57 protein-coding genes (1 of these 57 running past the window's edge) are annotated in these 57,671 nt (G+C 37.9%); 36 read left to right on the forward strand and 21 right to left on the reverse strand.

The window, feature by feature from the left end:
* Nucleotides 1–347 precede the first annotated feature (347 nt).
* Complete coding sequence (rpsT, locus tag ACWITO_RS02265; protein ID WP_448528385.1) at nt 348–602, forward strand: 30S ribosomal protein S20; 255 nt, start codon at nt 348–350, stop codon at nt 600–602.
* A gap of 75 nt (nt 603–677) precedes the next feature.
* Entirely contained in the window at nt 678–2,171 is a 1,494-nt protein-coding gene (locus ACWITO_RS02270; protein WP_448528386.1) for a lipopolysaccharide biosynthesis protein, read from the forward strand.
* A gap of 1 nt (nt 2,172) precedes the next feature.
* On the opposite strand, the gene ACWITO_RS02275 is transcribed toward ACWITO_RS02270, so the two are convergent.
* Genes ACWITO_RS02275 through ACWITO_RS02295 form a run of 5 tightly spaced genes read right to left on the reverse strand, consistent with a single transcriptional unit; the run spans nt 2,173 to nt 7,583 of the window.
* The gene (locus tag ACWITO_RS02275; RefSeq protein WP_448528387.1) at nt 2,173–2,538 is read right to left on the reverse strand and encodes a hypothetical protein; all 366 of its coding nucleotides are present in this window, start codon (nt 2,536–2,538) and stop codon (nt 2,173–2,175) included.
* 5 nt (nt 2,539–2,543) lie between these two features.
* Nucleotides 2,544–3,038 carry a hypothetical protein gene (locus ACWITO_RS02280; protein ID WP_448528388.1) on the reverse strand — a complete coding sequence of 165 codons (495 nt, stop codon included), beginning with the start codon at nt 3,036–3,038 and terminating at the stop codon, nt 2,544–2,546.
* Nucleotides 3,035–3,826 (reverse strand): DNA-methyltransferase, encoded by a 792-nt coding sequence (locus tag ACWITO_RS02285; protein WP_448528389.1) that lies wholly within the window; start codon nt 3,824–3,826, stop codon nt 3,035–3,037. Before ACWITO_RS02285 ends, ACWITO_RS02280 begins: the two co-directional genes overlap by 4 nt.
* Before the next feature lie 12 nt (nt 3,827–3,838).
* Entirely contained in the window at nt 3,839–4,240 is a 402-nt protein-coding gene (locus tag ACWITO_RS02290; RefSeq protein WP_448528447.1) for an ATP-binding protein, read from the reverse strand.
* 25 nt (nt 4,241–4,265) lie between these two features.
* Nucleotides 4,266–7,583 carry a DUF4175 family protein gene (locus ACWITO_RS02295; RefSeq protein ID WP_448528390.1) on the reverse strand — a complete coding sequence of 1,106 codons (3,318 nt, stop codon included), beginning with the start codon at nt 7,581–7,583 and terminating at the stop codon, nt 4,266–4,268.
* 129 nt (nt 7,584–7,712) lie between these two features.
* On the opposite strand from ACWITO_RS02295, the gene ACWITO_RS02300 reads away from it, so the two are divergent.
* From ACWITO_RS02300 to ACWITO_RS02320, 5 genes are read left to right on the forward strand one after another with little or no spacing between them, the layout of a single operon-like run.
* Nucleotides 7,713–8,147 carry a hypothetical protein gene (locus ACWITO_RS02300; protein WP_448528391.1) on the forward strand — a complete coding sequence of 145 codons (435 nt, stop codon included), beginning with the start codon at nt 7,713–7,715 and terminating at the stop codon, nt 8,145–8,147.
* A gap of 56 nt (nt 8,148–8,203) precedes the next feature.
* Complete coding sequence (locus tag ACWITO_RS02305; RefSeq protein ID WP_448528392.1) at nt 8,204–8,770, forward strand: DUF1599 domain-containing protein; 567 nt, start codon at nt 8,204–8,206, stop codon at nt 8,768–8,770.
* Nucleotides 8,754–9,926, forward strand: coding sequence for a MauE/DoxX family redox-associated membrane protein (locus tag ACWITO_RS02310; RefSeq protein WP_448528393.1), 1,173 nt, complete (start codon nt 8,754–8,756; stop codon nt 9,924–9,926). Before ACWITO_RS02305 ends, ACWITO_RS02310 begins: the two co-directional genes overlap by 17 nt.
* Nucleotides 9,927–9,981: 55 nt before the next feature.
* Nucleotides 9,982–10,809, forward strand: coding sequence for a phosphatidate cytidylyltransferase (locus tag ACWITO_RS02315; RefSeq protein WP_448528394.1), 828 nt, complete (start codon nt 9,982–9,984; stop codon nt 10,807–10,809).
* A 25-nt stretch (nt 10,810–10,834) separates the two neighbouring features.
* Nucleotides 10,835–11,656, forward strand: a complete 822-nt coding sequence (locus ACWITO_RS02320; protein WP_448528395.1) for a hypothetical protein — start codon at nt 10,835–10,837, stop codon at nt 11,654–11,656.
* A gap of 30 nt (nt 11,657–11,686) precedes the next feature.
* On the opposite strand, the gene porX is transcribed toward ACWITO_RS02320, so the two are convergent.
* Entirely contained in the window at nt 11,687–13,240 is a 1,554-nt protein-coding gene (porX, locus tag ACWITO_RS02325) for a T9SS response regulator signal transducer PorX (protein WP_448528448.1), read from the reverse strand.
* Between the two features lie 60 nt (nt 13,241–13,300).
* A complete protein-coding gene (locus tag ACWITO_RS02330) occupies nt 13,301–13,957 on the reverse strand; it encodes a hypothetical protein (protein ID WP_448528396.1) in 657 nt (218 codons plus the stop codon).
* A 256-nt stretch (nt 13,958–14,213) separates the two neighbouring features.
* Here ACWITO_RS02330 and ACWITO_RS02335 point away from each other — a divergent pair, with 256 nt between their 5' ends.
* The 4 genes from ACWITO_RS02335 (at nt 14,214) to ACWITO_RS02350 (ending at nt 19,192) form a co-directional block, all read left to right on the forward strand.
* The gene (locus ACWITO_RS02335) at nt 14,214–15,662 is read left to right on the forward strand and encodes an APC family permease (RefSeq protein ID WP_448528397.1); all 1,449 of its coding nucleotides are present in this window, start codon (nt 14,214–14,216) and stop codon (nt 15,660–15,662) included.
* 292 nt (nt 15,663–15,954) lie between these two features.
* Nucleotides 15,955–17,532, forward strand: coding sequence for a transcription termination factor Rho (rho, locus tag ACWITO_RS02340; RefSeq protein WP_448528398.1), 1,578 nt, complete (start codon nt 15,955–15,957; stop codon nt 17,530–17,532).
* A gap of 124 nt (nt 17,533–17,656) precedes the next feature.
* Nucleotides 17,657–18,505, forward strand: a complete 849-nt coding sequence (locus tag ACWITO_RS02345; RefSeq protein ID WP_448528399.1) for a universal stress protein — start codon at nt 17,657–17,659, stop codon at nt 18,503–18,505.
* Between the two features lie 105 nt (nt 18,506–18,610).
* Entirely contained in the window at nt 18,611–19,192 is a 582-nt protein-coding gene (locus tag ACWITO_RS02350) for a DUF2202 domain-containing protein (protein ID WP_448528400.1), read from the forward strand.
* 58 nt (nt 19,193–19,250) lie between these two features.
* On the opposite strand, the gene ACWITO_RS02355 is transcribed toward ACWITO_RS02350, so the two are convergent.
* The 3 genes from ACWITO_RS02355 to ACWITO_RS02365 all read right to left on the reverse strand — a co-directional run bounded on the left by ACWITO_RS02355 (nt 19,251) and on the right by ACWITO_RS02365 (nt 21,934).
* Entirely contained in the window at nt 19,251–20,387 is a 1,137-nt protein-coding gene (locus ACWITO_RS02355; protein ID WP_448528401.1) for an AAA family ATPase, read from the reverse strand.
* Between the two features lie 6 nt (nt 20,388–20,393).
* Nucleotides 20,394–20,984, reverse strand: coding sequence for a lysophospholipid acyltransferase family protein (locus ACWITO_RS02360; RefSeq protein ID WP_448528402.1), 591 nt, complete (start codon nt 20,982–20,984; stop codon nt 20,394–20,396).
* 80 nt (nt 20,985–21,064) lie between these two features.
* Nucleotides 21,065–21,934, reverse strand: a complete 870-nt coding sequence (locus ACWITO_RS02365) for an N-acetylmuramoyl-L-alanine amidase family protein (RefSeq protein WP_448528403.1) — start codon at nt 21,932–21,934, stop codon at nt 21,065–21,067.
* A 208-nt stretch (nt 21,935–22,142) separates the two neighbouring features.
* On the opposite strand from ACWITO_RS02365, the gene ACWITO_RS02370 reads away from it, so the two are divergent.
* Nucleotides 22,143–24,887: a putative LPS assembly protein LptD gene (locus ACWITO_RS02370; RefSeq protein WP_448528404.1), complete on the forward strand. Its 2,745-nt coding sequence runs from the start codon at nt 22,143–22,145 to the stop codon at nt 24,885–24,887.
* 57 nt (nt 24,888–24,944) lie between these two features.
* Here the strand turns inward: ACWITO_RS02370 and ACWITO_RS02375 are convergent, their stop codons facing one another.
* Nucleotides 24,945–26,126: a class I SAM-dependent rRNA methyltransferase gene (locus tag ACWITO_RS02375; protein WP_448528405.1), complete on the reverse strand. Its 1,182-nt coding sequence runs from the start codon at nt 26,124–26,126 to the stop codon at nt 24,945–24,947.
* A 392-nt stretch (nt 26,127–26,518) separates the two neighbouring features.
* On the opposite strand from ACWITO_RS02375, the gene ACWITO_RS02380 reads away from it, so the two are divergent.
* Nucleotides 26,519–26,845 carry a HesB/IscA family protein gene (locus ACWITO_RS02380; RefSeq protein WP_448528406.1) on the forward strand — a complete coding sequence of 109 codons (327 nt, stop codon included), beginning with the start codon at nt 26,519–26,521 and terminating at the stop codon, nt 26,843–26,845.
* Nucleotides 26,846–26,878: 33 nt separating this feature from the next.
* Here the strand turns inward: ACWITO_RS02380 and ACWITO_RS02385 are convergent, their stop codons facing one another.
* The 3 genes from ACWITO_RS02385 to ACWITO_RS02395 all read right to left on the reverse strand — a co-directional run bounded on the left by ACWITO_RS02385 (nt 26,879) and on the right by ACWITO_RS02395 (nt 28,161).
* On the reverse strand, nt 26,879–27,154 hold the full coding sequence (locus tag ACWITO_RS02385) for a hypothetical protein (RefSeq protein WP_448528407.1): 276 nt from the start codon (nt 27,152–27,154) through the stop codon (nt 26,879–26,881).
* Complete coding sequence (locus ACWITO_RS02390) at nt 27,147–27,464, reverse strand: hypothetical protein (protein ID WP_448528408.1); 318 nt, start codon at nt 27,462–27,464, stop codon at nt 27,147–27,149. The genes ACWITO_RS02385 and ACWITO_RS02390 overlap by 8 nt, the downstream gene beginning before the upstream one ends.
* A 76-nt stretch (nt 27,465–27,540) precedes the next feature.
* On the reverse strand, nt 27,541–28,161 hold the full coding sequence (locus ACWITO_RS02395) for a fumarylacetoacetate hydrolase family protein (protein WP_448528409.1): 621 nt from the start codon (nt 28,159–28,161) through the stop codon (nt 27,541–27,543).
* Nucleotides 28,162–28,284: 123 nt separating this feature from the next.
* Here ACWITO_RS02395 and nadC point away from each other — a divergent pair, with 123 nt between their 5' ends.
* A complete protein-coding gene (nadC, locus tag ACWITO_RS02400; protein ID WP_448528410.1) occupies nt 28,285–29,142 on the forward strand; it encodes a carboxylating nicotinate-nucleotide diphosphorylase in 858 nt (285 codons plus the stop codon).
* Nucleotides 29,143–29,149: 7 nt separating this feature from the next.
* On the opposite strand, the gene ACWITO_RS02405 is transcribed toward nadC, so the two are convergent.
* Nucleotides 29,150–30,763, reverse strand: a complete 1,614-nt coding sequence (locus ACWITO_RS02405; protein WP_448528411.1) for an ArnT family glycosyltransferase — start codon at nt 30,761–30,763, stop codon at nt 29,150–29,152.
* 51 nt (nt 30,764–30,814) lie between these two features.
* Here ACWITO_RS02405 and ACWITO_RS02410 point away from each other — a divergent pair, with 51 nt between their 5' ends.
* From ACWITO_RS02410 to ACWITO_RS02460, 11 genes are all read left to right on the forward strand, one after another.
* Entirely contained in the window at nt 30,815–31,732 is a 918-nt protein-coding gene (locus ACWITO_RS02410; RefSeq protein WP_448528449.1) for a bifunctional metallophosphatase/5'-nucleotidase, read from the forward strand.
* Between the two features lie 166 nt (nt 31,733–31,898).
* On the forward strand, nt 31,899–32,528 hold the full coding sequence (locus tag ACWITO_RS02415; protein WP_448528450.1) for a peroxiredoxin: 630 nt from the start codon (nt 31,899–31,901) through the stop codon (nt 32,526–32,528).
* 120 nt (nt 32,529–32,648) lie between these two features.
* Entirely contained in the window at nt 32,649–34,829 is a 2,181-nt protein-coding gene (locus ACWITO_RS02420) for a S9 family peptidase (protein WP_448528412.1), read from the forward strand.
* Nucleotides 34,830–34,988: 159 nt separating this feature from the next.
* On the forward strand, nt 34,989–36,074 hold the full coding sequence (locus ACWITO_RS02425; RefSeq protein WP_448528413.1) for a fatty acid desaturase family protein: 1,086 nt from the start codon (nt 34,989–34,991) through the stop codon (nt 36,072–36,074).
* A gap of 109 nt (nt 36,075–36,183) precedes the next feature.
* Nucleotides 36,184–36,582, forward strand: a complete 399-nt coding sequence (locus tag ACWITO_RS02430) for a hypothetical protein (RefSeq protein ID WP_448528414.1) — start codon at nt 36,184–36,186, stop codon at nt 36,580–36,582.
* A gap of 4 nt (nt 36,583–36,586) precedes the next feature.
* Complete coding sequence (locus ACWITO_RS02435) at nt 36,587–37,294, forward strand: hypothetical protein (RefSeq protein WP_448528415.1); 708 nt, start codon at nt 36,587–36,589, stop codon at nt 37,292–37,294.
* A gap of 196 nt (nt 37,295–37,490) precedes the next feature.
* Nucleotides 37,491–38,615: a zinc dependent phospholipase C family protein gene (locus ACWITO_RS02440; protein WP_448528416.1), complete on the forward strand. Its 1,125-nt coding sequence runs from the start codon at nt 37,491–37,493 to the stop codon at nt 38,613–38,615.
* Nucleotides 38,616–38,713: 98 nt separating this feature from the next.
* The gene (locus tag ACWITO_RS02445; RefSeq protein WP_448528417.1) at nt 38,714–40,114 is read left to right on the forward strand and encodes a sodium:solute symporter family protein; all 1,401 of its coding nucleotides are present in this window, start codon (nt 38,714–38,716) and stop codon (nt 40,112–40,114) included.
* Between the two features lie 53 nt (nt 40,115–40,167).
* The gene (locus tag ACWITO_RS02450) at nt 40,168–41,130 is read left to right on the forward strand and encodes a PstS family phosphate ABC transporter substrate-binding protein (RefSeq protein WP_448528418.1); all 963 of its coding nucleotides are present in this window, start codon (nt 40,168–40,170) and stop codon (nt 41,128–41,130) included.
* A 27-nt stretch (nt 41,131–41,157) separates the two neighbouring features.
* Nucleotides 41,158–42,894, forward strand: coding sequence for a tetratricopeptide repeat protein (locus tag ACWITO_RS02455; RefSeq protein WP_448528419.1), 1,737 nt, complete (start codon nt 41,158–41,160; stop codon nt 42,892–42,894).
* 79 nt (nt 42,895–42,973) lie between these two features.
* Nucleotides 42,974–43,456, forward strand: coding sequence for a tetratricopeptide repeat protein (locus ACWITO_RS02460; RefSeq protein ID WP_448528420.1), 483 nt, complete (start codon nt 42,974–42,976; stop codon nt 43,454–43,456).
* Here the strand turns inward: ACWITO_RS02460 and ACWITO_RS02465 are convergent.
* Entirely contained in the window at nt 43,449–46,262 is a 2,814-nt protein-coding gene (locus ACWITO_RS02465; RefSeq protein WP_448528421.1) for a PKD domain-containing protein, read from the reverse strand. The genes ACWITO_RS02460 and ACWITO_RS02465 overlap by 8 nt on opposite strands.
* A gap of 338 nt (nt 46,263–46,600) precedes the next feature.
* Between ACWITO_RS02465 and ACWITO_RS02470 the strand changes: the two genes are divergently transcribed.
* Nucleotides 46,601–47,221, forward strand: coding sequence for a LysE family translocator (locus tag ACWITO_RS02470; RefSeq protein WP_448528422.1), 621 nt, complete (start codon nt 46,601–46,603; stop codon nt 47,219–47,221).
* Complete coding sequence (locus ACWITO_RS02475) at nt 47,214–48,605, forward strand: CapA family protein (RefSeq protein WP_448528423.1); 1,392 nt, start codon at nt 47,214–47,216, stop codon at nt 48,603–48,605. The genes ACWITO_RS02470 and ACWITO_RS02475 overlap by 8 nt, the downstream gene beginning before the upstream one ends.
* Nucleotide 48,606: 1 nt before the next feature.
* Here the strand turns inward: ACWITO_RS02475 and accD are convergent, their stop codons facing one another.
* On the reverse strand, nt 48,607–49,470 hold the full coding sequence (gene accD, locus ACWITO_RS02480) for an acetyl-CoA carboxylase, carboxyltransferase subunit beta (RefSeq protein WP_448528424.1): 864 nt from the start codon (nt 49,468–49,470) through the stop codon (nt 48,607–48,609).
* 271 nt (nt 49,471–49,741) lie between these two features.
* On the opposite strand from accD, the gene ACWITO_RS02485 reads away from it, so the two are divergent.
* From ACWITO_RS02485 to ACWITO_RS02510, 6 genes are all read left to right on the forward strand, one after another.
* Complete coding sequence (locus ACWITO_RS02485; RefSeq protein ID WP_448528425.1) at nt 49,742–50,116, forward strand: hypothetical protein; 375 nt, start codon at nt 49,742–49,744, stop codon at nt 50,114–50,116.
* A gap of 83 nt (nt 50,117–50,199) precedes the next feature.
* Nucleotides 50,200–50,586 (forward strand): hypothetical protein, encoded by a 387-nt coding sequence (locus ACWITO_RS02490; RefSeq protein WP_448528426.1) that lies wholly within the window; start codon nt 50,200–50,202, stop codon nt 50,584–50,586.
* Nucleotides 50,583–50,978, forward strand: a complete 396-nt coding sequence (locus tag ACWITO_RS02495) for a hypothetical protein (protein ID WP_448528427.1) — start codon at nt 50,583–50,585, stop codon at nt 50,976–50,978. The genes ACWITO_RS02490 and ACWITO_RS02495 overlap by 4 nt, the downstream gene beginning before the upstream one ends.
* 32 nt (nt 50,979–51,010) lie before the next feature.
* Nucleotides 51,011–51,823: an MbnP family protein gene (locus ACWITO_RS02500; RefSeq protein WP_448528428.1), complete on the forward strand. Its 813-nt coding sequence runs from the start codon at nt 51,011–51,013 to the stop codon at nt 51,821–51,823.
* A 74-nt stretch (nt 51,824–51,897) separates the two neighbouring features.
* On the forward strand, nt 51,898–52,935 hold the full coding sequence (locus tag ACWITO_RS02505) for a cytochrome-c peroxidase (protein ID WP_448528429.1): 1,038 nt from the start codon (nt 51,898–51,900) through the stop codon (nt 52,933–52,935).
* A gap of 10 nt (nt 52,936–52,945) precedes the next feature.
* Complete coding sequence (locus ACWITO_RS02510; RefSeq protein ID WP_448528430.1) at nt 52,946–53,863, forward strand: hypothetical protein; 918 nt, start codon at nt 52,946–52,948, stop codon at nt 53,861–53,863.
* A gap of 67 nt (nt 53,864–53,930) precedes the next feature.
* Here ACWITO_RS02510 and hppD read toward each other — a convergent pair whose 3' ends face one another.
* Complete coding sequence (hppD, locus tag ACWITO_RS02515; RefSeq protein ID WP_448528451.1) at nt 53,931–55,022, reverse strand: 4-hydroxyphenylpyruvate dioxygenase; 1,092 nt, start codon at nt 55,020–55,022, stop codon at nt 53,931–53,933.
* 138 nt (nt 55,023–55,160) lie between these two features.
* On the opposite strand from hppD, the gene udk reads away from it, so the two are divergent.
* Nucleotides 55,161–55,784, forward strand: a complete 624-nt coding sequence (gene udk, locus ACWITO_RS02520; RefSeq protein ID WP_448528431.1) for a uridine kinase — start codon at nt 55,161–55,163, stop codon at nt 55,782–55,784.
* Nucleotides 55,781–56,335, forward strand: a complete 555-nt coding sequence (locus ACWITO_RS02525) for a hypothetical protein (protein WP_448528432.1) — start codon at nt 55,781–55,783, stop codon at nt 56,333–56,335. The genes udk and ACWITO_RS02525 overlap by 4 nt, the downstream gene beginning before the upstream one ends.
* A gap of 102 nt (nt 56,336–56,437) precedes the next feature.
* Here ACWITO_RS02525 and ACWITO_RS02530 read toward each other — a convergent pair whose 3' ends face one another.
* The 3 genes from ACWITO_RS02530 to ACWITO_RS02540 form a co-directional block, all read right to left on the reverse strand.
* Nucleotides 56,438–56,788: a transposase gene (locus ACWITO_RS02530; RefSeq protein WP_448528433.1), complete on the reverse strand. Its 351-nt coding sequence runs from the start codon at nt 56,786–56,788 to the stop codon at nt 56,438–56,440.
* Nucleotides 56,789–56,959 carry a hypothetical protein gene (locus tag ACWITO_RS02535; RefSeq protein ID WP_448528434.1) on the reverse strand — a complete coding sequence of 57 codons (171 nt, stop codon included), beginning with the start codon at nt 56,957–56,959 and terminating at the stop codon, nt 56,789–56,791.
* Nucleotides 56,960–57,058: 99 nt separating this feature from the next.
* The gene (locus ACWITO_RS02540) at nt 57,059–57,379 is read right to left on the reverse strand and encodes a helix-turn-helix domain-containing protein (RefSeq protein WP_448528435.1); all 321 of its coding nucleotides are present in this window, start codon (nt 57,377–57,379) and stop codon (nt 57,059–57,061) included.
* A gap of 202 nt (nt 57,380–57,581) precedes the next feature.
* Here ACWITO_RS02540 and ACWITO_RS02545 point away from each other — a divergent pair, with 202 nt between their 5' ends.
* Nucleotides 57,582–57,671 carry the 5' portion of a PfkB family carbohydrate kinase gene (locus ACWITO_RS02545; RefSeq protein WP_448528436.1) on the forward strand. It continues 834 nt past the right edge of the window, so 90 of the gene's 924 nt are visible here — the first part of the coding sequence; it begins with the start codon at nt 57,582–57,584; its stop codon lies beyond the right edge, outside the window.

The following is a 57,671-nucleotide window of genomic DNA, read 5'->3' on the forward strand; positions in this document are numbered from 1 at the left end:
TTTTTCACTATTTTTTGATTATATCTATTTGATTAACAATAACTTAGAGACTTTTTAAGGGACGACTAGTTAATCAGAAAAGTGTAATAAATTAAAAGTCCAGTAATTGTTTAGGTCTGATTTGTAGTTTAGAAAAAGGAAACAAGAAGCAGGAGACAGGATTTTAGGAAATAAGATATTTAGACGGATTAAAAATTTTTGCACATTTATCCAAGCCCTTGATATCTTGTTTTGGCTTCATTCGGGCAAGTTTGTGAAAAATATTTCTATGTTTTTTTGGAAAGCCGAAAAAACTTTTCTAATTTTGCACTCCCTTGTAGGAAACAGGAAAATTAAAGCATAAAATTATGGCAAATCATAAGTCGGCACTGAAAAGAATTAGAGCAAACGAAGCCAAAAGGTTGAGAAATCGCTTTTACTTGAAAACTACACGTACTTTTGAGAAAAAACTACGCAAAACTACCAACAAAACCGAAGCCGTAGAGCTTTTGAGCAAAGTAGCTTCAATGTTGGATAAACTTGCTAAAAAGAACATTATTCACAAAAATAAAGCCAGCAACCACAAATCCAAACTGGCTAAATACGTGAATAGTTTAGCGTAATTTTCTCTAAAAATTAAGTGTGAATAGGACATTTCTTGCTTACAGAAATGTCCTCTTTTTGTTTTAAGCTAACTTATGGGAATCGTTATTCGCCAAAGCCTGAAAGCCAGTTTCGCCTCTTATGTAGGGGTAGTTTTGGGGATTATCAATAATCTTTTTGTAGCCACCAAGTTCCTTTCTCCCGAACAGCTCGCTATCAGTAGGCTTTTGCTTGAAAATAGTCTTGTTTTTGCTTCCTTTGCCCATTTAGGCTTACCTTTTATTACAGATAAATTTTTTGTTTTTCATCGGAACGAAAAAGAACAGCATCACGGTTTTTTGGGCTTAATTTTTTTATGGTCTTTGTTGGGTATAGCGGTTTTTTGTGGGTTTTATTGGCTTTTTCGCGAAGATGTATCGGCATATTTTCGCCTCAAATCACCCGAAATATTGGATTATCATTTTCTTTCTATGCCGCTCACAGCTTTTTGGGTACTGATGATAGTTTTGGAGGCATACACACGTAACAATGCACGGATAGCTATTCCTACGGCTATCCGAGAGGTTTTTCTGAAAAGTGGAAATATCGGTCTTATTCTCATTTTTGCTTTGGGCTGGGTAAGTTTTGATGCTTTTTTATATCTGCTTACGGCTCTTTATGGAATGGCAGTGATACTGCTTTTAGTGTATATTCGTATTTTGGGTAAATGGTTTTGGAGGATTCAATGGAAGTTTTTTGATAAAAAAAGCCTCAAACAAATGGCTTTGTATGGTGTTCTGATAGCTTTGGGAGGTATTGGAGAAAATCTTTTCCGCTTTGCTGATAGAATTATGCTGGCAGGGCAAGAAGGTCTGCGTGAGAGTGCTATTTTTATGCTGGCAACCTTTATCGTAATGACGATGGATATTCCCAAAAAAGCTCTTTCACAAATCTCTATTCCACTGCTTTCGGAAGCAATAGCCCGAAAAGATAGAGAAAAAATGAAAGAACTCTATCAAAAAACGGCTTTGCATCAATTTTTGGCAGGAGCTTTTGTGTTTTTGGGGATATGGCTTTGTATTGATGAGATTTTTTTACTTTTACCCAAAGGTAAAATTTATGCCGAAGGCAAATGGATAGTATTTGTTTTAGGACTTACAACGCTTTTCAATCTTTCCACAGGGCTACGTGGCGAGCTAATTTTGTATTCAAAGAAGTTTTATTTTGCCTCTATATTCTCATTTTTTTCAGCCATTCTGAATATTCTGCTAAATTATTGGTTTATAGAATGGTACGGAGTACAAGGGGCGGCTTTGGCTACGGCAATGGCTACTTCACTGATGGTTTTGACACACCTGTTTTTTGTCTATAAAATTCACCGAATACAGCCTTTTCAGCCCAAACACTTGCACGTTCTGATAATCAGCCTGGTAGTGTTGGGATTTGTTTCTCTGCTACCTAAGGCTAAAAATCTTACCGAACTTTTATGGCTTTTGCCATTGAAAGTGCTACTGATTTGTGTGATGTACTGCTTGCCTGTAATTTACTTTGAGGTATCGGCAGAGGTTAATCAAATTTTTTGGCGTATTTGGCAGAAAGTTAAAAGGTAGCTTAATCTTCGGGGTAAGGTAGAAAAACAAAATTCATAAAATCTTTATCTACCACAAACAAACAGCAATACTCATCGGGGTTTTTGTAGGCACTCTTGAAAGTTTCGGTATCTGTGATAAGTTTTCGGTCTGTAAATTCTTGCAAATACGAAATGTAGCAGTGCCAATCTAAGTGCATCTGCTCTTTTTCAATAAAAATCTTGCCAATAGCGATTTTTTCTTTGCAAATAGGAAAAATGGGGTACTCAAAGCCTCTACTGCGTAAAGTATAAGAGGCTTCTTTGAGCATATCGGCAATTTGAGCAAAATCTTTGGTGAAAGTTCCGAGATATTTAGCTTGTTGTTGAAGTTCAGGGTCGTTTTGCATATAGGTTAAATATTATTCTGATAAACAATTATGCTATTTTCTTTTACCCAACTTTCGCTAAATCCAATATGAGAAATGCTGTTTTTACTTTTATCCAGTTGTTTTTCTGTTTCTTTGACTACAATGTCAGGCTCTAACTCGTATATTACTTTCACTTTTAATGGTTGGTTTTTGTAGAATACTGCAAAATAAATTTTTTGATTACGAGTTATACGATAAAGAGAAGCCTGACGTTTAGCTGGAGGTTCTTTGAACATTCTATCAAATTGTCCTGTGCCACCTTCGTAGCAAGAAAGATACTCGTACTTGATTTGGGGATTTTGTGGATGGCAAGCATCAGCATCTCTTTTAGAGTGAATTAGTTCGTGATTTAGAATTTCTGCAATAATCATTTCCTTGATAAGCCCAGATTGTAAAATATTAGGGATACCAACTTTTTGAGCCATTTCTTGTGCTTTGCTAATCAAAGTGATGATTTTTCTAAAAATATGCTTTTTCATTGAAATAAGCTATATTCCTTTTGAAGCTCAATAGCTTTTACTCTTTTTTGAGCGATTTCTACAAAATGTGGATTGATTTCAAAGCCTATAAAGTTTCTGTTAAATTTTTTGCAAACGGCTAATGTTGTTCCTACACCTGCGAAAGGGTCTAAAATTAAATCTCCTTCGTTTGAGCTGGCTTTCACGATTCTTTCTATCAATTTTTCGGGTTTTTGAATGGTATTTAACAACTCTCTACTAATTAGCTCTTTTGATTTGTAGGTGAGTTGCTTAATATCTCCCCAAACATCACCCGGATTTTTGCCTTCTTCATTAAATTTAGTTTTTCCAAATTTTCCATTTACAACAGAAGGGACTTTCTCACAACGCAGTCTGTGTTCTAATTCTACTAACTGCGGTACTCGTATAGCATCTAAATTAAAAGTAGTAGCCTTACCTTTGGAAAAGTAGCAAATTAAATCATAATTGTTAGTGTAGTTATTCCTGCCCTGAGCCAAACGGCTGGGTTGATACCAAACTATTTTACGATTTAGCTTTAAAAAAGGGCGATAATCAATAAAGTCTATGCAGTCGTCTTTACCGAATAGATACAAAGCCCCGCCAGGCTTAAGAATACGGCTAAATTTTTGGATAAGATGAAGATTGTATTGTTGAATATCAGTAATCTTGTCCCAGCTATTTTCTGTTATGCCATAGGGACCATCGCACACAATAAGGTCTATGCTGTTATCATCAATTTGTTCTATGAGTTGCAGGGCATCTCCCTGATAAATGCGATTACTTTCCATAACCGATACGTTCTAACTCACATAAAACACCATTGTAATTTCTCTACCTTCATCTTGGAAATGAACTTCATCAGCAAGATGACGTATCAGAAAAATCCCTCTACCGCCGATTTTTTCAAGATTTTCGGGAGCAAGTGGGTCGGGAATGTGCTGGTGGTCAAAGCCTTCGCCTTCATCACGTATCACGAAGCGGATAGCATCTTCCAGCAGTTGCATTGCCAGCTCTACATTTTTCTTTGGATTACACTTATTGCCGTGATGAATGGCATTATTGACTGCCTCGGTAATGGCAACCAAGATATTCCCATAAATATCGTCGTTGATTTGGTATTGGTCGCGGATATTCTCAATAAAACTTTCAACGATACGAATATTCTCGGGAAGCGAAGGAATCTGCAAACTCACAGACTCCAACTTATTGCTGACGTATGTAAAATTCTTATTTTCCAATTTTTTCAAAGTATTTATCAATTTCACGCTTAAAGTACGGATTTAAGGCAGGCGGCAAAGTCCTGAGCATTTCTATTTGTTTTTCTTTGGGTTTGGTGTAAGGTTCAAGGTTTTTGGGTATTTTCTTTTCTTTGGGTGTAGCGGTTTCGCCTTTACGTTTTTCTTCTTCGCCACGTTCACGCATTGCTTTTTCGTATTCCAAGAGCCGAGTTTCTATATCTTTTTGCCTTTGAATGAGCCTATCAGTGAGGCGTTTATTGATTAAATCTTCTTCATTTTTTTCCATTTCTTTAATCAGGTCGCTGAGTTGCTCACCCATATTTTGTCCGTTTTTATCCATTTTTTGCCCCTGTTTCATTTGTTCAAGCATACGGCGAAGAGCTTCCTGCTGTGCCGCCAATTTAGCTAATTCCTCTGAAAGTTGGTTGCCTGTTTTGCCACTTTTTTTGAGTTCTTGAATTTTTTGTCCGAGTTGCTTTTGCAGTTCGCCAAGGCTGGGTTGGTCGCCTTTCTGATTTTTCTTGTTTTTCCCTTTTCCCGATTTGCCATTCATTTGATTTTGCATTTGTTGCATAGAGCTATTGAGCATCAGGGCAAGGTTATTCATTGAAGTCATTGCAGATTGTTGTTTGCTGCTGGAAAGCCCTAATTTTCGCTCCTTGATAGCCTTTGAAGCCGATTCCATTGCTCTACGCATATCGCTTAACTCACGAGTAACAAAAGACTCAATCATTGGTTGGCGTTTGGCGAGAGCCTGCAAGCTATCTTCAATCACTTGGGCATCATCTTTGAGCTTGATTTGTTTTTGGGCAAGTTCATTGAAACGTGGGTCTGAAACGTTCAAGTTTCGCATTTGCTTCATTAGTTCCTCTTGGTCGTAAGAAAGTTTTACGAGGTTGTCCAGAATGTTTCGCAAATTATTCATATCTTCTTCCAAACCTTCCATTTCCATTTCGGCACTCATTTGCTCCATTTTTTCGCTCATTTCTTTCATTTTTTGGGCGGCTTTCCGTTGGGATTGTGAAGCCTTTTTATTGTCTTTATTATTTTGTTTTTGAAGTTCTTCCAAACTTTTATCTTGTTCTTTATCTACTTCTTGCATTTGCTCTTCCATTTTGGGCGAAGGGTTAGGCTCTTGAAGTTCTTGGTTCAACTTTTCCAATTTCTCCATTTCCTTTTTGAGATTATCAAATTTTTCGTTGAGTTTTTCTTGTTTTTGTTGTAAATCTTGTTGTTGGTCTTGATTTTTAGGATTTGCCTTTTCGGTTTCTTCGGCGAGTTTTTGCTGTTCTTGCGAAAGATTTTTTAGGTCATTCTTAATGTCCTCAAATTTTTGTTCGTATTGCATTTGCTTGAATAGTTCCAAAGTCCTATCCAATTCTTTTTCCAAGTTTTCTTCTTTATTCAAAATTTTTTCAAGTTGTTCTTGCAGTTTTTGGTCGTTGCGTTGTTGTTCAAGCAGTTTTTCAAGTTCTTCGTAAAGTTTTTTGGTTTCTTCATCAAGCAGGTTATCCATTAGTTTTTGGAGTTGTTCCAGCTTTTCTTTGAGAGCATCATTTTTTTGCTCATCAAAAAGATTTTTCTTTTCTTCGTTGAGTTTGTTGAGTTCCTGCAATTCTTTGATGTCTTTTTCAAGTTCTTGCTTTTTTTGCAAAACATCTTGTATTTGCTTTCTATCGTTGTAGTCCAGACTTGGTTTAGTTTTGATTTTACTATCCAAATCTTGCAAGTTTCTTTTCAAATCTCGGGCTTTTTGGAGTGTTTTATCAATTTTAGAAGCAGTTTGCTTGGCAGATTTATCAACTTCGTTGCGTAGTTCGGCTTCATCAGGCACTTTGAATTGATAGGTGAGTGTTTTCGCACTTTTTGCACCATTTACGCCATCATTGTCCCAAACTTGGGCAAAATATTCGATTTGTTCGCCTGGGCGTAAATTGAGCGGCTTCAAGTCCATTTCATAATAAAAATTTTGAGCCAGCGAACCTGTCTGAACACCAATGGGTGTGGCTTTGTATTCGGTACGAGGTTTGCCATCAGCACCTATAATTCGGTAAAAAAAAGCAAGCCGCGTTATGCCATAATCATCGCTGATACTACCCCCTACGCTTACATAACTATACAGCGAAGTATCGCGATAGGTTTCCATACCAATTTTTGGGTATTGGTCAGGAATAACATTGATGTAATATGTGATAGCTTCTTTATTTTCACTATATTGGTTTTTGAGCCTTACGGAGTAATTTTGAGAGGCTTTGAGCAGGCGAGAATAACTAAACGTTTTGTTGGAGGTTTTTTCTGCAAAAATGATATTTTTATCGCCTTCAAAGCTCAAAGAAAGGCTATCAGTTTGGCTTACATTGAAAGTCCATTCTACTTGCGTTCCTTCGGGTACTACTAAATTGCCAATATTCTTGATGGTTTCAGGGGTTTTGCCCAAATAAGCAGGGTAAAGCAAATTAGCATTAAAACTCAAAAGCGAAGGACGTTCTAGTAACTCTATTTGATAAGCATCAGACTGAAAGCCAGCGGCTTCAAAATAAAATTTTTCGGCTTTCTGAATTTTTTGAAAATTGAAAAAATAACCTCCTTGTGGCTCGGTAAGCATCTTGATTTTGCCTTCTTCGGTTACCAAATACACTTCTTGGGGCAGTGCAGTACCTTGCAATTTGAGCGAAACTTTCAAATCTTCCCCCTTGAATGCTTTGAGGGTTTTATTTTGCAAAAGAAACTTAAAAGGAGCTTCGTCGGCAAAGGCTTCGGTGTAGCGGATAATTCGTTTGGAAGGTTCTGTAAAAAATTTCAAACCGCCTATCCAAAAACCAACCGCCGCCAGCAAAAGCAAAAAAAGAAAATAACGTAGATACTTTCTATTTTCGGATAAATCAATGGCATCGGCAAAATTGAAAACCGAGAGTTGTTTGCCTTTTTGCTCTACGGCGGCGAGCAGAAGTTCGCTTTTTTGAGGAATTTTTTTGAGTTGTAGTGCATTGAGCAGTTTGTCGTTGATGTCTTGAAAATACGAGCCAATATGCACAGCGGCTTGCTCATCAGAGATTTGCCTCAGAATATGAAGCATTTTCATCAAAGGCAAAATAACCCAATAAGTCATTGAAAAAAGGGCAGTAGCAATAAAACTAAATAGCAAAAAACCACGCACCGAAGAGCTAAAACGACCAAAATATTCGGCTGTGCTGAAAAGCAAATAAGTAGCAAGTACGAAAAGCGTAACAATCAGTGTGCCTCGCAAAAGTAAATTGAAATAATATTTTCGCTTGTAACGATTTAAGTTTTCATTCAGCAAATTCATAGCTCAAACATCAAAGGCTTTCCTGCAAAAAATCTTTATACGATAACGCAAACACTAAATTAAGTATTTTGTTGCAGACAAACAAAAGATTTTTGTTATTTTTGCAAAAGTACATTCAAAATAACGGAGATGAGAATTCTTTTAGCTTTGCTTTTTTGCCTGCCTGTGGGGCTTTATGCTCAAAATGATAAATCACTTTGGGTAGCGGGGGTTTGGAAAGTAGAAAAAATTGAAATGATACATTTAGAGCCTATTATTGCCAAAGCTACCCCCGAAAAGAAAAAACAAATAGATGATGAACTTAAACTAATGGCTCAATCGGCAAGTTTTGAATTTAATCGGAATGGCAACTATACGGCTATCTTTTCGGGAGTGAAAGAAAATGGCAAATGGAGGCTCAATACCTATGCCTCTAAACTTATCAAAGAACAACAAAACCCCGATGGCTCTTTCCAAAAACCTGATGAAGTAGGCATAGAGCAACTTACCAAAAGTTCAATGGTTTTACTCAATGACTACGAAACAGGCGAAATTATACGTATGTACTTGCGAAAAGTAAAGTGAGAAGGCAGAAAGGCAAGAGATAATATACAAGATTTTAGACGAAAATCATTTTTCTAATGAATAATAAAACTTCGGAGCAGTATCAGGCGATTATTGCGTATTGTAAAAATCTTTTTCAGAAAAAACATCAAGATTACGGCTCGGCTTGGCGAATTTTGCGTTTGCCCTCGCTTACCGACCAAATTTTTATCAAAGCCAATCGTATTCGCTCTATTCAGGAGAAAGGCTCACAACAAATTGCCGAAGACATACGTTTAGAGTTTGTCGCAATCATCAATTATGCTCTTATTGCCCTTATGCAAAGCGAGCTATTGCATAAAGGCGAAACCGAAATGGAACTTTCTTGGGAAAAAGTAAATAAATTGTACGACAAACACGCCCAAAATACGCTGAATTTGCTAATGCGTAAAAATCACGACTACGGCGAGGCTTGGCGACAAATGCGAGTTAGCTCAATGACAGACCTTATTTTAATGAAAATTAGGCGTATCAAACAAATAGAGGACAACGAAGGACTTACCCAAGTTTCCGAAGGGGTAGAAGCCAACTATCAAGATATTCTGAATTATGCTGTTTTTTGCCTTATACAACTAAACTTTTTGGAAAATGAGAATAGCCGTTAATATCGTTATTTTGCTAGTAGGGGCATTGTTTATTTTTTCAGGGCTTATCAAACTCAACGACCCCGTAGGCACGCAAATCAAATTGGAAGAGTATTTTGATGTATTTGCTGATGATTTTAGAGAAAAAGTCTTGGTTGGAGGCGAACTGAAAGAAACCAAAGAAACGGCAATGAGCGGCTTTTTTGAAAGCCTAAAACCCTTTGCATTGAGTTTTTCAATTCTGATGAGTGCTTTGGAAGTAATTTGGGGATTTAGCTTGCTTATTCGTTTTCGTCCCAAACTTACACTTTGGTCTTTGTTTCTGCTAATTGTATTTTTTACAGGACTTACCTTTTATTCTTGGCACTACAACAAAGTTACGGATTGCGGTTGTTTTGGAGATGCTATCAAGCTCAAACCTGTTGAGTCTTTTCTCAAAGATGTTGTTTTGCTATTTCTGATAGGTTTTTTGCTTTTGCAAAACAAAAAAATCGCTCCCAATACGCAGAAATGGGCTTGGATAAGCAATATAGTAGTTTCTTTGGCTTCGTTTGGAGTAGGTTTGTATGCGGCGTACTACTTGCCTATTATAGATTTTTTACCCTATAAGGTAGGAAATCATTTACCCAGCCTGATGAAGCCCAAAGAACCTTTACGCTTTGAAAATAGCTATATTTACACCAATCTCAAAACAGGCAAAGAGGAAGTTTTTACGGAAAAAGAGTTTTCGGAATTATGGGATAAAAAATTGAGCGATAGCACTACCTACAAGTATAAAGATTTCAAGCAAACACTGCTCAACCCCGAGGCACAGGCAAAAATAGGGGCAGATTTCCGCTATATTGATGCCGATACTACGGAAATGAATAAAATGTTTGTGGGCAAAAAATTGCTTTTCATTGTTCCTGATATTAGAAAAACCAATTTGAAGGCATTTCAAAAGTTTTCTGTTTTGCTCAAAAATCTGAAAGGTTCGGATATTATTCCACTAGGTTTGAGTTCTGATAAAGCCCAAATGGAACTGCTTTGCCACGAATACCAATTGCCAATGGAACATCACGCCTTGGATAGCAAAATTTTGAAAGCGATGATTCGCACCAATCCTGGGCTTATTCTTTTAGAAAATGGTACGGTGCGTAAAAAATGGTCATACCTACAAATTCCTGAAAAAATTTGAAAATCGTGTAATCGTTTAGGTCTAATTTGTAGTATGGAAAACAGGAAATAAGTATATGTTTGGTTTAGAAAAATTTTCCAATCTCACGCAGAGGGTAATAGCGGGTATTATAGGGGCATTTTTGCTAATTTCGGCGTTGGTTTTTTCGTATTGGTCTTTTGTAGGGCTTTTCACACTCATAATGTTTTTGAGCCTTGCTGAGTTTTACAACCTGCTTGGCAAAGCGGGTTTGCAACCTTTACGTGTTTGGGGTTTTGTGTTTGCGGCGGTGTTGTGGCTTGTTGTTTTACAGAACGATTTGTTTGAAAAAGCCTTTTTACAATCTTATTTTGGGATAGTTCCCTTTTTTACCCTTCCGTTTTTACTCAAATTGTACCAAAAAGGCGATACAATGCCCTTTCAGAGCATAGCCGTAACTTTTTTGGGGGTGATTTACGTGGTATTGCCTTGGGTTTTATTTATGCAAGCGGGTTTTTTGATGAAAAAATATGTTTATCAGATACCTTTGGGCATACTTTTTTGCCTTTGGGCAAGTGATACAGGGGCTTATTTTGCAGGCAGAAAATTTGGCAAGCGAAAACTTTTTGAGCGTATTTCACCTAAAAAAACTTGGGAAGGCTTTGTAGGCGGATTTTTGCTTTCGCAAGTGGTGGCTTTTGTTTTAGCGTTTTATTTTACGGAAATTGAGGTTTGGCGTTGGTGGCTAATTTCTGCAATTATTGTGGTTTTGGGTACTTGGGGTGATTTGGTAGAATCAATGCTCAAAAGAAGCCTGCAAATCAAAGATTCGGGTTCGCTTATTCCCGGACACGGCGGCTTTTTGGATAGATTTGACGGCTTGCTAATCGCAATGCCTTGGGTGTTTGGGCTGTTGCATTTGTAAGAGTTTTGGATTTAACGTGAGTTATATGGCACAAGACTACGACAAACTTATCAAGCAAAATATAGAGGAAATCATTTTACCTTTGGCAGAAAAGCTATTGAACATTAGCCCTAAACAATTAGAGGAAATTCCTGATGATTTGCAAGTAACATTAGAACGCCGTCCTGATTTTTTGAAAAAGGTTTTACATCAAGATAGCCGTCAGGATTACATTTTGCATATTGAGTTTCAAGTAGAGGATAGTGAGGAGATGTTGTATAGAATGGTAGAGTATTTCGCTATTTTACTACGGAAATACAGATTACCTATCAAACAGTATGTATTTTTTATTGGAAATCGTGAAATCAGGAAAATGTTTTCCGATTTACAACTTGAAAATTTTAGCTTTGCCTACAAAATCATTAATCTACAAACTTATTCATACAAATTGTTTCTAAATTCAGACATTCCCGAAGAGATTATACTTGCCATTTTAGCAGATTTTGAAGATAAAAAAGCGGAAGAGGTTACAATAGAAATTTTACAACAAATAAAAGCACTATCTTTGGAAACTTTTCGCAAAGAAAAATGCGTTGTACATTTGGAACTTCTTGCAAATTTGCGTAATTTGCAAGAAGTTGTTCAAAACCTTTTAGAAAAAATGGCACTTGTCTATAATTTGGAAAATGACTTGCGTTTTAAGCAAGGTTTAGAAAAAGGTTTGCAAAAAGGTTTATTCAACGGCGTAAAAAATATGCTGATGCAAGGCTTTTCTATGGAACAAATAGCCTCGCTTTTGGAAGTTTCTATGGATTTCATCAAAGAAGTTGCCCAAAAAATCCAAGAAGAAAAAGACACCAAAAAGTAGCTTCTGCTCCAATAAAACGATACGAAGCTATTACTTTGGCGAAAGCCAAACAAAAGGAATAATCATTTCCTCTAAGGAAATACCTCCGTGTTGGAAAGTATCTTTGAAATAGCTCACATAATAATTGTAGTTGTTGGGGTAAGCAAAAAAGTAGTCTTCCACAGCAAAAACATAACTTGTAGAAATATTGGGTTTGGGCAGAAATATCTTTTCGGGTTTGCGAGCTTCGTAAATATCTTTGCCTTCGTAGCTTAAATTTTTCCCTTGTTTGTAACGCAGATTGGTATTTACACTTTTATCGCCTACAATCTTGAAAGGGCGTTTCACTCGGATAGTGCCGTGGTCGGTGGTGATAATGATACGCACTTTTTCGCGAGCTATTTTCTGCAATAGTTCCCATAACGGAGAGTGTAGAAACCAAGATTTGGTCAAGGAACGATACGCTGGCTCATCAGGAGCAAGCTCGCGTATCATTTGCAGGTCGGTACGGGCGTGTGAAAGCATATCTACAAAGTTATACACAATCGCTACAAAATCGTTGTGCAATAAATTTTTATAGCTTTCTACTAGACTTTTCCCTTGCTGATTGGTGATAACCTTATGATAAGCCACTTTGGCTTGGATTTTATTTCTTTCAAATTGTTTTTGTAAAAAAATATCTTCGTGAAGATTTTTGCCTTCTTCGTCTTCTTCATCTTTCCAATATTGAGGAAAGTTCTTAGCGATTTCGGTAGGCAACATACCTGCAAAAATAGCATTACGAGCATAAGCCGTTGTAGTGGGCAGAATAGAGTAGTACAAACTTTCCTCGTCAATATTAAAAAGCTCGCCTATGATAGGTGAAAGGACTCGCCATTGGTCGTAACGAAGGTTATCAATCAGAATAAAAAAGATAGTATCCTTTTTACCAACTTCGGGGAATACTTTTTTCTTGAAAAGTTGGTGCGAAAGCAAAGGGCGTTCAATATTGGGGTTATTGAGCCACTCTTCGTAGCTATCTTGCACAAAACGAACAAAATTGGTATTAGCCTCGCTTTTTTGCATTTCCAGAACTTCCTGCATACTTTTATCGGAAGCCTGCTCCAAGGCAAGTTCCCAATGAACCAGCTTTTTATAGACTTCTGCCCATTCCTCAAAATTCAGCCTTTCATTAAAAGCCATTGAAAGATTACGAAAATCTTGTTGATAGCTTAAATTGGTTTTTTCTGTAATAATACGCTTGTTTTCTAAGATTTTTTTAACCGAAAGTAAAAGCTGATTGGGGTTGATAGGTTTGATAAGGTAATCGGAAATATGCGAACCGATAGCTTCTTCCATAATTCTTTCCTCTTCGCTTTTGGTTACCATTACCACAGGGATATGAGGTTTGAGATTTTTCATTTGGGCAAGGGTTTCAAGCCCGCTCATTCCCGGCATATTTTCATCAAGAAAAACTATATCAAAGTTCTTATCCTGAAACAAATCCAGAGCATCTCCGCCACTACACACAGGCGTAACTTCATAGCCTTTTTGCTTCAAAAATAAAATATGAGGTTTGAGCAAATCAATTTCATCATCAGCCCAAAGAATATGATACTGCATAATAAAAGAGGGGTTTGAAGGTTGAATTTCTTAATGTTGAAGTTCAATGCAATTTTCTGCATCTTATTTTCTGACTGCTAATGACTTTACTTTTTTCTTGGAAACATCAAAAAGGCTATCATCTACTTTGTTTCGTTTGATTTCAGTAGCAAAATAAGTTACCCGGAAACCGGGATAAATAAATACAAAACGCAGAGGCACATAGCCCATTTTAGCAAAAATTTCGTTGTTGTTGTTCATTTTGAAATTTTTGAGAAAATCGGGGTGTAGAGGGTATTTCTTGCTGTAATAAAACATACGTCCTCGCATTTGTTGCTCCTTGATGAATTTAGATTTCACGGTCAGCAGGTCGCAAGGTTCGCCCAAAACATTCATCTTGCTTCTTTTGGTTTCCATTTGCACAATTACCTCATTTTCAAACGTAGCACTACTGCTAAAAAGTGTATCATTTTTAGGGTATTTGTCGTAGAGCATTGCCGAATTATTGATATAAATTTGGGATTCACGCTTGCAGTCGTCAAATTTCCAGTAATAATTGCTCCCTTTGATGTACAGCGTAGATTTACTGCCAAACTCATAGGCAATAAGAAAATCGCTTTTCTGCAAAGTGGTATCGGTAACTTCTACCCGGTGGGCATACTTGATGTAGCCTTCAAAAATTTGGGCTTTGCCCAACATTGCATAAGCCCAAAGCAATAAAAATAACAAACACTTTTTCATACGGATTTTTCAAATGCTTTTACAAACATAATGCCAATTTGTGCAAAAATACATTTTTTTCGTTAAATCTTAAAGAAAAAACAAAAATGGCGGGCTTGGATTGCTTAAAAAAGTCCAAAAAAAATTTCAAAAAATACCATTGTTTTGCCAAAAGTATTTATATTGCAAGCCAACTTTTCAAATAAAATTTGCTGAAATCCCGTTTCACCTAATAAAATTCTGAAAATCAACGTTTCATCATTAAACTTTTAGCAGAATGTCATCATCAATTTGGAGAAAAAAACCTTTGAGTGCTTTTGAGGCAGATATGAAAAAAAGCGACCTCAAAAGAGTTTTAGGCAAATGGAGCTTGACTTCTATCGGTATTGGGGCTATTATCGGTGGAGGTATTTTTGTACTCACAGGAAAAGTAGCGTATTTCAATGCGGGTCCTGCACTGGCACTTTCTTTTGTAATAGCGGGCATTGCTTGTATTTTTGCGGCACTTTGCTACGCCGAGTTTGCTTCTATGCTTCCCGTAGAAGGTTCTGCCTATGCGTATGCCTATGGTACCGTGGGAGAATTTTTTGCTTGGCTAATTGGCTGGGGGCTAATTTTGGAATATGGTATGGGGGCAATGACGGTAGCAGTGAGTTGGTCGGGGTATTTCAACAAACTGATAGGTATGTTTGGGCTATCTATTCCCGAACAATTCACCAAAAATCCCTTTGCGGGCGGATACTTCAATTTGCCTGCTTTCCTGATTGTTTGGGTGGTTACGGCTATTCTTGTAAAGGGTATCAAAGAAGCCGCCAGTGCCAATAATTTAATTGTAGTTTTGAAAGTAGGGGCTATTTTGTTTGTAATTTTGGTAGGAATTTTTTACATCAATCCTGATAACTGGACACCCTTCATTCCCGAACCCAAAGAGCTTACAGGCGAAGATGGCAGAATACATCAGGCATACGGGCTGAAAGGTGTTTTTGCAGGTGCCGCTTCCATTTTCTTTGCTTATATTGGTTTTGATGCAGTTTCTACGCAAGCAGGTGAGGCTATCAACCCTAAAAAGGATATGCCTTTTGCTATTTTGGCTTCGCTGATTATCTGTACTATCTTGTATATTGCTGTTTCTTTAGTACTTACTGGAATGATGAGATACGATAGCTTTACAGGAGAGGATTTGAAAGCACCTGTTGCCGCCGCTTTTGAAAAGCAAAATTTGGGTTGGGCAAAATACATTATTACTGCCGCCGCAACCGCAGGACTTATTTCGGTGATGCTTGTAATGATGCTCGGACAGACACGTATTTTCTTGGGTATGGCAAAAGATGGCTTGCTTCCCAACTTCTTCAAAGACATTCATAAAACCTTCAAAACTCCTTTCAAAAGCACTATTTTGGTAGGCTTTGTGGTATCGCTTGTTGCGGCTTTTGTGCCTTTGGATATTTTGGGTGATATGACTAGCTTCGGAACGCTTTTTGCCTTTGCTATGGTGTGCGGGGCTGTATGGCTTTTGCGTGTCAGAGAGCCTAATGTAGAACGTTCTTTCAAAGTACCTGCTTTGCCACTGGTTGCAACTTTGGGCGTACTTACCAATGCGTTTTTGATTATCAATTTGGATAAATTAGCTCAAATGCTTGCAGGAGGTTGGATGCTGGTTGGTATTTTGATTTATTTTGTCTATGGTAAGAAAAGTAGCAATTTGGAAAGAAACCAAACTGCATAATACAATCATTCCCGAAAGCAATAGCCTTTCGGGATTTTTTTTGAAAAAAATCGGCTTTTTCTTGCGAATTAAATTTTTTTGACCTATTATTGCAACAAATTCATCTCTTTCAAGTTTATTCTGCTGAATGTTTAAGCGACTTGTCTGATTCCTGTTCCTTGTAATTTATTAGAAAACGTTTTGAGGTGAAGAATGGAAAAAAAGAAACTCAATTTGCGATAATTCAGTTTGCCATTTACGCTTTGCTATGTCAATCTAAAAAATATATCTTCCCCAATCAATCTTGCTAATTATGCACACCATTGACGAACTTCATTTGAAGCTACTTTCCGAATTAAGAGAAATTGCCGAAAACCTTCAAATCAAAAATGCCCGAAAACTCACCAAGCCCGAACTCATTGAGGCTATCGCAGAAGCACAGGGGCAAACCACTAACGATACTTTTTCTGAAAACACTGAAAACGATAAAAATACTAAAAAAAGACGTGGCAGACCTCGTAGAGAAAATGTTGTTTCTGAAAATTTTGAGGAAGCTGAAAACCTGAATGGTAGTACCAACGAGGAAAATTTCATTGAAAGTTTTTCTGATGAAATCAAACTTGAACCCTTTGAATTGGATACTTTGCTGACGGATTTGCCCCAAGATGAACCTTCTAACGAAATCTTGGAAAACATTTTACCACATCAGAAAACCTATGAAAAGCCCCAACAGCAGAATTTTAAGAAAGCTAACAAAGACCGACTTCGTGAGTTTGATGGCTTGATTGAAAACCAAGGCGTTTTGGAAGTAGTACAGGACGGAGGCTATGGTTTTTTGCGTTCTCCTGATTACAACTACCTTTCCAGCCCCGATGATATTTATGTTTCGCCTTCACAAATCAAGCTCTTTGGCTTAAAAACAGGCGATACGGTACGTGGTACTATTCGCCCACCCAAAGAGGGTGAAAAATATTTTGCCTTGCTCAAAGTAATTAGCGTAAATGGGAAAAGTACCGAAGAGATTCGTGACCGTATTCCTTTTGAGTATCTTACGCCTCTTTTCCCCGAAGAAAAACTCAAACTCAGCACTCGTCCTGATTTGCTTTCTACACGTATGCTTGACCTTTTTGCCCCTATCGGTAAAGGACAAAGAGGTATGATTGTTGCCCAACCTAAAACGGGAAAAACCACCCTACTCAAACAAATTGCTAATGCCATAGCCGAAAATCACCCCGAAGTGTACCTGATAGTTTTGCTCATAGACGAACGCCCCGAAGAAGTTACAGATATGCAAAGAAGCGTGAGGGCAGAAGTGATTTCCTCTACTTTTGATGAGCAAGCTGAAAGACATGTAAAAGTTGCCTCAATGGTGCTTGAAAAAGCCAAAAGAATGGTAGAATGCGGACACGATGTAGTAATTTTGCTGGATTCCATCACTCGTTTGGCTCGTGCCTACAATACCGTAGTGCCTTCATCAGGTAAAATTCTTACAGGTGGTGTTGATGCCAATGCAATGCAGAAGCCCAAACGCTTTTTTGGTGCGGCTCGTAATGTTGAAAATGGAGGTTCGCTTACCATTATTGCTACTGCCCTCATAGATACAGGCTCGCGTATGGACGAAGTGATTTTTGAAGAATTCAAAGGTACAGGAAATATGGAATTGCAATTGGATAGAAAACTTGCTGATAAACGCATTTATCCTGCCATTGATATTCCTGCTTCGGGTACGCGTCGCGAGGATTTGCTTCTCACCAAAGACGAGCTCAACCGAGTTTGGATTTTGCGTAAATATATGACCGATATGAACGCCACCGAAGCAATGAACTTCCTCATAGAAAAAATGACCGATACCAAAGACAATATGGAATTTTTGAACTCAATGAATGGTTAGCATTTTTTAGCCCTCGCTTCTGAAAAGTGAGGGCTTTTTTCATAAAAATCATTTTTGGCTCTGCTTTTTGTCATACTTTTTTTGTAGTAGAGATTCTAACTTTCGCAAAAAATCAAAAACAATTATGAGAAAGATTCTTGTCCCTACCGATTTTTCAGAGTTTGCAGAAAAGGCTTTGCAAACGGCTGTGAATATTGCTCAAAAAACGAAAGCAGAAATTCTCTTGCTCAATGCTAATGAAATGGCTGTTGCGGCAATGCCCATTGCCGAGTATTATTACTACGACAAAGAAAAGGAGCAAAGCTACTTGCAGATGGTCAATGATAGTTTGGATAGAACTTTGCAAAAGATAGCTTCGGATATGGATTTGGGCGATATAAAGGTGAGTACGCTTGTAGAAAGCGGTTTGCTGGTTGATGTAATAGAAGAAGTGTGCCATCGTGAAAACATTGATTTGGTCATAATGGGAACACAAGGAGCAACAGGTATGAAAGAAATGCTGGTGGGTTCTAATACGGAAAAAGTAGTACGCAATGCACCTTGTCCTGTTTTAGCTGTACCCAATAAGGTTGCTTACGAATTCAAAAATATTGTTTTCCCTACTACGCTTCGCCCCGACCAAGAAAAAGCCTTCAAGAAACTTGCTCAAATGCAAAATGTATTCGATGGCAAAATTCATCTCTTGTATCTCAATAACCCTGCTCATCTGCAAGATGAAGACGCCATTCAGGAGCGTAAGAACAATCTGGTAGAAGATGCAGGCTTACAAAATACTGAAATTTTTATCAGTCAGCAGAATGTATTTGATGAAGAAAACGCCATTCTTGAATTTGCCCGCGAAGTAAAAGCCGATTTGATTGTAATGGCAACGCATCAACGCAAAGGTCTGGCTCATCTCTTTTTAGGAAGCATTACCGAAGATACTATCAATCATTCGGATATTCCTGTTTTGGCGATACCTTTGAAAAAATAAAACTTCCTCTCGTGTGGGTGGGCATAGCCAAGCCATACGAGAGGAATAAGTAAGAGGTAACTTGCAAGTATTGAAATGATACCACTCTTATTAAATTTTAGCACAATGAAAAAAATAGTATTTTTCTTAGCATTGACTTTATTCTTTTCTATATCGTGTAAAAAGAATGAAGTTGCTCCGTTAAGTGAGCAAGAAAAGGCTGATTTACTCTTTTTAAGAGAAGAGGAGAAACTGGCAAGAGATGTTTATCTTTATGCTTACAATAAATATGGACAAATCATTTTCAACAACATCGCTAATAGTGAGCAATCACATATGAATAGTGTATTGACACTACTCAATAAATATGGCATTCCTGACCCTATTGGTACGAATGGTATAGGCGTATTTACCAATGATGAATTACAGTCACTTTACAACGAACTAACGGCAAAATCAGATATATCATTCAACAAAGCCTTAGAGGTTGGTGCCAATATTGAAGATTTAGACATAAAAGACATTTATACATTTAGAGCTCATACAACAAAAAGCGATTTGTTGAATGTTTATGACAATTTAACTTGTGGTTCAAGAAATCATTTGAGAAGTTTTGTGAGAGAGCTGGGCACATACACACCTGTCTATATTACGCAATCGCAGTTTGAGGCTATTATTAACTCTTCAAATGAGCAATGCGGTAGATAAATGAATAAAGAATATACAAACAAACAAGGTCGCTCATAACGACCTTGTTTGCTGATAACTAAAATCCTATTCTACGAGGTTCTGTGTAGTTTTCAGTGATAATTTCTTCGTTATTGTATATTTCTGCAAGGGTAGTGGGTTCGGTGATAGTTTTATTCAAACCTAACTTATCCACTAATTTTTGGGCTTTTTCTACTTCCAAAGGTCTGAATTCATATTTGGCAATAAGCCTACCTTTTCGCATAAGAGCCTTATCAATACGGCTAATGTCGGTATTGAAGGTGCAAATAATCTGAATGGAAAGCGAATCGGAAAGTAAGCCGTCTGTTAGGTTCAGTAGGGTTGAAACAGGTGAATATTGCTCAGAATCACGACTTACAATCAAGTTTTCGGCATCTTCAATTACGAAAATAGAATTGGTATTTTCCAAAACAAGAGAAATGAGGTCGGGGCTGGTGAGCGAAAGAGCCAAATGAGGAGGCAAGAAAATGATGTTTTTTCTCACTTTGGAAATCAAATAGCGAATATAAGAAGTTTTGCCTGTACCCGGCTTTCCGTGCAACAGCACCAAACCCTTATCATTTTTTTGAGAAAGCCTTTTGACAATGGTTTCGTGTATGGGTAGAAAATCGTCATTGTAATTATCTTCAATATTGAGTTGGGGGGCAATTACATCAATAGACTTGGTATCAAAGCCTCCCATAGAAGCATTGATAATAACCGAAATGCTTGGCTTCAAACGAGAAGATTTACGCTTGAATTTGGAGGTTTCTTTGATAATAGTTTCGGCTTGCGAGCTATCCTCTTCGCTAAAAAAACAAGCTACACCATTACTGCGAACACTTATATCTACAATGCTACCATTTTTTAGCAAATATACATTTTGCCAATCTGTAAATTTTTTTGTTTTTTGGTTAAAATTACGGGAACTGAACCGATGTTCAATTTCGTCTTGGAAATTTTTTTCAAACCAAGCCTTCGCTTTTTTGGTATTGACATTATGAGCAAACAAAGTGCTGGGAATTTTGCCTGAAATGCTCAAATAAAGCTGTTGCGTATTGATTGGCTCATTCCAATCACCATTTAAGATTTTGGTATTGAAGGGGAGAAGTTTGTCAAAATTTCCTTCGTCTTCGTGGCGACTTTCGCGAATATATCTCAAAATATCTAAACGACTACTTAATTTTATGCCCATAGGGTATTATTTTTGGGGATTAGTAACTGCTTTTCCAAATTTTTGGTATAATGATGATTTTTCAGGGTATTTGCCTTGAATATCTTTGTAATAAAGTTGAATTTTCTCTAAATCTTCTACATAGTTGCCTGATGGATAAAACAGGTCATCAAAAAAGCCACCTTCTTTGCGTGCATAGTCCAAAAAACCTAAACTAATCGGTACATTTGCTTCTTGTGCAATGTAATAAAACCCTGATTTCCAGCCTTCGGTATAGCTACGCGTACCTTCCACAGGCACAAGCAAGATAATTTTTGGGGATTTGCGAATAATTTCAGCGGCGGCACTTACCAAATTATTGCTTTTGCTTCTATCTACGGGTATTCCGCCGAAAAAACGCATTAGCAAGCCCAAAGGAAACTTAAAAAGGCTTTTTTTGCCTAAAAAGCGTATTCGTATGCCTAATGAGGAAAAAATTACCATAGTATAAAAGAAATCCCAATTGCTTGTGTGTGGTGCGGCGACCATTACCGTTTTGGGAGCTTTGGGAATTTGTCCTATTACTTTCCAACCTGAAAAGAACAAGAGAATTTTGGCGAAAACTTTCAATAATAACATCAGAGAGCGTGTAAAAATTCGTTTTTTATTAACAAAATTTTAGAAAAATTTGTTCAGAAATAGGGTAGGGAAAAGCAAAATTATTTTTCTACTTCGTTCTTAAAATCTCGGAATGCTCTGTAAATTGCCGAAGCCATTAGAGTCTGATTCCAAGTGTCGGTCATATATTCAACTTCTTCGTCGTTGGTTACGTAGCCAAGTTCTACCAAAATGCTCGTGCAAGCCACTCTACGTAGTACCACAAAACCAGCCTGCTTGATACCACGCGTTGGTCGGTGCAGTCTTTCGCTGAATTGCTTATCAATGAGTGTAGCCAAATGCAGGCTATTTTCAAGATAATTGTTTTGGATAGAGGTCATTATGATATGGGCTTGTGGCGAATTGGGGTCAAAGCCGCCATAATTTTTTTTGTAGTTATCTTCTAAAAGGATAACGGCATTTTCTCGTTTAGCGACTTCCAAGTTTTCCTGATTGGCGTGAGGTCCCATTACAAATACTTCCAAGCCTTTTACTTCTGCCTTTTTCTTATCTTTTTTGGTATCCATTGCGTTGCAATGCAAAGAAATAAATACATCTGCATTGCTACGATTAGCGATTTCGGCTCTTTTGTAAAGTTCTACAAAAGTATCGGTAGTGCGGGTATAAACTACATTCACTTCGGGCATATATTTTTTGATAGTAGCCCCCAATTCCAGTGCTACGGGTAAGACAATATCTTTTTCTTGAATTTTTTTTGTGGGGTGAATGGTGCCAGGGTCGTGTCCGCCGTGTCCGGGGTCTATGACTACGGTACGAATCTTGTAGAGCAAAGGCTTTTTAGGAAAAACCAAAGCCACACACAAAAACATTAGCACGATAATTGCTAACGAAAAAGTACCCCAACTATGCTTTTTTTTCATAGCTTTGCAGAAATTTTCGGGAAGGCACTTTCGCATTATTTCTTTCATCATTGGTTTTGTGGAACGCATTAACAAGGCAAATATAAAATTTTTTATCCGAATTTGTTTCGTATTTTTCAAAAACTGCTTGCTATTAAGCGGAAAATTGTTGCTTTTCTTTCAAAAGTTCAAGGGTTCAAACCTCAAACCTCAAACTTCAAACCTCAAACTTCAAACCTCAAACTTCAAACTTTCAAACCTCAAACTTTTAACTTTTTTCTTGCTGTTTTTCTATTTTTCTGCTGAGGCTCAAAGAACCGATACCTTGCGAATTGGCTTGGATAGTACGGGCAAAATCCGTACCACAAGCCCTCGTGATACGCTACCTAAAACCAAAAATGCTTCCGAAATTCGTACTACCGTAAAGTTTCAGGCAAAAGACTCGGTAAAAATACAAATCAAAAAGAAAAAAGCCGCAATGTATGAAAAAGCCCAAATTGACTATGGCGAAACACAACTCAAAGCGGCGAAAATTTTTGTAGATTTAAGCACTCAAATCGTAAAGGCTCGCCCCAAATTAGATACCATTCGCAAAAATAAACTTGTAGATAAACCTTTGCTCAAAGAAAAAAGCGAAGAATTTGCAATGGATTCGGTAGATTACAACTTGGAAACCCAAAAAGGCTTGATTTTCAATATTGTAACCAAGCAAGGGGAAGGTTTTGTGGCAGGAAGTAGAGTAAAAAAAGATGCTGAAAATGAGCTTTGCATCCAAGATGGGCATTATACTACTTGCGATTTGGCAAATCCACATTTTCGGATAGTAGCCAGAAAAATCAAAGTTACCAAAAACCAAAATGTAGTAGCAGGACCTTTTTATATGGAAGTAGGTGGCGTGCCTACGCCTTTGGGTTTTGCTTTCGGTATTTTCCCCAAACCCAAAGAAAAAGTTTCGGGTATTATCATACCCGAATATGGCGAATCGCGTGAAAATGGTTTTTTCTTGCGTGGAGGGGGCTATTATTGGGCAATTAGCGACTATGTTGATGCTACGCTCACTACCGAAATTTACACCTATGGCAATTGGGGTTTTGCTGTTACGAGCAATTACAAAAAACGATATGCTTTTAATGGTGGCTTTAATTTCAGCTATCGCAGTCTTTGGGATAGACCTTTGGACGAGTTTAATCGCAATAAAACAGGGCAGTTTAGTCTTACGTGGAATCATCGCCCCGAAACCAAAGGAACGGGCAATTTTTCGGCTAATGCCAATATTGCCAGTTCTCGTTTCAATCAGACCAGTGTTACCAATATCAACCAACTCATTACTACCAATCTCAATTCGGCAGTAAATTATTCTAAAAGTTTCAGAGGCTTGCCTTTTTCATTTTCTTTGGCAGGGCGTCATCAGCAAGATTTGCAAAGAAATCTTGTTACGCTCAATTTGCCCGACTTCAATTTTACAATGAACCAAATTTTTCCCTTCAAAACTTTGGTGAAAAGTCCTAAAAGTTTCTTTTCTACAATGGGTGTAAATTACAACCTTATTGCCAACCATACCATTACCAACCAAGTTACAGGCACGGGTGGTTTTGGTTTTGAGACTACCCAACGCCGTAGAGATAGCATTTATGCTTTTCGTCCTGAAAATTTTGGGCTTTTCTTACAGAACGCTCGGCTCAATATTACACACAATAGCACGCTTTCAGCTCCTTTCAAAATTTTACGATACTTTAATGGAAATTTTGGTTTCAATTTTTCTCAAACTTTTCATCAAAGACGTTTGTCATATAGCTGGCAAGAAACCTTTGACCCTCAAACTAATACTTTGCGTGGTGCTGTGAAAGTAGATACTTCTCGCCGTTGGGGGAGTACCTATCGCTACAACTTTTCTTTGGGCTTTTCTACAAATATTTACGGGTTTTACAATTTCCCTAAAAGCAAAGGACGCTTGCAAGCTATTCGGCACACCATTATTCCGAATGTTTCGCTTTCTTATACCCCCGATTTTTCGCAAGCAAAGTTTGGGTTTTATCAGCAAAATGTGCAAACAGGTGTAAAATCGGTGCGTATTGGTGCAGGGCAAACTATCCAATTGCCTATTTATCAGAATTTGCCCATTTTTGAGGGGGCACCAGGACAAGGGCAATCGGGTTCGGTGTCTATCAATTTGCGTAATAAAATTGAGGCAAAAGTTTTACCCAAAAACGATACATCAGGTAAAGCCAAGCCGCAAGTTATTTCTTTGCTTGATGAAATAGGCTTGAATACCTCTTACAATATGCTCGCCGACCGCTCCAAAAACCAATACGCTTGGGCAAATGTGAATATGAATACCCGTGTGCGTCTTCTAAATCGCTTGGATATAGGACTTACCGCCAGTTTAGACCCCTATTTGTACCGAGATACCCTCGTCAATAATCAAATTCGTAGAGAAAAGACCTTTGATTTGGCTTGGGAAAAAGGGCGTTTGGGAAAAATTACTTCTGCCAATTTGAGTTTTTCTACGGCTCTCAACCCTGATTTTTTCAAGAAAAAAACGGCTACACAAGCCGCTACAATGCCTACCAGTGGAAGAGGTGGAGGAATAGGGGGCGATTTACCCGCCAATTTGCTGAACCCTATGAGTGGCACGCAAGGCTTACAAACCAGCACTGTTCAAAATCCCTTAGCGAGCATCAATCGTTATATGGATTTTGATGTTACTTGGAACTTGGTACTTAACTACAATTTGAGCTACAACTTTTTGAGTTTGCAAGAAAACTTTACGCAAACTTTCAATTTTTCGGGTGATGTGAGCCTTACAAAAAATTGGAAATTGGTATTCAATAGTAGTTATGATTTTAGGGCAAAAGGTTTCGGTCCTTCTCAATTTAGCTTTACACGTAACTTGCACTGCTGGCAAATGAGCTTTGATTGGCAGCCTTTCGGGCAGTTTCAGTCTTATTTCTTTCGCTTCAATGCCAATGCCGCTACTTTACGCGATTTGAAAGTAGAACGCCGCCGCACTACCTACGATAGATAATTGGAATTTTTACTCCAAAATCTTGTTTTCTTGCTTCTTGTTGCCTTTCAATAACTTTCAGCTCACATAAAGCACCAAACCTTTCAGATATTCGCTTTCGGGGTGGTAGATGCTAATGGGGTGGTCGGGTGGTTGGGTGAGTTGATGTAAAATTTTAATATCTCTGCCTACATCTGCCGCCGCACCGAACACAATTTTACGGAACAAATCTCTATCTACACTGCCCGAACAAGAAAATGTAAAAACCAAACCGCCACTTTGTATTTTCTTGAAAGCCTGCATATTGATTTCTTTGTAGCCACGAGCGGCGTTGGGTACATTCTGAGCCGTTTTGGCAAAGGCAGGTGGGTCTAAAACAATTAGGTCGTAGTAGTTTTCAGGGATTTTTTTCAGATACAAAAAGCAATCTTCGGCAAAGGCTTGATGTTTGCGATATTGGGGAAAGTTCATTTGGATATTTTTTTCAGCTTCTGCACAAACCTCTTTGGAAATATCTACCGAAATCACTTCTTCAGCCTCGCCTGCTACCGCATACACGCTAAAACCACCTGTATAGCTAAACGTATTCAGCACTCTTTTGCCTTTGGCATAAGATTTCAGTAAAGCTCGGTTTTCTCTTTGGTCAAGAAAGAAGCCCGTTTTTTGTCCTTTTTCCACATCAACACCAAAAAGCAAGCCATTTTCGGAGATTGTAATTTTTTCTTGGGGGGCAAGGTTATCTACCCAGCCTTCGGGAATATCAATTTGTTCTAGCCTACGGCTGTTTTCTTTGGTTTTGAGGTAAATATGATTTAGCCCTATTTCACGCAAAGCATCAATGATGATAGGGTATATTTTTTCAATACCTTTGTGCAAAATCTGCACCGAAGCTACTGTATCATATACATCTACAATAACACCGGGCAAGCTATCTCCTTCGGAAAAGAGCAGTCGGTAGGCATTGGTATTTGGGCTAATTACATATTTTTTACGTAATTCGAAGGCTCGCCAAATTTTTTCTTTCCAAAAATTATCTCGCAATTCTATTTCCTTTTTCCCGAAATAAAACATTCGGCAAGCAATCTGATTTTTGGGGGCATAAAAGCCATAACCCAAAAAATTTTGTTTGTTATCTACTACTTTTACAATATCTCCTTGCTCAGCTTTTTTGGGGAACTCCTTGATAGCTCCCGAATAAATCCAAGCGTGCTGATGCTCTACGGAACGCTCTCTACCCGATTTCAAGACCAAATTTTCCATAATTTTGTATGCTCAAACAAAGTATATCAAAAAGATTTCAAAATAGAATTTTTCAAAAGTGTATGAAAGCAAGTTTGAGTTTAAGGTTTTTGAGGTTTGAATAAGAGTAAAATTTACGTTCAAAAAGTTCAAAGTTTGATGTTCAAGCCTTTAAGAGCTTTGTCGCTCATTTTTTATGTCGGGTATTGATTTTCAAAATCTTTTGTTTCCTTATAGCAAACTATGCCTAAATAATTACGAATTAGATTAAAAAAACTTGCTGGTGTCTATTCTCTTGTTTCCAATTCAAAACGGCTTGCAAGTTAGCAAATTCTGCAAAGTTCGCAAAAGCAAAGAATTTGAACTTTTTAAGAAAAATTTTGGTTCTGAAGCAAAACCTAAGTTTGTAGCGTATGATTTCCGTAACTGATAAAGCCAAAGAAAAAATTATAGAAATTCGTCAGAAAGAGGGTTTTTCTGATGAGCATAACATTCGGGTAGCTGTAAAAGGTGGTGGCTGTTCGGGTTTGATGTACGATTTGCAGTTTGATAGCAACGTTCAGCCCAATGATGAAATATTTGAAGACAAGGGCATCAAAATTTTGGTAGATAAAAAAAGCCTTTTGTACCTCTTGGGTACTACGCTGGACTTTTCAGATGGCTTGAATGGCAAAGGATTTCAATTTGTCAATCCGAATGCTTCGCGTACTTGTGGTTGTGGTGAAAGTTTTGCTGTATAAAAGCATCAGGGTTGGAACTCCAACCCTGAAATTTTAATAAGAAGGAATAGAAGGGCTGGTACTGAAAATTTTCTCTGCAATAAATCCTATCACAAGCCCAATAACAATAGATGTTAGAATAATCGCTACCACATAGCCTACTTTTTTCGCTTCGGGAGTGTTTTTCATAGGGCTAATGCCAAGCCAAGCTACATACGCCCCATAAAGCCCAACAATACCCAGAACAGATAAAGAAGGAATAATATGGAAAACCGCCGCAATAAGTGAGGCTGTTTGCGAATAAGCTACCAAACGAGCAGATTTATCCAAGTTTTTTTTCCGACTCAAAAGAGGGAGCAAGCAAATCTACTACATATGTTGTACCAACATAGCCGATAATTGCCCCAATGATATGGGAAATAGCCATTTTGATACCAAAATCTATCCCCTTGATTTTCACTAAACCAAAGTCTAATCCAATCAGCCCATAACCAATAAAATGAGCAACCGCTCCTATCAGCGATAGAGGCACAACATAACCTACGAGCAGTGAGCTAAAAGTTGTTTTTTCTTCTTTGCTCACTTCCCACTCTTGTTTGGGATTTAGCAAAATGTTTTTGGCTTTTTCTACAAGATTCATAATACAGAAAAGTTTATTTGTGAGAAATTTCTCACAAGTAAATGATTTTTAGAGAAAAAGCCAAAAATTTTCTAATTTATTTAACCTCAAAATCAAACATTTTCCGATTTTCCAGATAGCCACAAAGTCTATCGCCAATTTGTACGGCTCCCACACCCGCAGGCGTACCTGTATAAATAAGGTCGCCTTTTTTGAGTGTGAAAAATTTAGAAAGAAACGAAATGATGTAATCAATCTTGAAAATCATCAGAGCGGTATTGCCTTCTTGTCGTTTTGAGCCATTCACTTCCAGAAAGAAATTCAAATTTTGAAGGTCGGCAAATTCTGTTTTGGGTAAAAAGTCTGAAATTACTGCCGAGCCGTCGAAGGCTTTGGATAGTTCCCAAGAGTAGCTATTTTGTTTGAGTTTGGCTTGCAAATCTCTTGCAGTAAAATCAATACCCAAGCCAATTTCTTCATAGTATTTATGGGCAAATTTTTCCTCAATATGTTTGCCTTCGCGACTGATTTTGATTACGACTTCTACTTCGTGATGAATTTCTTTGCTAAATTCGGGATAGTAAAAAGGCGAATTGCTTTTCAAGAGAGCTGTATCGGGTTTTAAGAAAATGACAGGCTCGCCCGAAAATTTATCAAATTCGCTTTGCATTTCAGCGATATGGTTGGCGTAATTTTTGCCTACACACAAAATTTTCATACTTTTTCTTTGGTTGAGTTAAAAAACTTGACAAAATTAGCGAAAAATATCAGCAGGATTTACAGGATTTACAAGGTTTATAGGATTTTTTTGTGATTTCATAAACTTCAAAGCTATAAAAATATGCGACCTACTTACGCAAGCAACGAAAATCTGCACAAATTTATTTCACTTGCACTGCAAGAAGATATTGGCGAAGGCGACCACTCTACGCTGGCTTCTGTACCTGAAAACGCAATAGGAAAAGCACGTTTGCTTATCAAAGATGATGGTATTTTGGCAGGAATGGAACTGGCAGAAATGATTTTCAAGGCTGTTGATGAAACTTTGCAAGTGGAAACTTTAATTCCTGATGGCTCTGCTGTAAAGAAAGGTGATATAGGTCTATATGTTTCAGGGAAGGCTCGTTCTATTTTGCAGGCAGAGCGTTTGGTACTGAATTGTATGCAAAGAATGAGTGGAATAGCCACCTTTACGAATTTCTTGAAACAAAAAATTGCTCATACCCAAGCAGAGCTATTGGATACTCGTAAAACTACACCCAATTTTAGGATTTGTGAAAAATGGGCAGTTTGGATAGGAGGAGGCAAAAATCACCGCTTTGGGCTTTATGATATGATTATGCTCAAAGATAACCATATTGATTACGCAGGAGGTATTCGTAAGGCTATTGAGGCAACGCATACGTATCTACAAGCCAAAAATCTTTCACTTCGCATTGAAGTTGAAACCCGCAATTTACAAGAGGTGCAAGAAGTTTTGGAGGTAGGGGGCATTGATGTAATAATGCTGGATAATATGAGTTTGGCGGATATGCGTAAAGCAGTGGAGATGATTGCAGGAAAATATCAAACAGAAGCATCAGGCGGAGTGAATGAGCAAACCATTGCAGGTATTGCCGAGTGTGGTGTAGATTTTATTTCTGTGGGAGCTTTGACTCACTCTGTAAAAAGTTTAGACATCAGCCTAAAAGCAGTGTAAGCTAATTTTAGGGGATTTGGTATAGATGAACTTTATGGAAGCTGGCAATTTTCTGCCAGTTTTCAGGTATTTTTTTTACCCATTCAGGGAATTTCACTCCCAACAATTCAAAGTAGGCGATACTATATTCGTTTAAGATAACATACTTGGGCAGTTTGCTTGGGTTTGGCATATTCATTTCATCAAAGTTCTTAAAACTTACACCTTGTGGTTTTTCAAAACGGAAATACCATAGATGTCCAGAAACGAGTTTATCATCAGTAAAAACGATACAAGGTTTTTGAAAAATACCGAAATGTTTTTCAAATAGCATTTTTTCGTATTTGTACCCTGTTTCGGTGGGTTTGAGCATTGTATAAACGGGGTGAAAAATCAGTAAAAAGCCCAAAATAGCTATGCTAACCTCTTTTTTGTAGAAAAGTTGTAAATACTGCAAAATCCCCTTTCCCTTTGTAGGTATGTTGGGAGTAAGGCTATTGGTTAGGGGCTGAGGTAACCCAACCCACCCTGCTAAAACTGCATACAATCCTGCTACTTTTATTCCCAAAGTTTTCCAAACCCAAAGTGCAGAAGCAAACAACAAAAGAGCCGTGAGGACTTTGTAGGGGTTTTGCATAATTGCCTGTGCCGAAACGATTGCCCCCAAAGGCACTAAAAACAAAATATGGCGAGGGAGCAGATAAATAGGCGTATAATGTTCAAAATCTACGGGCATTAGCCAAAAGGAAAGCAGACTGAATGTAAAAGCCGCAAGTGTAAAACTTGAAAAATCTTGCAATGCTTTGCTCAAAGCAAATAGTTTTGTCAAAGCACCTGCAAAGGCAATTATCAAGCCTGTTTGCACAAACATTTGCAAGGGAGCATACGTGAGCCTTTCCAATAAAAAACTTTCGCTACGGAATTGAGTGTATTCCTGATGCCCTTCTTGGATAAGAGAGAAACGAAAAAAAGGGGTTTCTGTAAAATAGGCATACAAACCTACATAAAAAACGCCTAATACAAGGGCTGTAATGAAAGCCATTACCCAAAAGCCCAAATTTTGCTTTTTTAGCAAATCATATACGCATACATATACGTAGAAAGGCACAACAAAAAGGATAGTTTCTTTGCATAAAAATCCCCAAAAATTCAAAAAAACAAAGAAAAATGCTTGCCAAAAGTTGTTTTTTCTTTCCCAAAGCAGAAAAATAGCTCCTAAAACAAGTGTACTCAGTAAAACATCAGGGTATAACTTATTGGCAAAAAAAAGCGTGTAAAAGTCTAAAAAGAATAACAAGAGAGCAATTGCCTGTTGAGTTGGGATAAGATTTTTTTTTATCCATACATAAAAAATGGTAAAACTCGCAAGGGTAGCCAGCAAGGGCAAAAGTATGTTAGAAAAATCATTCACTCCAAAAATTTTGTAAAAGAGAGCCAAGGGGAAAATCAACCCCCATCGGTGAGCGAAAATATCAGATGTATGAATGGAGTAATTCCCTTGCGAAACGCTATAAGCATACGAAGCATAAGTAGTATCATCGTAAAAATAGTATCCGTCAAAATCTGCAAAGGCAAACAGCACACAAAAACAAAGGCAGAGATAAAAAAGTAGGTTCTGACGTAAGTTTAACACAAAATTCATTAGGTTTATGCAGATTTTTTTATAGCTTTGTGCAAAAATAAAGTAAAAATGATTTCTCGCCGTCAGTTTCTTACGGAAAGTTTGGTAGGAATGGGGGCTTTGGCTCTCGCCCCTGATTTGCTTTTTGCTGAAAGTAATAAAGAGGTCGTAAAAATTACGATACTGCACACCAACGATATGCACTCTCGGATAGAGCCTTTCCCCAATGATGGCAGAAAATTTGCGGGTTTGGGCGGTATGGCTCGCCGAGCCGAGCTTATTAAGCAAATCCGTAGCCAAGAACCCAATGTTTTACTCTTGGACGCAGGCGATATTATACAAGGTACGCCTTATTTTAATTTTTATGGAGGGGAAGTTGAGCTAAAACTGATGAGCCAAATGGGTTATGATGCCGCAACCATCGGCAACCACGAATTTGATAATGGCATAGCAGGTTTTAATAAATTTCTTCCTCACGCAAATTTCCCATATCTGATAGCCAACTATGATTTTTCAGGGGAAGAAAGCCTAAAAAATGCTTTCCAGCCCTATAAAATTTTTGAAAAACAAGGCATTAAAATTGGCGTTTTTGGATTAGGAATTGAACTGAAAGGCTTGGTTTTGGATAAATTTTATGGAAATACCAAATACCTTGACCCCATAGGCATTGCCAAAGAAATGGTACAAACCCTTAAATCTAAAAAATGTGATTTGATAATTTGTCTTTCTCATTTGGGTTACAGATATGATGAAGAGCCCAAGAAAATTTCTGATTACAAAATTGCCCAAGCCGTAGAAGGCATAGATTTAATTATTGGAGGTCATACGCACACTTTTTTAGATAAGCCCGAAGAGGTATCGCACCCTAGCGGGCATATTACGCTCATCAATCAAGTAGGTTGGGCGGGTATTCGTTTGGGTAAAGTAGATTTTGTTTTTGAAAAAGGCAAGAAAAAATCCAGCAAAAATACAAGTTACGCAATCAAGTAGTAACTTCATTGATGAAAACAGGTTTGAGAGTTTTAAGGTTTAAGGTTTGAGGTTTGAACTCTCAAACCCTTGAACCCTTAAACTTTTTGAACCTTTGAACTCTTAAAGTTTCAAACCTTTGAACCCTTAAACTTTCAATTTGAACCATCAAACCTAAACTTTTTGCATTATGCTTGTTACACGCAAAGCCCCTCATTTTGTTGCTCCTGCTGTTATCAATGGCAAGGAAATTGTCAAAGATTTTTCTTTGGAGCAGTATTTAGGTAAAAAATATGTGCTTTTGTTCTTTTATCCCAAAGATTTCAGTGGTGTATGTCCTACGGAAATTTGGGCTTTTCAGGAAAAATTAGCCGAATTTGAAAAACGAGATTGTGCAGTAGTAGGTTGCTCTACCGATACCGAAGACACGCATTTGGTATGGCTTTCTATCCCCAAAGAAAAAGGTGGCGTACAAGGAACAACCTTTCCTTTGGTGGCGGATACTGCTAAAACGATTTCCAAAAACTACGGAGTATTAGGCGGCTACGAAGATTACGACGAAGAAGGCTATGCTACTTTTGTAGGTGCTCCTATTGCTTTGCGTGGCACATTTTTGATTGATAAAAATGGTGTCGTTCAGCACGAAAGCATCAATCATTTTCTTTTGGCTCGTAACGTAGATGAATGTTTGCGTACCCTTGATGCACTCATTTATTTAGAAAAACACGGAGAGGCTTGCCCTGCCAATTGGCACGAAGGTCAGAGCTTTACCAAAGTTTCACGCGAGGCAATGATTGAATACCTGACCAAAGGCTAAAAAATCAAAAAGCCCCAAGTAAAATACTTGGGGTTTTCTTTGAAACAATTAAACAACATAAACAAACAAAACTATATGCTTGGGTTCTTTCATTCAAATCTGCCAAAATCAGAGCAAGTTATGTGCCAAAATCAACTTTTTAATCAGATTTTTTTGCGAAAATTTACTAAAAGCCTACTTTTCGCTCTTTTTGCTTTTGCTTCGGCTTTCGCTCAAAAGAAAACCGTTAGCGTTGAGGATATTTGGCAGAAATATTTATTTTACCCGCAAGCCGTTGAGGGGTTTGATTATATGAAGGATAGCCGCTTTTATACGGTTTCCGAAAAAAGAAAAATATACAAGTACGAAACTCGTACAGGTAAAAATGTAGGTTTAATTGCCGAATTGCCCATTGATTTTGATAGCTACGAATTCAATGCTACCGAAGATAAAATTTTACTCTATACTCAGCGAGAAGCTATTTATCGCCGCTCTTTCAAAGCAGAATATTATCTATACGACCTCAAAACCCAAAAACTTATTCAAGTTTCTCCAAACGGCAAGCAATCTTATGCTACCCTTTCGCCTGATGGCTCAAAAATTGCCTTCGTAAGAGAAAACAATCTTTTTTTAGTGGATATTGCTTCGCAAACTGAAACAGCAATTACCACAAACGGAAAGCCTAACCAAATCATCAATGGTGCTACGGATTGGGTGTATGAAGAAGAATTTGGTTTTGCACAAGCCTTTTTTTGGTCGCCTGATAGCAAAAAAATAGCTTTTTATACTTTCGACGAAAGCCGCGTCAGAGAGTATAATATGCAAATATGGAAAGGGCTTTATCCGCAAGATTATCGTTTCAAATATCCCAAAGCAGGAGAGCAAAATGCTTTTGTTTCAATTTCAGTCTATTTTTTGGATACTAAGCAAACCAAAACCCTTGACTTGGGTGCAGAAAAAGATATGTATATTGCCCGCTTGCAATGGACACGCAACCCTGATGTGCTTGCTATTCGTAAACTCAATCGTTTGCAAAATAAATTGGAACTTATTCACGCCGACCTTGCCAAAAATACTACACAAGCCATTTACAACGAGGAAAATAAGGCTTATGTTGATGTTGAATTTTGTGAAGATTTACACTATTTGCAAAATGGCAAAGAACTGATTTTGGCTTCGGAAAAAGATGGCTTCAAGCATTTTTATCTTTACGATATAAACGGAAAGCTAATCCGACAAATTACCAAAGGGAATTGGGAAGCCAGCAAATTAGTGGGTATAGATGAAAAAAAGCGACTGCTCTATTTTACAGCTACAAAAAATTCACCTTTGGAGCGTAACTTATTTGTGATTTCTTTGGATAAAGGTGTTGAAAAAATCTTGCTCGCCGAAAAAGGTATGCACAAAGTTACGATGAGTAATGATTGCCAGTTTTTTATGGACGAGTTTAGTACAGCCAATACGCCTCCTACGTATAGCTTGTACGAGGTTTCAGGCAAAAAAATCAAAGATTTGGAAACCAATAGCACCTTACGCAAAGTATTAGAAGAGTATCATATTTCCCCCAAAGAGTTTTTTACCATAAAAACCCCTGATGCCGAACTAAACGCTTGGCAAATCAAACCTTTGAATTTTAATGCTTCGCAAAAATATCCTGTACTGATGTTTGTATATGGCGGACCGGGCTCGCAACAAGTGGAAAACGAATGGAATGTATTTGATTATTTTTGGTATCAGCATCTTGCCGCAAAGGGATATATGATTGTATGTGTAGATAACCGTGGTACGGGAGGCAGAGGAGAGGCTTTTCGTAAATGTACTTACGGACAGCTCGGCAAATTAGAAGTGCAAGACCAAATACAAGCGGCAAAATACTTGGCAACGCTTCCTTATGTAGATGCCAGCCGTATAGGTATTTGGGGATGGAGTTATGGTGGTTATATGGCGGCAAATTGTATTCTGCAAGGCAATGATATTTTCAAAGCCGCTATTTCCGTAGCTCCTGTAACAAATTGGCGTTTTTATGATACTATTTACACAGAACGCTATTTGGGCTTGCCCCAGCAAAATCCTGCGGGCTACGATGAAAACTCTCCCAATACCCACGCAAGCAAGCTAAAAGGCAAGTTTTTGCTTATACACGGCACTAGTGACGATAACGTGCATTTTCAAAATGCAGTGGCTTTACAAGAGGCTCTCATCAAGGCAGGTAAGCATTTTGAAAGTTTTTATTACCCCAACCGAAATCACGGCATTTACGGCGGAAATACCCGCTTACATCTCTACCAACTAATGACAGATTTTTTGATGAGGAACTTGTAGGAAGCATTTTATTTTCCCTTATTATCCTATCCATTCTTAGCAAAGTGCAAATTTTTTGCAAAATAGCAAAGCATAAAATTTTATTTTGCACTTTTTGTTAGGAGCAGAATTTTTTTGTTCGTAACTTGAAAAAGTTTAATTTCAATACCCTTTTTATTTATGCCCAAAGTAACATTCAACAACCGCAAAGGAAACTTCTACGAAACGCTCAAAAATGCCGTTGAAGTTTATTTTCAAGAAAAAAAACTCTCTAAAACAGGCGATTGGCGTTTGTTTTCTAAAACAATTATTCTCATTGCCTCTGCTTTGGGGCTGTATGTATTGCTTTTGAGCAACGTTTTGCCTGCTTGGGCAGGTATGCTGGGCAGTGCTTTGCTGGGCTTTGTACTGGCAACTATTGGCTTCAATGTAATGCACGATGCCAACCACGGCAGTTATTCCAAAAGTAAAACACTCAACGAAATTTTAGGTCTTACGATGAATGCACTTGGGGGAAATGCTTTTATTTGGAAAATCAAACACAATATCACACATCACACCTATACCAATATAGACGGATTAGACGATGATATTGCCAAAAGTCCCCTGATACGAATGGCATCTACACAAGTTTGGAAACCCGCTCACCGCTTTCAGCACATTTATATTTTCTTTTTGTACGCTATTAGCTCGTTTGCTTGGGTTTTCCTGACAGATATGCAAAAATACTTTAAGCGTAAAATTCACAATAGCCCTATTAGCAAAATTCCGCTCAAAGAGCATATTATTTTTTGGATAAGCAAAATTTTGTACGTGGTGTTTTATGTGGCAATTCCTGTGTATTTTGTGGGGTGGGGTGCTTGGGCAATAGGTTTTAGCCTGATGCACGTAGTAATGGGCATTACTTTATCGCTTACCTTTCAGCTGGCTCATATGGTAGAAGAGGTAGAACACGAGCATTTTGTAGCAGAAAGCACTTTTATTGATTCCGAATGGGCAGAGCATCAGGTACGTACCACTGCCAATTTTGCTCCTCAAAGCAAACTCATTTCTTGGCTAGTAGGTGGTTTGAACTTTCAGATAGAGCATCATCTTTTTCCACGCATTAGCCACGTACATTATCCTGCTATCAGTAAAATTGTGAAAGAAGTTTGCGAAAGCTATAATGTACCTTATTACGAAGCTCCTACGCTTTGGCACGCGATTGTTTCACATATCAAAACAATGAAAGCCTTTGGGCAAAAGCCTGTGTTGGTAAGTTGTTGATAAATAATCTTGTAAATCCAACTTGTCGCTTAAATTTAGCCTAAAAAAGTATGGGGCTTTATTTTTCTGATTTGCAGATTTTTATTACCTTTACTCCAAAAGTTTGGGTATGCGAAAGTATAGTTTGCACTATGAGGAAGCCTCTCAAACGGTTTTTTTAATATTTGAGGGCTTTCTGAATGAGCAAGATTTTAAGCAGGTATGGCTGGAAGCAGTTGCTTTGATTGAAACACACAAAGCCCCTTATTTTTTCATAGATGCTTCCCAAGAGCGTATCATTCCTACGGGTACAGAGGAGTGGCTCATCAATGAATTTGCTCCACTTGCCGAAAAGCACGCCCACAAGTTAGGCTATCGTCTGAGAGCCGCAAGGGTAGAGTCGCAAGATATTTTCAATCGTTTGGCTTCGGAGAAAAGTATTTTGCATTTTGCTACTTCTACTCAAAATTTTGATTTTCAGAATTTCCCTAATAAAGAAGCCGCTTTGGCTTGGCTCTATCAATCCTAAAAAAATGAGAACTTGGATTTTGGGTTTGTATTTTATTGGCAAGTGCTTGATTTTGCAGGCTCAGCAAACTTTTTTTACCATTCCTTCGGGAGAAATTACGCATAAAGGCAAGCATTTTTATCAAGTTCAGACTAACTTTTGGCATCTTCATTCAGCCCAAACCAAATTTGATTTTGATTACGGCATAGGGCATCATTGGGAGTTAGGTTTTAATTTGGATACAGACCTTTCTTGGAGAAGAAATGCCAAGTTTCTGGCGGTAGAAGATACACTCGGATTGGAGTCGGTAACCCCTTTGGTGCTTTTCAATATGCAAAAAGGTATTCCGATTTTGCCACATCCCAAACTGCGTATCAATTTGGGTACGCAAATGGGTACAAACCTTATCAATGAGGGCCATTGGCATTGGGCTTATACTTTTTACACAATGCTTGCTTCCGAATTTATGGAAGATTGGCATATCAATCTTGGGGCTTACATAGCCAATGATGCTTTTACGGGTAATGGCGATAATTTAGGTATCTTTGCAGGAATTGAAGTCCCTTTTAGTGAGCGTTGGGCTTTGATGAGCGATGCTACCTTTGCCAATACATCTAAATTCTATAGCTTCTTTGGGTATTTCTTTCAATCCTACCAGTCGCATACAGGTTTGTTTGGGAGGCATAACCACTACGCCCAGCAATCCGTTCAGGCAAACAGGAGTAATCTTTGAAATTAGCTTCTTTGGTTGGGATTTTTGGGATAAAAATGAAGAGTAAATTAAGTTTGAGAGTTAAAAGTTTGAAGTTTGAACTCTCAAACCATTGAGCCCTTAAACCTTTTGAACTTTTGAACTCTTAAACCCTTAAACCCTAAAACCTTTGAACTCTTAAACCCCTTGAACCTCAAAATATTCAGACAACCTGATTATGGAAAAAAAATACTTGCAAACATTTTTACTTTTTATCGTACTCACATTCATACTGAGCGGCACACAAAAAAGCTTGCCTCAATGGGGCTTTTTTGGACATAAAAAAATCAATCGTTTGGCGGTATTTTGTTTACCACCCGAAATGATTCGTTTTTACAAACATTATATCACTTTCATTACAGAAGAAGCCGTAAATCCTGATTCTCGTAGGTATGCCGTAGAAGGCGAGGCAGAAAGACATTTCATAGATATAGACGTGTATGATAAATTTTTCAATGATAGTGCCGTCTATAAGATGCCTCGTTATTGGAAACAAGCTGTGGAGCGTTTTACAGAAGATACCCTAAAAGCCTATGGCATAGTGCCTTGGCATATTGAAAAAATGAAACACGACCTTACAAGGGCTTTTGAACAAAGAGATGCAAGGCGAATTTTACGTCTGAGTGCTGATTTGGGGCATTATATTGCCGACGGCAATGTGCCTTTGCATACTACCGAAAACTACAACGGACAAAAAACAGGACAAGTGGGTATTCACGGCTTTTGGGAATCGCGTTTGCCCGAACTTTTCTCACAAGACTACGACCTTTTTGTAGGAAGAGCCGAATATATCAAAAACACCCAATTGCGTGCTTGGGATTATGTTATCAATGCTCACAAAGCCTTGGATTCGGTGCTTCGCTTTGAAAAAGAACTTACCAAAGAGTTTCCCGAAGATAAAAAATACGTCTTTGAAGAACGCAACAGAATCACGATACGTACCTATTCGCGTGAGTTTTCCAGAGCCTATCACGATAGGCTCAATGGGCAAGTAGAAAGGCGTATGCGGGCTTCTATCAAGGCGGTTGCCGATTTTTGGTATACGGCTTGGGTAGATGCAGGGCAACCCGATTTGAATAAACTCATTGATGCCCTTTCTAATGAAGAATTGCAAAAAGAATTAGAACAAGAAAAAGAACAATGGAAACAGCAAAAATATCAAGCCCGCCCTCACGATAACGCCGCCCTATGGCAAGGCGATGGCTATTTGGAACATAGTAGTTCTTGCTGTTTTGTGGCTCATCACAAACCTAAACAAAAGCTTTTAGCAAAGAGTAAAACTCCTAAAACGCAAAAAAAGTAACTTTTCAGGGCTGAAATTTGCAGAAAAAATACTGAAAAAATTGAAAATTTGTCCTTCATTTTTTACTTTCGCCGTTTTCAGCCAAAAACATAGAAATTTTGAGTGCTTTACAGATATTTATACTGCTGTATTTGTTGCTTACGCTACTGGTGGGCTATTGGGCTTCCAGACGTGTAAAAAATGCCCAAGATTTTGCTTTGGCAGGTAGGAATTTACCTTTGGGTGTTTCGGTAGCGTGTTTGTTTGCTACTTGGTTCGGCTCGGAGGTGATAATGGGTAGCCCTTCGGAGTATGCTGAAAATGGTTTTTTGGGAATTATTGAAGAGCCTTTGGGAGCGGTTTTGGCTCTGATTATCATAGGATTTTTCTTTACAAGAAAGCTGTATCGTTTGGGCTTACTAACCTTTGGCGATTTGTTTGAAAAACGATACAATACACAAATTGCTTTCATCAGCAGTTTGATAATGGTCATTACTTACTTTGGGTGGGTGGCGGCACAACTCAAAGCACTTGGAGAAGTTTTGGAAAGTGTAATGGGATTGCCCATTTTTACGGGTATGATAGTAGGGGCATTTGTAGTGCTTATTTATACCTATATCGGCGGAATGTGGGCAGTTTCGGTTACAGACTTTCTGCAATCTTTCATTATTGTTGCAGGGCTGATAGCGATTTGGTGGAATTTGTCGGAGCAAATATCTTTGGACGCAGTGCTTGCCCAAACGCCCCCAAAATATTTTCAGGTATTGCCTGAACGTAATTTTTCGGATATTCTGGCATATATTTCTGCTTGGCTTACCTTGGGGCTTGGTTCAATTCCTTCGCAAGATGTCTTGCAACGTATTCTTTCTGCAAAATCTGAAAAAGTTGCCGTAAGAGCCTCATTTCTTTCAGCAGGGGTGTATCTGCTCATTACGGCTATACCACTTGTTATTACCCTTTATGCCCGCATTTTATATCCAAACCTTTTGCAAGAAAATCCTGAAGCCCTAATGCCTGTACTCGTGCTACAAATTGGCGGCTTGGGCGTGCAAATTTTATTTTTAGGAGCATTGCTATCGGCAATTTTAAGTACGGCGAGTGGAGCTATTTTAGCTCCTGCTACGGTGCTTGCCGAGAATATTCTTTTACCTTTTATCAAAAACAAGACTGACAAAACGCTTTTGTGGCTTTTGCGTATTTCGGTGGTGATAATTACGCTTCTTTCGCTTGTTTTGGCAAATTTGGGTGAAAGTATTTTTGAGCTTGCCAGCTTTGCGGCTTCATCGGGGTTAGTAACTTTGGTTGTACCCATTTGGGCGGCATTGTATCTGAAAAATCCTTCTCGTTTGGGGGCTATGCTTTCTACATTTATAGGGCTTATCGTATGGATTTTTTGCTTAATTTCCCCCATAGAACTTTTACCTGCGAATTTGGCAGGGTTTTTGGCAAGTATTATGGGAATGGTTTTGGGTTCAATTTTGGAAAAGCTGAAAGTTGCCCAAAGACAAAATAATGCTTGAAATTACGTGAGTTTTTAGGAATTTTATTTTATTTTTGCCAAAAATTTTAACTAATGAAAACACTTTTGAAAAATCTTTCCCTAATTTTCGTTTCTGCGGCTATTTTATGGTCTTGTCATTCTACTACCCAAGAAAAGCCAAACGCTGAAAAAAAATATGATACGCCAACCAGCGGAAGTGTGTATATTGCCGTAGATGAGGCATTTTACCATATCATTCAGCAACAGGCGAAAATGTTTATGAATGAATATGAGCAAGCACAAATCAATCTTGTAGTAGCCCCCGAAGATAAAGCGGTGGCTTTGCTTTTGCGTGATAGTGTTGATGCCGTCATTATCAGCAGGGATTTGAACAGCAACGAAAAGAAAGAAATTGAAAGACAAAAAACCATTACACGTGCTTGGGTGAGCTATGTAGATGCTATTTCGGTGGTGGTTAGCCCTGCTATCAAAGATACAAGCATTAGCCTTTCGCAACTCAAAGATATTTTTACAGGAAAAATCAAGAATTGGAAAGAAATTAACCCCCAAAATCCTGATAGTGAAATCGTTATTGTGTTGGATAATGCCAATTCCAGCAATCATAACTTTTTGAAAAATAAATTTGAAATTGCCGACATTAGCAAGCTGAAAATTTTTGGCACAAAATCTAATTTGGCTATTGTAGAGCAGGTTGCCAAACGAGAAAATGCTTTGGGAGTTGTGAGTTTTAGCTGGATAAGCGAAGATAACGAAGCCAATCAGAAACTCTTGGCAGGTGTAAAAATTTTACCCGTGCAAGATAGCACAGGAAAGGCTTATTTTGCTTCGCAAACCAGTTTGGCACAAAATCTGTATCCACTTTCAAGAGAAGTGTATAGCATCGTAAAAAATAACCGAATAGGACTTTCGTATGCCTTTATGAGCTTTTTGGGGCAAGAAACAGGACAAAGAATTTTTCTGAAAGCAGGACTTTTACCCAAGAAAATTCCTACGCGTGAAGTGGAAATTATTACACGAAATTTGGAAGTTAAATAGTTTTCAAACCATAAAATTCAAACACAAATGAAAAAAGTTAGTCTATTGGCTTTGGCTTTTATTTTCAGCTATGTGTTGCAGGCTCAAACCATTCAGCAAGGCTTGCAATATATGGATATGGAGCAATTTAGCTCTGCCAAGAAAGTTTTTGAACAACTCGTAAGTAGCAAACCCACCGCCGAGCATTACTACTATTTGGGCTATTTTTATGCCAAAACAGGCGAAACTGACCAAGCACAAGCACAATTTGAGAAAGGTTTGCAGGCAGATAAAAAATTCCCCTTGAACGAAATTGGGCTTGCAGAAGTAAAGCTAATGAAAGGCGATAAAGTGGGTGCAAAAGCTATGATTGATGAAGTTATCAAGAAAACCAAGTCCAAAGACTACAATGTGCTTTTGCGTGCTGGCGAGGTATATATCAGCCACGATACCCCCTACCAAGACCCCTTTGAGGCTATCAAGATTTTAGAAGAGGCTATCAAACACAAAAACGTTACAGAAGATGCTTATATTTTCTTGGGCGATGCTTATATGCTAACCAAAAAATCAGAAAATGGTCCCAAAGCTATCGCCAATTATGATTTTGCCAAAGCTAAAAGCAATGGTAAAAGCGGTAAGGCTCTCACCAAACGTATGGAGTTTAATCTTTTTGGCAAAAATCCCGACTATACAGATGTTTTGAAGGAGTACAAAGAAATTATGCGAGCCGCACCTGATTACACCCCTATTTATCGCAAAATTGCGGAGTTGTATGCCAAAGCACGCAAATTGGATAGTGCCATAGCTTATTACGATAAGTATATGGCTCGTTCCGAAAAAAGTGATGAAGTGCGTTATAGATATGCCATATTTTTGTATAAGACTGAAAAATACGAAAAATCCTTGCAAGAGCTAAAAGCTATGGAAGGTAAAGTAAAATATCCTGAATTTAACCGCTGGATGGCGTATGCTTTGCAAAAAAATGGTAAAACTGCTGAGGCTCAAAACTATATGAGCAGAGTTTTACAATCGGGTATCAAACTATTCTCTTCTGACTATGAGTGTTTGGCAGATATTGCTTTCTTCAATAAAAACAATGATGAAGCTTTTGCCAACCTTCGCAAAGCCTACGATTTGAACCCCGATGATGAAGAAAGCATTTATTATATTCGCCGTATAGCCGATTCGCTATACAGCCAAAAAAGATACACCGAAGCAGGTAAGACTTTTGAGGAAGTAATTGCTAAAAACAAACTCAATAAAAAGCAGTTTGGCATAGAAAACTATGTATTTGCGGGCTATTCGTATATGCTTAGCAAGGAAAACTACGAAAAAGCTGATGAAATCTTTGCACAAGGTTTTCAAAAATACCCTGATTATCCAAAACTTTTGATTTATAGAGCCAACAACCGCTTATCGCAAAATAGCAACGACATCAACGACAAGGCACTTGCAAAAGAGCCTTATGAAACCTACCTTGCCGAAACAGATAAACTCATTGAAAAGGCACAAGACAAAGAAAAAGAACTTGCCAAATATCGCAAAGACCGAGCCTCTGCCTACAACTATCTGATGGGCTATTACTACGCTAAAAAAGATTTGCCCAAAGCCAAAGAATTTGCCCAAAAAATTGTTGATGAAAAGAATGACGGAGATATTTTGAAAAAAGCAGAGGATTTGCTCAAATTGAAGGCTATTCCTGATGTGAAACCTGCTAATAATACCAAGAAGCCCGCTCCTAATACTAAACCTGCTCCCAAAACAGGTGGAAACAAACCTAAATAATTATTTTGCGTATTTACCCTTTTGCTTTTGCCGCAAGTTTCTCCTTTTTCAGGAGAAATTTGCGGTAAAATTGCTTTGTTTGTGCTGTAATTTACTACTGCTTGGTGCTTGCAATGCTCAAAAAACCGCTGAAAGTCCGAAAACAAACTATGTGCAGGTTTTAGAAAAACGCTTGCAGAAAACAGAACAAGAAATCTTGCAAAACCCAAATAAAAATCAGCTTTTGCTTCAAAAAGCCTATATTTTGGATAGTTTGCAAAACTATTTGGATGCATTGGAAACGATTAACATTTTTTTACGCAAAGAGCCTCAAAACATAGCAGGGTATTATTTGAGAGGTAAAGTGAAAATCAGTATGAGAGATGAGTCGGGGGCTATCAATGATTTCAATAAAATTATTTCTCTAAATCCCAAAGAAGCAGAAGCCTACTTTCAGCGAGGACTTTTGCGTTTGCAGTTCAAGGATACTTCGGGAGCGTGTTTGGAGTTTCGTAAAGCTAAAGATTTGAAACACGCCAAAGCAATAGAAAGCTATCAAAAATTTTGTCAGAAAACTAATTGATAACCAATTTTTTGTGGATAATACTTCCACCAAATTCCAAAGTAATTACATACACCCCTTTGGCAAAACTTCTTACATCTAAAACTTCTTCATTATAGCCTTGGCTGGCAATGCCCGTTTTGACAATAGACTTTCCGAGCATATCTGTAATTCTGAAAAGTAATTCACCGCTATTGGGAGCAGTAAAAGCTATTTTTACCTCATTTTGAGCAGGATTGGGATAAGGCTCATACACAAACAAACGATTGGAAAGATTGAAGCATTTTTGATTATCCGAAAGGTCGGTATCTTGTAAAGAGGGCTTAGGCAAAACCTTCACACAAAAATACCTTGATTTCTCTAAAATCTCATTCGGAATAATAGTTTGCAAGGTATAATCTACTATTTCACCTCTTCCAATAATAGGAGCGTAGGTTTCTCTGAAAGTAGTATCGGCAATTTCAACGAAAATTTGTAAATTATTGAGTAAGGTATTTCCTTTGTTTTCCAAAGTAAGTTTGATTTGGTTGTTTTCAAAACCTAATTCATTGAGGCTTATATTGGGTTTGAGTGTCCCAACTCCTACAATCTGACTAAACGAACTTTCACAATTATTAGGACTAATAGCCTTGAGCCTTACCAGATATTCACCTGCTTGCGAGAAGGTGTGAGTGGGTTGAGGCAAAGAAGAAGTATTACCATCGCCAAAACTCCATTCGTAGCTAGTAGCCCCCGAAGTAAAATTGTTGAACTGCACCCGCAAGGGGTTATCCAGAAAACGTTGGGTTGTGAAAATAATAGCGGGAGCATCAAAGACAGGGATATTTTCAATAGTGAAAGTATTGATGCAGTTGTTGTTATTTTTTACTTGTAGGGTTACATCATAAAAGCCACCTTGTTGGAAAGTGATGGTGGGGTTGGCTTGGGTACTTGTGCCGTGCCCTTCAAAAAACCACAAATATTCGGTAGCATTCGTTGCCGAACTGATAAACTGCACAGGTACGCCTGCACAGATATTGAGCGGGAAGCTAAAAGAAACAGCGGGGTTATCCAAAATTTGGATATTTTTAGTAATGCTATTGGTGCAACCTGCTGAATCTTGTACGGTGAGCGTGATGTTGTAAGTTCCTGCGGTGTTGTAGGTTTTGGTAGGATTCTGAAAAGGGGAGTAAGTGCCATCGCCAAAGTTCCAATAAAAGCCAGTGGCGGCGTGAAAAGGAACATTGGTATAAGTTGAAAAATTGTTGAAACTAATGGCTTGTCCTACGCAGGCTGTTGCTGGGACTTGAAAGTCGGCTGTTACCCCGCCTGATACTCTTACAACCTTACTAATACTATTTACACAGCCATTTAAGTTATTGACGGTCAGGGTTACGGTATAATTGCCTGCACTGCTATACGTATGTGTGGGATTTTTGAGTGAAGAAGTATTGCTATCGCCAAAATTCCATTGCCAAGAAAGCACATTGCTATCGCTACCAATAGAAGTATTATTGAATACGACTGGTGAGCCGATACAAACATCATTAGCAACAAAATTAGCTACGGTAGTAGTTGGATTGATATTAGCATTTCCTTCGTAGAAATGTACAATATTCCCTGTGTTATCTTTTACTTGTAAGGTAACGGGGTGCGAGCCTACATTGCGATAACGTATATTAGAAGGATTGTAAGTCGTAGAAAAAGAAACATTTTCACCACACTGACGCTGAAAATCTATGCGAAAGAGTTGGTTAGCAAAATAGTTAGCTCCTATGAAAATAAAATTGTCTTGATAGTTTAAAACACATACACCGTACATTTGTTGAAAGTTTGTTAATGATGAAATCGTACCCAAGAAAGTATTTGAGACAGCGTTATTGCTAATGCTATTGCCATAAGAACTGACCTGTACTCTGCCTAATGCATCTGTGGTAACAGCATAAAAATTAGCATTTTCTTTACAGAGTTTTACACTTGTTGCTGTTCCAAATCCAGTGCTATAGGGTTCATTAACAATAGAGGGACTATTATTTAAGCCATTATCAAAAATGATATGTCTATTGCCTACTGATGATACAATGAGTAAATTCCATACGCCACAATCATTGATAGCATCCATAGTTTCAGGATTTGAAATAGTTAAACTTATTGTGTTGATAATGTTACTCATTGAAAAATTATTGTTTAAGCTATTTCCTAAATCAACTACTGCAATTGCATTTGCAAAATATCCAGAAATGAAAAAGTAATAATTATTCCCATCTCTTATCAGTTTAGTTGCGGCTGTAAAAGTATATGAAGGGGCTAAACTTCCCATAAAACTCGCCGAGGGAGTATTTTTTATAGAAGTTCCAAAATTAAGACGAATGAATTGATTAGAGAGATAGTTGCAAGTTACTCCATACCAAATCCCTGATGTTTCGTCTTTGATAATTTCCAGTGTCCAAGGTCTGTTCAAAATTGATAAGTTACCTAAATTGTGAATGGCTTGTGGTGGATTTTGAGGATTATTCCCTAAATCAATGCGATAAAGACGAGAAGTGTTGTAAGCTACTACAAATAAAAAATACTCTCCATTTTCGCTCACAAGTTGGGTTTGTCCCAATCCTTCGTTGCCTATCATTCCTGTCAGGAAGGTTACTTGTGGGGGGGCTTCCATATCTCTGCCACACAAATCCCATTCATAAGTAAAGCCTGAGCTATGAGGATTGGAAAAATTTACGTTTTCATCAGGACAAATAAGTGCTGGAAGTCCAAAGGAACTTGTGCCACTGGGAATACACTGTGCTAAAATATTTGCAGAAAATAGAAATAAGCTAATCGTAAGGGCGTAAAAAACTTTCATAGTCAAAACTTTTAAATTGATACCAAACCCCAAACAAAAGTAACCAAAAAATCACTTTCAAGCAAAATAAAGGCTGAATTTACTTCAATGATAAATTACTCAACTAAATCGGCTTTGTAAAATGCTAACTCATAAATTTCTAAAATTTGAGATTTTTACTTTTATTCTTGATTCTTGGGCTTTCTCTGTATTTTTTCTGCCTGACATCTATTTTCTAAAATCTTGTTTCCTGTTTCTTGTTTCCTGTTTCCTTACTGCAAACTATACCCAAACAATTACGAAAATCATTTTAATCTTAGTATAAATTTACTATTTTCAGCCCCAAATTGAAAGAGTGAATGTTTGATGCAATTATTTCGGGCTTTGGAACAGGGGTAGTTTTAAGCTGTATGCTCGGAACAGTATTTTTCGCCCTTATCCAAAATAGTATAGATTTCGGTTACAAAAGTGGTATTTTCATAGCTTCGGGAGTGGTGTTTTCAGATATATTTTTTATTTCGGCGGCTATGGCGGGTACGAGTTTCTTGCCCGATACCCCTCAAATGCCTTTTTACAGCAGTTTGGTAGGAGGGGTGCTTCTAGTAGGTTTAGGAGCAGGTAGTATTTTCAAGAAAAAAATAGAAATTAAACGCACAAAAACGCATTTGGGGAATGCTTTATATTATTTTGGACAAGGTTTTTTACTAAATGCTCTCAACCCCGTAAACTTCTTTTTTTGGGTGGCTATTGTAGCTCATTTGCAAACAGAAAAGTATTTCCCTTTCAATTTGCAAATTGTATTTTTTATTTTTTGCCTGCTCGCTATTTTCCTGACAGAAGTGGGCATCTCTTTTTCGGCTTCAAGACTTCGCAAATTATTTACACCACTTATTATGCAACGCTTCAATCAGGTTTCGGGGGTTATTTTTGTGGGATTTGGCATAAAACTGCTCATTGACGCTTTTACAAAGTATGCCTAAAAATTTTCAAAAAATCTCTTTCCAAAATCCTTTTCCACAAATTTTGCCTTATAGCTTACGAGGCAAACTTTGGCTTATTGTTCTGAAAATATTTTTTGGCTTTTTCAGAATGCTAAAAGGCAAAAAATGGCAAATGCCTCTTGCCAATTTTGAGGAAAATCCGCCTTTTTGCACTCGTGAAGATATATTTTTTTTAGGCTACAAATACTATTTCCAAACACCACTTTACTTTTTAAAGTCTATTGTAGAGCATTTTAGAAGTCAAAAAATCCAATTTTCTCTGCCTGAAAGTTTTACGGCTCAAAATACAATTACCCTTTCTGTCGGAGGCGATTTAATGCCTTATGCTTGGATACAAAAAAACTATACCCAAAATCTTTGGAACGAAGTAGGAGAGTTCTTTTTTGATGCAGATATTGTTTTTGCGAATTTAGAAACACCCATCCACTTACAAAAATCAGCTTCACTCGTTCCCGAAGTGATGATAACAGATATGCTTTTCAATGCTAATACCGAAATGTTTGAAATTTTCAGTGGAAAGCCGCATTACAAAGGTTATGATATTCTTTCTACTGCCAATAACCATAGTTTGGATATGGGAGAGGAAGGTATTTACAAAACAATTGAATTTCTGGAAAGCAAGAAAATTGCTTTTACAGGTACAGCCCGCAATTGGCAGGAGCGTGATAATTTCCCTATTTTGGAACGAGAGGGCATTAAAATTGCTTTTATCGCCTACACATACTCATTGAATAGAGAAGTTTTACCCGAAGGCAAAGAATATTTAGTAAATTACGAAAGGCTCAATTTCCCTGATTGCAGTTTGGAAAAATTGCGAAAAGATGTAGAAAATGCCCACAGACGAGGCTCCGATTTGGTTGTACTTTCTTTACATACAGGAAACGCCTACCAGATGTATCCTTCGGAGCATACCATTCAAATTTTTCACCGAATTTTCGGTGAGTGTGGCGTGGATATTATTTTGGGAAGCCACCCGCACAACCCGCAACCAATGGAAAAATACGACTTTATTTGTCCTTTTACACAAAAAAAGAAACAGGGCTTTGCCATTTATTCCCTTGCCGATTTTGTAGCTTACGATATTTTTGTTTGGGATAGACTTATTCCCCTGCTAAAATTGCATATCACAAAAGGTACTTGTGGAAAGGAAACGCACACCCAACTCAGTAGGGTAGAGGTATTGCCTACGTACTTGTGGGGAAGCAAAAAAGGAAAAAAAGAACTTCGTTTTTTGCATTTGGAGCGGTTGATTAGTCAAATTCAAAGAAACGAAGCTCCTGCATTTATGAGTAAAAAATGTATAAAAGAGGCAATGCACTTATACGAACTTTGGCAAAAAATATTTGACCAAAGTCTTGTTTAGCCTATTTTCCATTGCCGTTTTTGGGTGAAATCATTTTCAGCAGTGAGGTAAGCTCATCTTTAAGGTCTTTACGATGAACAATGAAATCCAAAAAGCCGTGTTCTAAAACAAATTCTGCGGTCTGGAAGCCCGAAGGCAAATCTCTACCAATCGTTTCACGAATTACTCTTGGACCTGCAAATCCAATCAAAGCATTGGGCTCGGCAATGTTGAAATCGCCAAGCATAGCAAAAGAGGCAGTAACGCCACCTGTGGTAGGGTCTGTAAGCAAGGAAATATAAGGTAAGCCCGCTTTATCCAAAAGAGCCAGTTTGGCAGAAGTTTTTGCCATTTGCATAAGCGAAAAACCAGCTTCCATCATTCTTGCCCCCCCCGAGCGTGAAATAATCAGTAAAGGCAAACGCTTTTCCAAACAAAAATCTATTGCCCGAGCAATTTTTTCACCCACTACCGAACCCATAGAGCCACCAATAAACTCAAAATCCATACAGCCAATCACAATCTCTATATCATTCATTTTGCCGTAAGCGGTACGGATAGCATCTTTTAAGCCTGTTTTTCTTTGGGCATCGGCGATACGAGTGGGATAATCTTTGCTATCCACGAATTTGAGCGGGTCGGCGGAGGTCATATTCGGGTGAAGTTCGGTAAATTCGTTGTTATCAAAGAGTATGGCAAAATATTCAGCAGAGCCAATTTTTTCGTGATAATTGCAATTCAGGCAAGTGTAGTAATTGGCTTGCAATTCGTGTGTAAGCATTACCTTTTTGCAAGAAGGACATTTATACCAAAGCCCATCAGGCGATTCCTTTTTCTGCGAAGTAGGGGTCTGAATGCCTTTTTCTTGTCTGATAAACCAACTCATTTTGCTTGTGTTTATGTTGAGCGGTGCAAGTTACGAATTTTTCTAAAACAAGAAAGCTATTTTTGGTATTAGAAACAGGAAATAGGATACAGGAAACAGGAAATAAGCTAAATATCAAGATACAAGAGAAAAAATCTCCCAAATTTTTTCAAATGCAGAAAAGAAGTACTTAGGCTTCATTAAAGAAAGAAAAATTGCTGATAAAAATCAGCCTGAAATTTTTGTGAAATACTTTTTTAGTCTTTACCTTTGCAACAAAGTTGTAAAAATAGTGAAGCGTTTTATTCCTATATTATTGCTTACTGCTACGCTTCTGCAACCCTTACAAACGTTTTGGGTGAAGGTTTCTTTTGAACTCAACAAAAGTTACATAGCCAAAAATCTTTGCGAAAATCGTTTCAAGCCTGAGCTCAAATGCGGTGGTAAGTGTTATTTGATGAAAAAACTTGCCGAAAAGCAGAAACAAGAAAAAGAAACTCAAAAAGAACGCATAGAAGTTTTTTCCTTCACGCTTTTTGCAGAAAACCTACCCAATTTCACTTTCCAGCAGTCTTTCAACGAAATCAAAAGTCCTTTTCCGACTTTCTTCTTGCTTTTGCCTCATCAAGAATATCTTTTTGATACTTTTCACCCGCCACGCGTATAGCATCTGATAGGTTGTTGCTTTACTTCTGTTCTATTTTTAGCAAAAAATCATTTTTTGCCTGAAATCCTAATGCTTTCAGTCAGATGCGAACCTCAAAAATCAAAGAAAGCGAGAGGTTGCCTCAGCTTTCCCGTATCTACTATGTAGATGCCAAAGGACGTTTGTGCAAAAGGCAAAGTAAATTGGAAAAATTACTTACCCAAACCCTGCTAATTTTCCAGACTTTGCCTGTGATGCTCTCTTTTACGCTCATTGGGCTTACGATTATAGAAGGGGCTTGCCTAATAAAACTTTATGATATGATGCAAAACCCTACTTTACATCAAGCTCATTGGAAAACATACCTTGTGCTAACCCTCTTAATAGGAGTTATTTTGTTTTTTGTGGTCAGGATTGGACTTTTCTTTGCCGAAAAACAATCAAGAGGTAGCCAAAACTTTTTACAAACCCGCAAATCCAAAAAATTATGATGAAGAGAATTTCAGTTTTAGTATTTCTGATGAGTTTTGCATATCTCTTGCAGGCTCAATCTATTTGGGATAAATGGAAGGAACTCAAAGAGTTTCACGTAGTAATGTCCCAAACCTTTCACCCTTCGGAAGAGGGCAATTTAGAGCCTATCAAGAAACGAAGCAGTGAAATGGCTGAAAAAGCCAATCTTTTGGCAAAATCTGCTATTCCCAAAGAATACAACACGCCTAAAATTAAAGAAGCAGTAAAAAAACTGCAAAAGGGAAGCAAAGAGTTAGATGCTTTTATCAAAAGCCCAAAAGCTACTGATGAAGGCATTAAGCAGAAACTCTCTGCCCTGCACGATGTATTTCACGAAATCGTAGGTCTTTGCAAAAACGAAAATCATTAAAATTTTAACCTAAAACCAAAAAATCTACACGTATGAACAAATCTATTTTGAAAATTGGTGTTTTAGCTCTTGCTGTGGGCTTTTTTGCTTGCAAGAAGAAAAACGTAGAGCCAGGTCCCGACCCCAACAAAAGTGGTAGTGCCGAAGTGTATTTTGATAATTTTGTAGGCACACAGGAACTCAAATTGAATGTTTCTTACACCAATCCTCTTACAGGTGAAACTTTTACGCCTACTTTGCTCAAATACTTTATCAGCAATATTGAGCTAAAAACTGCCAGCGGTGCTACTTTTGTTGTTCCCCAAGAGCAGAGCTATTTTCTGATAGACCAAGAAAACGCCGCAAGCAAGAAATGTATGATAGCAGGCATTCCCGAAGGCGATTACAGCGAAATTTCTTTCTTGGTGGGGGTAGATAGCTTACGCAATACCAAGCCTGTTTCAGAGCGTACAGGGGTTTTGGATATTGCAGGGGCGGCACAAGGTATGTATTGGAGTTGGAATACAGGCTATATTTTTGTGAAATTTGAAGGTACTTCGCCTCAATCTGCGGCGACAGATGGTAAGTTCCGTTATCATATTGGAGGTTTTGGCGGGTATTCTACACCTACCATCAACTGCATACGCAAAGTAACATTGAGCTTTGGTAACGACCGCCTTAAAGTGCGTCAGGGGAAAACTCCTTCCTTGCATTTGATAGCAGATTTCCTCAAATTTTTCAATGGAAATTACCAACTCAAAATTGCTAACAATCATACCGTAATGGTTAGCCCTTTGGGTCCAAATATTGCCAACAACTACCAAAATATGTTTCTCTACGACCACGTGCACGACGATGGACATTAAGATTTTTTGAAAAGTTTGCAAAGTCCCTCTTTCCCATTTCTGAAAGAGGGGCTTTTCTAAAAAATTGGAAAGCTATGAAAAAGTTTATCTATGGGTTTTTAGCGATTTTCATTTTCTTTGCGTGTAAGCGAAACACTGAGCCTGTTATTCGCTTTCAGAAACCTGCTCATTTTCCCGAACCTAATTACGATTTTTCCCAAAATCCTATCACTACAAATGGGTTTCTTTTGGGTAAAAAGCTGTTTTTTGATGGCATTTTGAGCCGTGATGGTTCTATTAGCTGTGGAAGCTGTCATATTCCGAGTGCAGCTTTTACCCAACACGGACACGATTTGAGCCACGGTATTGACGATAAACTAACCCTTCGCAATGCTTTGCCTATTATGAATTTGGCTTGGGAAAAGGAGTTTTTTTGGGACGGAGGAGTTTTTCATTTAGACCTTTTTGCTATTGCACCCATTGAAGCAGAAAACGAAATGGACGAGAAAATAAGCAATGTTCTTGCCAAACTTCGTAAGCACCCCGAATACCCACGTCTTTTTGAAAAAGCCTTTGGCACGCCTGAAATCAATTTGGACAGGTTTTTGAAAGCTCTTTCGCAGTTCCAATTGATGGCAGTTTCGGCAAATTCCAAATACGATAAATACAAGCGTGGCGAAGCCAATCTTAACGAGCAAGAACTTGCAGGTTTGCAGATTTTTCAGCAAAAGTGTGCCTCTTGCCACAAAGGCGAACTTTTTACTGATAATAATTTTCGTAACAATGGATTGCCACTGCGTACCATACAACTTAATGGCGTGGATACCATAGATACGGGTAGGTACAGAATTACGCTCAATCCGCAGGATAGGTTCAAATTCAAAGTTCCCAGTTTGCGAAATGTAGAAATTTCTCGCCCCTATATGCACGATGGCAGATTTAGAAATTTGGAGCAAGTTCTTGACCATTATAGCTTTGGTGTTCAGGATAGCCCTACGCTTGACCCCCTACTCAAATCCAATGGACATTTGGGCATACCGCTTACGCAAGATGAAAAGCAAAAAATAATCGCTTTTTTGAAAACACTGACTGATGAGGAGTTTATCCGCAATTCACTTTTGCAAGAAGAATAAACTTGTTTTTATGAAAAAATATTGGTTTTTGGTTGTTTTTATCAGTTATGTTTCTGTATCCAATGCCTGTGATATTTGTGGCTGTGGTGTAGGAAGCTATTATTTGGGGCTAATGCCACAATTCAATAAAAACTTTATAGGCTTACGATATCGGAGTTTGCGTTTTAAATCGCACTTAAATTCGCGTATTTTACGCACACGAGAGTATTTTCATACCACAGAGCTTTGGGGACGATTTTACCCTACCCCCAAATTGCAAATTCTCACTTTTTTGCCTTATTCTTTCAACTATCAAACAGACATCAATAATCTGCGTAAAGACCTTCAAGGCTTTAATGATATGATGTTTTTAGCAAGTTACAATGTACTCAATAGGCAGATGAAAGGCGATACCATTCCAAGCAAGTGGAAACATAGCTTATGGATAGGCGGAGGAGTAAAAATACCTACGGGCAGGTACGATTATAGTGAGCAAGACGGCAGTCAGGTGGCTAATGCAAATTTTCAGTTGGGTTCGGGTAGTTTTGATTTTCTGCTCACAGCCTTTTACAATCTGCGTTATGCAAAATTTGGCTTCAATCAAGATGTGAGCTATAAAATTAACACTGCCAATCCTAAAAACTATCGTTTTGGAAATCGGTTTAGTGGAAACTCTAATGTGTTTTATGTTCAGCAATTAGGTAAAAATTTTGCTCTAATGCCTCATATCGGGATTTATTACGAACTTTCAGCCCAAGATGAAAGAAATAGCGAGATTGTAGCGGAAACAGGGGGCAGTTTGCTGGCAGGAAATTTTGGATTGGATTGGTACGCTTTCAAAAAAGTAAGTGTAGGAGTAAATATGCAAATGCCTATTGCTCAAAATTTGGGCAATGGCGAAATTCGTGCTGAAAATCGTTGGAATTTACATTTATCGGTATTGTTCTAAAAATAGTAAAGCCTTCATCAAAAAAGATGAAGGCTTTGAAATAAGAATTTGTTGGGAAAGGTAATTTTTACAAATTACCTCTTACGGCTTGCTCACGCTCAATGGCTTCAAAAAGGGCTTTGAAATTACCTTTTCCGAAAGAGGTTGCACCTTTGCGTTGGATAATTTCGTAAAAGAGCGTAGGGCGGTCTTCTACGGGTTTAGTGAAAATTTGTAGCAAATACCCTTCGTCATCTCTATCTACCAAAATGTTGAGTTCTTTCAGTTTTTGGACATCTTCGTCTATTTTACCTACTCGGTCGTAGAGGTCATCATAGTAGTTATCGGGTACATACAAGAAATCTACGCCACGGCGACGAAGTTCGCTAACGGTATGAATAATATTTTCGGTTTCAATAGCAATATGCTGAACACCTGGACCTTTGTAGAAATCCAAATACTCTTCAATTTGAGATTTTTTTCTACCTTCGGCGGGTTCGTTGATAGGGAATTTAATATAGCCCGTGCCATTAGAAACCACTTTGGACATAAGAGCAGAGTATTCGGTAGAAATATCTTTATCATCAAAAGTTACGAGCAACTTGAAGCCCATTACTTTTTCATAAAATTCTACCCAAGTGTTCATTTTACCGAGTTCTACATTGCCAACGCAGTGATCTACGTGCTTTAAGCCAATCGGTTCAACTTTCATAGTGCTTTTGGCAGGCACATAACCGGGCATAAAAGCACCTTTGTAGTTTTTGCGTTCTACAAAAGTATGGATAGTTTCGCCGTAAGTATGGATAGCCGAAATCACCACTTCGCCATACTCATCTTGCAGTTTTTTAGGTTCAAAAGCCGATTTAGCTCCACGGCTCATTGTTTCATAATACGACTTTTCGGCATCATCTACCCACAAGGCAAGCACTTTTACGCCGTCGCCGTGTTTATGTACGTGTTGTGCAATTTCGCTTTCAGGAAACATTGGAGCGGTAAGCACAAAGCGAATTTTGTTTTGTTGCAATACATACGAAGTTCTATCGCGTACTCCTGTTTCGGGTCCAGCATAAGCTACAAGCTCAAAACCAAAAGCGGCTTGGTAGAAATAAGCGGCTTGTTTGGCATTGCCCACGTAAAATTCAATGTGGTCTGTTCCGAGAATAGGCAAAAAATCTTCCATAAAAGTAAATTTTTTATGTTCAAGAAAAGGACAAACAAAATTTTGCACCAAAATAAGATTTTTTTGCATTTTTTCCAAAAGCATTTATCAGCATTTTGGCAAAGATTTCTAATTTTGCAGGCGAAAAAAATTACTTCTATGCAAAAGCCTTTTATTGTAGGTATTACAGGGGGGAGTGCTTCGGGCAAAACTTCTTTCCTGAAAGGTTTGCTCAATGCTTTCTCAGAAGAGGAGGTCTGCCTTATTTCGCAAGATAACTACTATCGCCCACGCGAAGAGCAACCTGTTGATGAGAATGGTGTGCATAACTTTGATTTGCCCGAATCTATCAATGCTCACGAATACGCTCGCGATATTCAGAAACTTCGCAACGGCGAGGTGGTGTATCGTTTGGAATATACTTACAACAACCCTGATATAGTCCCTAAAACCCTGATTTTTAAGCCTGCTCCTATTATTATCGTAGAGGGGATTTTTGTATTTTACTTCAAAGAAATTGCCGAACTATTAGACTTAAAGATTTTTATTGATGCCAAAGAGCATATCAAACTAAAACGCCGTATTCATCGCGACCAAGTAGAGCGTGGCTACGACCTTTCTGATGTGCTGTACCGCTACGAAAAGCACGTTGCCCCTACCTACGAGCGTTATATTGAACCTTTCAAAAACGAGGCAGATATAATTATTCCCAATAACAAGCATTTTCAGAAACCTTTGGAAATGCTTGTGAGTTATTTAAGAAATAAAATTCAACAAAAATGAAAAAAGCATTTTGGGGGCTTGCTTTGCTTCTCTTTTTTGCTTGCTCCAAGCCGCAGGAAGTAGCTGAAAATATCAGTTATTACTACGATTTAGAGGCTTTTTTGCAAAAACTATATCCCCAAAAAGAGCAAGTTTTTCTTAAAACTACTATTACTGAAAAGCAAAAACAGCAGAAAAGAGTTTCAGATATTCGTTGGGAAAAAGAGTTGGCATTTTTTGAGCAAGCCAATATCAATAAATCCGCTTTTAGGGGCTTATATGATGAGAAAAAGGAGCAAAAAGGCGATACACTTATCTTGCAATACCAAGCTAAAAGTAATGATTTGAAAGTAAAGTTTTTGGAGATAAAATTTGATAAAAGTCAAAAGCCTCTGCATATTAGGGCTTTTTTGCAAACAGAAAATTTTTTGTATTCCTCGGAAAAAGAACTGAATTTGCACTTGGAAGCAGAAAAAATTTTGCGTTATAGCATTAAAGGCAAGCAAAAAATGATTTTTGCAAAAGCTGAAAACTTTGAAATTTACGCCGAAAAGGTTGATGACAAAAGTTAGGGTAAATTTTTTATTTCAGCTTTTTACGAATAGTAAGTAGTCAGACAAAATTAATGTTATATTTTTGATGTTTATTTTGAAAGATACTTATTAGCTCTTTTTTCAAGTTATCAAAAGAGTTATAGGCTTGCAAAGAAAGCCATTCGTACTTACTTTTTTCCAAAAAATTTCTATTAGATTCAATTCTGGACAATAAGGGGGAATAAAGAATAAATACAAATCATATTCTTCTTCCCATTTCTTTATTTTACTTTGAAATAAGCTACTTTTATGAATAGGAGCATTGTCCAGAACGACCACCGTTTTGCAGGTGATACTTTGAGCAAAATCCTCAAACATATCTACTAACTTTTGGGCATTAATAGTTTCTTGTTCAAACAAATACATCTTTCTTTCATTATTGGTCTGATAAAATCCAGCTACATTGATATACTTACCTCTAAAACTGGGCAATTAAATCGTTGCTCCTTTCTGCTGCCAGGCATAAGGCACCACAGGCACTAAACCAAAATAACTTTCATCATAGAAGCACAAGTTAAGGTAATTGGCTTTGGCTAAATCTGACAAAGTCTCTATTTTTTGAGCAGTTTCCTCAAACAAAGCGGTATCTCTTTTAGAAGCCACGCTTTTACGCACCCTACGCCAAGTGTAACCGCTATCTTTTTAAAAAGCGTATCAAAGTCCTTTTTGATACGTCTATTTGATACTTTGAGCTTAAAATGCTCAATACCTCGTTGAGGTTCTGACTATGGGCTTCCAGCAAAATTTCAAGTCCGTCTGACTTATACTGGCTAATTTCTTCTTAGCTCCTTGACCTGGAATTGATTCTAAATCTGATAATTTAGATGTTTCCCAAAGATTGAACCAATGGTAAATGGTTTTTCGGGTTACAGAAAAATGCTCTGCCAATTGAGCAACCGTTAAACCCAAATTAGACGCTAACAAAATACACTCGCAACGTTTCCTCAAAACAGGGCTTTTGCTCTTGAACTTTACCGCTTCTAACAATTCTTTTTCCGTGGAAGTAATACTAATTTTTCGCATTCGCAAAAATATACTTTTTTTGTGGCTTATTACTTATTTCAGAAAAAGGGAAAGAAGCACCACCTGAAATTCTTTTGTTAATGAAAAAACTTGCTGATTTAGCCAGTTTTAATTTCAGAAAGTATGAAAATTCTCAATAACTTCATTCACCTTCCCAAAAATTTTGTAAGTTTGCGGCTATTCACCTAAAAATAAAAATCCAATGAGTTTGACCATTATCGGAACAGTTGCTTTTGACGCCATTGAAACCCCTTTCGGAAAAACAGATAAAATTATTGGTGGTGCGGCGACT

This window comes from Raineya sp., from assembly GCF_053497555.1.

Bases quoted from the DNA above. Each gene is read 5' to 3' on its own strand.
- ACWITO_RS02420 (WP_448528412.1), top strand. From the start codon at position 32,649: ATGTGCCAAAATCAACTTTTTAATCAGATTTTTTTGCGAAAATTTACT.
- ACWITO_RS02465 (WP_448528421.1), bottom strand. From the start codon at position 46,262: ATGAAAGTTTTTTACGCCCTTACGATTAGCTTATTTCTATTTTCTGCA.
- ACWITO_RS02525 (WP_448528432.1), top strand. From the start codon at position 55,781: ATGAAAAAAGCATTTTGGGGGCTTGCTTTGCTTCTCTTTTTTGCTTGC.
- ACWITO_RS02405 (WP_448528411.1), bottom strand. From the start codon at position 30,763: ATGAATTTTGTGTTAAACTTACGTCAGAACCTACTTTTTTATCTCTGC.
- ACWITO_RS02495 (WP_448528427.1), top strand. From the start codon at position 50,583: ATGATGAAGAGAATTTCAGTTTTAGTATTTCTGATGAGTTTTGCATAT.
- ACWITO_RS02305 (WP_448528392.1), top strand. From the start codon at position 8,204: ATGAATAATAAAACTTCGGAGCAGTATCAGGCGATTATTGCGTATTGT.
- accD (WP_448528424.1), bottom strand. From the start codon at position 49,470: ATGAGTTGGTTTATCAGACAAGAAAAAGGCATTCAGACCCCTACTTCG.
- rpsT (WP_448528385.1), top strand. From the start codon at position 348: ATGGCAAATCATAAGTCGGCACTGAAAAGAATTAGAGCAAACGAAGCC.
- ACWITO_RS02475 (WP_448528423.1), top strand. From the start codon at position 47,214: ATGCCTAAAAATTTTCAAAAAATCTCTTTCCAAAATCCTTTTCCACAA.
- ACWITO_RS02350 (WP_448528400.1), top strand. From the start codon at position 18,611: ATGAAAAAAATAGTATTTTTCTTAGCATTGACTTTATTCTTTTCTATA.
- ACWITO_RS02500 (WP_448528428.1), top strand. From the start codon at position 51,011: ATGAACAAATCTATTTTGAAAATTGGTGTTTTAGCTCTTGCTGTGGGC.
- ACWITO_RS02375 (WP_448528405.1), bottom strand. From the start codon at position 26,126: ATGGAAAATTTGGTCTTGAAATCGGGTAGAGAGCGTTCCGTAGAGCAT.
- ACWITO_RS02390 (WP_448528408.1), bottom strand. From the start codon at position 27,464: ATGAATCTTGTAGAAAAAGCCAAAAACATTTTGCTAAATCCCAAACAA.
- ACWITO_RS02270 (WP_448528386.1), top strand. From the start codon at position 678: ATGGGAATCGTTATTCGCCAAAGCCTGAAAGCCAGTTTCGCCTCTTAT.
- hppD (WP_448528451.1), bottom strand. From the start codon at position 55,022: ATGGAAGATTTTTTGCCTATTCTCGGAACAGACCACATTGAATTTTAC.
- ACWITO_RS02450 (WP_448528418.1), top strand. From the start codon at position 40,168: ATGAAAACACTTTTGAAAAATCTTTCCCTAATTTTCGTTTCTGCGGCT.
- ACWITO_RS02300 (WP_448528391.1), top strand. From the start codon at position 7,713: ATGAGAATTCTTTTAGCTTTGCTTTTTTGCCTGCCTGTGGGGCTTTAT.
- ACWITO_RS02310 (WP_448528393.1), top strand. From the start codon at position 8,754: ATGAGAATAGCCGTTAATATCGTTATTTTGCTAGTAGGGGCATTGTTT.
- ACWITO_RS02425 (WP_448528413.1), top strand. From the start codon at position 34,989: ATGCCCAAAGTAACATTCAACAACCGCAAAGGAAACTTCTACGAAACG.
- ACWITO_RS02320 (WP_448528395.1), top strand. From the start codon at position 10,835: ATGGCACAAGACTACGACAAACTTATCAAGCAAAATATAGAGGAAATC.
- ACWITO_RS02275 (WP_448528387.1), bottom strand. From the start codon at position 2,538: ATGCAAAACGACCCTGAACTTCAACAACAAGCTAAATATCTCGGAACT.
- ACWITO_RS02435 (WP_448528415.1), top strand. From the start codon at position 36,587: ATGAGAACTTGGATTTTGGGTTTGTATTTTATTGGCAAGTGCTTGATT.
- ACWITO_RS02285 (WP_448528389.1), bottom strand. From the start codon at position 3,826: ATGGAAAGTAATCGCATTTATCAGGGAGATGCCCTGCAACTCATAGAA.
- ACWITO_RS02380 (WP_448528406.1), top strand. From the start codon at position 26,519: ATGATTTCCGTAACTGATAAAGCCAAAGAAAAAATTATAGAAATTCGT.
- ACWITO_RS02360 (WP_448528402.1), bottom strand. From the start codon at position 20,984: ATGTTATTATTGAAAGTTTTCGCCAAAATTCTCTTGTTCTTTTCAGGT.
- ACWITO_RS02455 (WP_448528419.1), top strand. From the start codon at position 41,158: ATGAAAAAAGTTAGTCTATTGGCTTTGGCTTTTATTTTCAGCTATGTG.
- ACWITO_RS02505 (WP_448528429.1), top strand. From the start codon at position 51,898: ATGAAAAAGTTTATCTATGGGTTTTTAGCGATTTTCATTTTCTTTGCG.
- nadC (WP_448528410.1), top strand. From the start codon at position 28,285: ATGCGACCTACTTACGCAAGCAACGAAAATCTGCACAAATTTATTTCA.
- ACWITO_RS02395 (WP_448528409.1), bottom strand. From the start codon at position 28,161: ATGAAAATTTTGTGTGTAGGCAAAAATTACGCCAACCATATCGCTGAA.
- ACWITO_RS02335 (WP_448528397.1), top strand. From the start codon at position 14,214: ATGTCATCATCAATTTGGAGAAAAAAACCTTTGAGTGCTTTTGAGGCA.
- ACWITO_RS02295 (WP_448528390.1), bottom strand. From the start codon at position 7,583: ATGAATTTGCTGAATGAAAACTTAAATCGTTACAAGCGAAAATATTAT.
- ACWITO_RS02315 (WP_448528394.1), top strand. From the start codon at position 9,982: ATGTTTGGTTTAGAAAAATTTTCCAATCTCACGCAGAGGGTAATAGCG.
- ACWITO_RS02510 (WP_448528430.1), top strand. From the start codon at position 52,946: ATGAAAAAATATTGGTTTTTGGTTGTTTTTATCAGTTATGTTTCTGTA.
- ACWITO_RS02430 (WP_448528414.1), top strand. From the start codon at position 36,184: ATGCGAAAGTATAGTTTGCACTATGAGGAAGCCTCTCAAACGGTTTTT.
- ACWITO_RS02365 (WP_448528403.1), bottom strand. From the start codon at position 21,934: ATGATGAAAGAAATAATGCGAAAGTGCCTTCCCGAAAATTTCTGCAAA.
- udk (WP_448528431.1), top strand. From the start codon at position 55,161: ATGCAAAAGCCTTTTATTGTAGGTATTACAGGGGGGAGTGCTTCGGGC.
- rho (WP_448528398.1), top strand. From the start codon at position 15,955: ATGCACACCATTGACGAACTTCATTTGAAGCTACTTTCCGAATTAAGA.
- ACWITO_RS02440 (WP_448528416.1), top strand. From the start codon at position 37,491: ATGGAAAAAAAATACTTGCAAACATTTTTACTTTTTATCGTACTCACA.
- ACWITO_RS02280 (WP_448528388.1), bottom strand. From the start codon at position 3,038: ATGAAAAAGCATATTTTTAGAAAAATCATCACTTTGATTAGCAAAGCA.
- ACWITO_RS02330 (WP_448528396.1), bottom strand. From the start codon at position 13,957: ATGAAAAAGTGTTTGTTATTTTTATTGCTTTGGGCTTATGCAATGTTG.
- ACWITO_RS02355 (WP_448528401.1), bottom strand. From the start codon at position 20,387: ATGGGCATAAAATTAAGTAGTCGTTTAGATATTTTGAGATATATTCGC.
- ACWITO_RS02540 (WP_448528435.1), bottom strand. From the start codon at position 57,379: ATGCGAAAAATTAGTATTACTTCCACGGAAAAAGAATTGTTAGAAGCG.
- ACWITO_RS02470 (WP_448528422.1), top strand. From the start codon at position 46,601: ATGTTTGATGCAATTATTTCGGGCTTTGGAACAGGGGTAGTTTTAAGC.
- ACWITO_RS02490 (WP_448528426.1), top strand. From the start codon at position 50,200: ATGCGAACCTCAAAAATCAAAGAAAGCGAGAGGTTGCCTCAGCTTTCC.
- ACWITO_RS02345 (WP_448528399.1), top strand. From the start codon at position 17,657: ATGAGAAAGATTCTTGTCCCTACCGATTTTTCAGAGTTTGCAGAAAAG.